The following is a 57671-nucleotide window of genomic DNA, read 5'->3' on the forward strand; positions in this document are numbered from 1 at the left end:
TCCCTCAGCTCAAATCGGGTACCGTTTGAATATGCACTATATGATCCACCGGATGATTCTTAACACTAATCTTCTCGTCTATGTAACAGTTCTTTTCTTTAGGATTTTGGTAAGTTGGTAATAATGTTTTAAGTGCCTCAATTACCTCATCTGAGTGCTTAATTGATTCCAAATTTACAAGCCCTTGATACAGTTTCTTCTCATCTACTACCTTTAGATTTGCTACAAAAATCTTTTGATGTTTAGTTGAAGCAGTACCTTCTTCTGCTGTCAAAAGTTCTTCGAATAGTTTTTCCCCTGGTCTTAATCCACTAAATTTTATTTTTATATCCTCATGTGGCACAAGTCCCGAAAGTTCAATTAAATCACAGGCCATATCTATTATTTTGACTGGTTCCCCCATATCAAGGACAAAAACCTCGCCACCTTTGGCAATAGCTCCTGCTTGAAGAACTAGCTGAGAGGCTTCGGGAATTGTCATAAAATAACGTTGCATATCAGGATGAGTAATAGTGATGGGACCACCCTTAGCTATTTGTTTTTTGAATAAGGGTATCACACTACCACGACTACCAAGAACATTGCCAAATCGTACAGCAACGAATTTGGTATTACTTCTTTTACTTAGATTTTGAATAATAAGTTCTGCTACACGTTTCGTCGCTCCCATAACACTAGTGGGATTGACTGCCTTATCTGTTGAAATCATAACAAAGGCTTCCGCCCCAAATTCATCTGCTGCTTCCGCGACAGTTTTTGTGCCAAATATATTATTACGTACAGCCTCCATAGGCTGAGATTCCATTAGTGGTACATGTTTGTGAGCTGCTGCATGGAACACAACTTGAGGTTTTACTTGGGAAAAGATAGAGTGAATTCGTTCTTTATCGCGAACATCGGCAATTATTGGTTCTATGTCAAGTTTACTGAACTTTTCTCGTAGTTCACTATTAATCTCATAGATACTATTTTCACCTTTTCCTAATAAAGTTAGAGAACTTGGTGATATTTTAGCTATTTGGCGACAAAGTTCAGAACCGATAGACCCACCTGCACCAGTAACTAATACTCGTTTACCTTTTAGATAACCTGCAATTTGTTCCACGTCCAATTTAACAGGATCTCTTCCTAATAAGTCTTCTACTTCTACATTCCTTAATTGTTGAATGGTAACATCGCCATCAATAAGCTCATACATACCAGGCAAAATCTTCAGTATGCATTTAGTTTGTTTGCATTCATGGATAATTTCCCGAATAGCACCACCACCAGCTGATGGCATGGCAATAATAATTTCATCGATTTGCTTTTCTATGACGATGTTTTTTATATTATATCTGTTTCCTAGTACTGCAGCACCAAACAATTGCTGTTTATTCTTGTATTGGTCATCATCAATAAATCCAATAAGCCTTTTCGTATCATAATAACGGTGATTTATTTCCCTTGCTATCATTGCCCCAGCATCACCAGCACCAATAATTAAAACCTTAGCTGACTGCTTTGTACGCTTTTGCCGCAGGTAATGCATAATCCGAACAACTAGCCGACTGAGGCCAATAAAGCCAATATTAAAAAACCAACTCAAAATATGTACACTTCTTGGTAGCTTTGAACCCGTCGTATACATATAGGCAAACAGAATTAGGGAACTAACAGTCACTGCGCTACAGATGGTTAATAACTCGTTAATACTAGCATAACGCCACAAACGGTTGTATAGACCTAAAGCATAAAATGTGCTTAATCTGACTATGATAATTGCTGGCATATAGTTCAATAGCATACTATAGTAATGAAAGTCTACGTTTCCCTCAAAACGAATGATCAAAGCTATAAAGGGTACTGTTGCAACTATGATCATATCGATTATTAATAATGCAATTGAAATTAATTTACGCCGCATTTTCTACACTCCATTTTTTACTTTGTAGTTTTTATATCATTGCCACAATAGCAGTAGTAATAAACATGTTTTCCCAATTTATAGTGAATTAGAACCAATAATTATAGGACTCGTCAAAGGGAAAACAAAATAAACATGTATATTATATAAACTAAGGCGATTGTGGCAAGATAAAGGTACCGTTATATCTCGCTTTATTTCGCGATCTTCTTACTGTCGCTACCATAATAATAATAGTAATAAGCATGTTCTTCTTCAATCTCTACCCGATTCAAGATAACTCCCAGTAAATGTCCGTTAGCTTTTACCAGTAAATCTTTCGCTTTTTGTGCCATTTCAGGACGAACGAAGCCTGAATTAATGACCAAGGTAACCCCATCGACTCTCGATGCCAATACAGATGCATCCGTAACAGCAATCACTGGTGGAGCATCAATAATAACATAATCTGCCTGGTTTTTAAGATAATCAATTAACTCCAACATTTTAATAGAACCTAGCAACTCAGATGGATTCGGCGGAATAGGTCCGCTTGACAGAAGTCTCAGATTTTCCACCTGCGTATCTTGGATATAAGTATCTGCCATAACTTCCTCTACCAATATATTGGTTAGTCCACGATTTTTCTTGCCAAAAATCTTATGTTGTACAGGTTTTCTTAAGTCACAATCAACAAGAATGACTTGTTTTCCCGACTGCGCCAAGGCTACGGCTGTATTGGCGGTGGTAGTTGACTTTCCTTCTCCGGGACCTGTGCTGGTAAACATAATGGACTTTAATTCACCATCCGTTTTCGAAAACTGGATATTGGTTCTCAGTGTCCGATATGCCTCGGCAACGGGAGATTTTGCATCTTCGTGTACAATCAGTTTACGTGTCGTAGTCATCTTTCTCCTCCCACTTTGCTATTAGCCCCCGCTATTTGTTTTATTTTTGACCATATTCCTATTTTTTCCTCAATCGTTACTTTACTATTGAAATCTGGAATGCTTCCTAAAACAGGAAGGTCAAGGTACTGTTCAACATCATCCGCAGTTCTTACCGTTTTATTCATGTACTCTAAGAGGAAAGCAAGCCCTGTTCCAATAAATAGGCCCAAAATAGCAGCAATAATTACATTTAGTGTTTTCTTAGGACTTATTGGCTTTTCTGGAGAATCTGCTTTATCAATAACCTGCACATCCGTCGGTTCCATGACTTCACTAATTCGAGCTTCTTCATGACGTTTGGCGAGCATTATGTAAATTTCTTGATTGACAGCCGCATCTCGCATCACTTTCGCCAAGCCTAGTTCCTTTCCTGGAAGCTTACTTAACTCTTGTTCACTACTGTTAATGATACCTTTTATCGCTTGGCTTTGTGCTGAACGAGCTGCAATTTCAGCTTCTGATTCAATTTGAATCTGTAGCAAACCTTGATGAATCGGATTCATAGATGCTGCATCTTTACTTATGACACGGGAGATTTCACTACTTAACCGCCCGTTGGTCTCCGTAATTGCTGCACGCGTTGCAATCACTTCTGGATGCTTTTCTGTATACCTAGAAGATAAACTTACTAACTTCACTTCTAGTTCTGCTAAATTCAATTTGTATTGCTGAATTAGAGGACTATCAGCAACAAAACCTGGTTTTTCTTTGTTTAGTTGTTGCTGGGAAGCACCTAATTTTGCCTGGGCCGCTGCCATCGCTACTGTATTTTCTGCTGCTAGTTTATCAATATCTGCATACTTATCTACCATAGCTTTTGTTTCCGCTTCTGGGGCAACGATCTTTTGCTCCCGCTTATATTTTTCTAATACCGCTTCGGACTGCTCAAGTTCTTTTTTTGACTCTTTTAGCCGTTCACCGATAAATTCTCGGATTGTGGTTTGTTCAGAGCGAACTAAATACGTCATTCGTTCATTAAATGTGTCTACTAACGTGTTGGCCAATAACTCTGCCTCGTCGGGAGATCTTCCTGTTACTTTAATCTTTAGTATCTCTGTGTCCTTAACTGGTTGAGTTGTAATACGCTTCAACATTTGATCATAATTAGGAATCTTTTCTTCATCTTTTTCATCCGCAAAGACTTTGTCAATCACTGCTTGAACAACCGTACGGCTTTTGAGTATTTCCGCATAGGTTGACATCAACTGCTTGGTAGCCCCCATATTTCCCATGGGCAAATCCCCGAGTAAGGAATTAGCAAGACCTTTGGGTTGTTTAATCCGCAAATTGGTTTCGGCTTCATAAGTTGGTGGGATCAGAAAACTTATAATTACAGCAAGGGTTACCATACCCAAGAATACTTTGATAATCATTCCACGACGTTTTTTGATCGTTTTGATAATATCTTTTAAATCGATTGTTGTTTCTTCCACGCTATATTTCCTCCAAGACGATTATTAACCACTGTTATTTAATCGTTGACTCTCATAATTTGATAGGTCGCTGATACCCATGGGAGAATATCACTAGCAAAATTAATTTTGCCGCTATCAGATAGATACACTACATCGCCCTCATTAAGGGCATAGTTCTGGGTCAAATCACCTTTTGTTAAAAAGTTCACCAAATTTGCTTTAATCGGATTGCCCATTTGGTCTTTGCGCAGAATTAGCACCTTTTTTTTCGCAGCATTTTTGGTATAACCTCCTGCTACGCCGATGGCATCTAGCAGATTATGTTGTTTTTCCAATTCATACATACCAGGTCTAACTACCTCACCCAAAACATAAACCCGAGTCGTACGAAGTTTCGCAATATTGATACTTACCTTAGGATCTTTAACATAATTGCTAAGACCTTTTGTAAGCACATCTGTCAATTCTCCTGTGGAAAGCCCTAAGGCTTGTACTTCTCCAACAAGAGGAAATGCAAGTTTGCCATCTGGTCTGATGGCAACTTCTTTTACTTGTAACTCTTCATAACCCCATACCCCAATCGTAAGAACATCGTTTGGTCCTAGACGATATTCTTCTGCCCAAGCTGTAGGTACCGCAATAAGTATTACGAATGCAGCTAAGACTAGTAACCGAATGACACGCTTCACTAAAAAACCTCCCAAGTATATTGTTTATTTCCTATGTTATATCGTAATAAAATCTGCCAATAATAAGCTACAAATTCCATTTTACAAAAAATCCCAAATCTTTCTGTATTTATTTCCATAAAATACAGAAAGACCTTCTGTAAAGGTCTTTTTTATTAAATGTGATACTAATGTTTCGTCAATTTTAAGTTGTCTCTTCATTTATATCACCTTCTAGATATTTTATTACTATGCAAAATCCTTTTATATTATACTGCATAACTTTGTTATAGTAAATATATTTTTACTATTTATTCCAATTTTTAAAGTGAATTACATTTTATTTTTACAAATTTAGGGTAATTGTGGGCATCATTTCCTACAATTACCCTTTTTGCATTTTTCAGCAAAGTCACAATAAAATTGCAAGCTTTCGATTAACTCACAGCTTTGTTCATAAGTAATTTTCTTTAAATCCAGATTCTCAGCAACTTCTCGTATTATATCATTCACCTGATTCTGATGATATCCGGCAGCTATTACCTTGCCTTTTAGCTCGCTAATCTTTGCTAACTGATTTTCCAAAGAAATCAATCCTTTTTTACTATTTTATAGTCCGAATTAACTATAAAACTAGTATAAAGGTCCTATCTCTTCTATGTAAAGAAAATAGTTTCTTTGTATTTCTACAAAATATGCCTTTATATTTCAAGGTTACATAAATTTAGACTTTTTATATAAAAATATACTAGCAATTTAAAACGAATTTAAATGGAATATTTTTACATTTTTTTATTTCCATAATTTAGATAGCCATTTTATAACGCTCTTATTTTTTGTAGGATACTTAATTTCGCCAACTTCTTTTATGTTTACTTCTCGACTGTGAAGTATATGGTCTGCATTCAGTTTAATAATCTTCTCCGTTGCCTCTTTGCCAATTAGTTCGACCATCCTGGTCACGGCAGTCGTCAATTTCGTATTGCGGTTATGTATACGATGGGCATCCGATCCCAAAACATGGACCATACCATTTGTAATGAACAATTCAGCCATTTTCATCACACGTTCTCCCATACGGCCCGTAATACTTGTCCCATTCACTTGAGCCAATACGCCACGATTGATCCACTCTCCAAGAATCTCTGGCTTTTTTGCCAATTCTGGATGGCGCTCTGGATGGGCCAGAATTGGGGTTATGCCTCGGGCCTGAAGTGTGAAAAAGAATTCATCTGTAAAGTTTGGAATGTGGGTTGCAGGCAATTCCACTAGCATATACCGTCCACTATTAATACAATATGCACCTGGTCCTTTTAACTTTTCTAGGATATCAATGTGTATGGCGACCTCCCCTCCAGGATATATGGGGATTTCTATTCCTAATTTTTGCACTTCTTTTTGCAATGTATCACAATCAGTAAGAATTCTATCCCAACTAGGCAACCATTCGCCTTCTATGACATGAGGAGTCGCAACAATTCCTTTTGTTCCATTATCCACAGCAATTTGTAACATTGCCAGCGACATTTCCATATCTTTGGCGCCATCATCAATGCCTGGAATAATGTGACTATGTAAATCAAACATTTTGAATACTCCTTAGGCTATTTTGTAACATTATATCAAAATACTGCCACAATTGACATAGCTTATACTTCAGTTCAAAATTGCATGAAAAGTAATTGTCGTGGCAGATGATTGCCACGACAATTATTTAGAGCTGCTTTTTATAAAATTGATATGTCACGTTTTGACTAAGCTGTGCTAACGATAAGGGTCACTAAGAACCTTTCGAACTACAGGGACACAGAGGGCGCAGATTATTTTATTATTATTTTCTAAGAGCCCTTACTATCACTATAAATACGATCGCGGCTAACGTATCAAGGACTACATCGCCAAAACGGCTGCTGCGGCCTAGTACGAAAGATTGGTGCCACTCATCAAAAGTAGCGACTATAGTGGTTAAGACGACTGCCCATGTTACCGAAAATTTGGTAGCCCAATAGATGCTAGTCCCTAATGTACCGAAGACTATAATATGGCCTATTTTGTGTAGGATAAAATCGGGATGGAGTGATAACATATAGGAGTAATAACCCTCTTTGCCAAGCCTGACAGTATATTTAGTACTCAACAATTTCAACCATAAAGGAAAGTGTTCTTCTCGGATTAAATGAAGATTAGGAATATCGGATAGAAAATAAATAATGAAAATAACAGCTAGGACGACTAACCAACGCCATATTTTTCCCATTGTAAAGATCACTACCCTACTATATCCCGTAACCGCAAATTGACATTATCTTTTTCAGATAAGATAGGTTCGGCAATCGGCCATTTTATCCCAATATCAGGATCATTCCATATAATCCCTTTCTCAGCTTGTGGATTATATTTATCAGTACATTTATACGCAAATAGTGCCGTTTCACTCACTACGCAAAAACCGTGAGCAAATCCTTCAGGAACATAGAACTGTTTTCTATTCTCACTAGAAAGAATGACACCTTCCCATTGACCAAAGGTAGGTGATCCTAGACGAATATCCACTGCGACGTCGAATACCTCTCCTTGTAAAACATAGACGAGCTTCCCCTGAGGATTCGGATTTTGAAAATGCAAACCGCGCAGTACCCCTTTCGTTGAAAAAGATAAGTTATCTTGCACGAAATTATATGGTAGGCCTGCTTGTTCATACTTTTCCTTATTCCACGTTTCCATGAAAAAACCACGATTATCACCAAATACTTTTGGTTCAATAATGACTACGCCTTGTAGCTTTGTATCTATTACATTCATTATTTTACGCCGCCTTGTAGAATATTTAATAAATATTGACCATATTCGTTCTTTCTAAGAGGATCTGCTAACTGAAACAATTGCTCATTATCTATCAATCCCATGCGATAAGCAATCTCCTCCGGGCAAGCAATCATTAGGCCTTGCCTTTGTTGTATGGTTTCAATATAATTGGCCGCCTGCAATAATGAATCGTGTGTCCCTGTGTCGAGCCAGGCGAAACCACGGCCTAAGGTCTCTACTCGCAAACTATTTTTTTCTAAATATGCTCTATTTACATCCGTAATTTCTAACTCACCACGTAGGGATGGTTTTAAATTAGCAGCAATATCTACTACTTGATTATCATAAAAATATAGTCCTGTAACTGCATAATTGGATTTTGGATTACTAGGTTTCTCCTCAATGCTAATTGCCCGATTTTGATCATCAAAATCTACTACACCATAACGTTCAGGATCTTTTACCCAATAAGCAAAAGTAGTAGCACCTTGTTCATAACTGGCAGCACGCCTTAAGCTCTCTGTCAAACCATGTCCATAAAAGATATTGTCACCTAGTACCAATGCACAACCATCATTACCAATAAAATGCCGTCCAATAATAAAGGCCTGTGCTAATCCATCAGGACTAGGTTGAACTGCATAACTTAAGTTAATTCCCCATTGACTACCATCTCTGAGCATTGCTTGAAAAAACGGTTGATCCTGGGGGGTCGTTATAATTAGAATTTCTTTGATTCCAGCTAATAGTAAGGTACACAATGGATAATAAATCATAGGCTTATCATAAATGGGCATTAACTGCTTGCTTACTACTTTCGTCAGCGGATATAGTCTGGTACCAGAACCACCAGCTAAGATAATTCCCTTTGTAATCCCCATTATTGTTTCTCCTCGGAAATAAGACCTAATCTTTCCCCACGATAACTACCATCACATACATGAAGACACCACGCGGAATTACTCAAATACCATTTTATTGTCTTCTCTATGCCACTTTCAAAGGTTTCTGCTGGCACCCAACCAAGTTCATTTTTAATCTTAGTTGCATCAATTGCATAACGACGGTCATGCCCTGGGCGGTCTGTGACAAAAGTAATTTGGTCACGATAAGACTTACCATTATCTTTTGGTTTCTCCTTATCTAATAAATCGCAAATCTTATGTACAATCTCTAAATTAGACTTTTCATTATGCCCACCGATATTATAGGTCTCACCAATCCTACCTTTTTCCAATACAGTTAAAATAGCACTGCAATGATCTTCTACATATAGCCAATCCCGTACATTCATCCCATCTCCATAGATAGGCAATAGTTTACCAGCTAATGCATTTAAAATCATTAAAGGAATTAATTTTTCTGGGAACTGATACGGACCGTAATTATTGGAACAATTGGTTGTTAACGTAGGAAGGCCATAGGTATGATGATAGGCTCTCACCAGATGATCAGAAGATGCTTTTGAAGCAGAATATGGTGAATTGGGGGCATAGGATGTTTCTTCCGTAAAATATCCTTCAGCACCTAACGAACCGAATACTTCATCTGTTGATATATGAAGAAAACGAAACTTTGCTTTGTCTACGTCGGTCATGCTCAGCCAATACTTCTTTACTGCTTCTAACAAAGTGAAGGTTCCGACAATATTCGTTTGAATAAACGCAGCAGGGCCTTCAATCGAACGATCGACATGTGATTCTGCTGCAAAGTTAATAATCGCATCCGGGTGATGTTCTAATAATACCTTATCTAACAATAAACTATCACCAATATCTCCTTGAATGAAGGTATAGTTAGGATTATCTACAATGGTTTGCAAAGATTCTAAATTCCCAGCGTAAGTAAGACTATCCAAATTAATAACCTTTTTTCCTTGGGCTATTGCCATATGTACAAAGTTACTGCCGATAAAGCCGGCGCCACCTGTAACGAGTATCGTATTCATCCCATCTTCTCTCCCTTGGGCATTTTATTTTTTTATTAAAGTTACTCACAACTACTTTCCAAGTAATCCTCCAAAGCGTCCTGCCAAGGCCTCATTCGATTTATGCCTCGAAGTTTTAGAAGCCGATTTTCCATTACAGAATACATCGGACGTTTAGCCTTCACTGGATATTCTGCTGTAGTTAAGGATTTAATTGTAGTCTTACGGCTTGCAACTCTCATAATTTCTTTGGCAAACTCACACCAACTACAACTCCCCTCATTAGAAGCATGGTAGATACCATAGAACTCAGTATACATTAGTTTCTCAATAACCGAGCATAAATCTTTGGTATAAGTGGGTGTACCGTATTGATCTCCCACCACCGCTATTTCACTTTTCTCCTTAGATAATCGCAGCATAGTACGCACAAAATTATTTCCATCGCCATATAACCATGATGTACGCAATATAAAATATTTGCCGCCAACTTGTTCAATTAATTTTTCACCACATGATTTGCTTCTGCCATAAACTGACAGTGGATTGTGGGTATCAAATTCTTCATAAGGTCTATCTTTCGTTCCGTCAAAGACATAATCTGTGCTAATATGTATAAATTTACTATCATACTTTTTGCAGATTAGCGCTAGATTTTCAGCACCCGTTGCATTTACTTTGAATGCATTATCAATATCTTCTTCTGCTTTTTCTACATTGGTATAAGCTGCCGCATTGATTACAACGTCTGGTTTTACTTTGGCAATTGCACAACTAACAGCATCAATGTTAGTAATATTTAATGAATCTGAATCATATAAAAACAGTTCATATTTTTCTTGAAATTGACGCTTGCATTCTCTGCCAAGTTGACCATTTGCGCCTACTATAAGGATCTTCATCATCACTCATCCTATCCAAGTATATTTTATAGAAAACCGTGAATTCCACGGGGATCAAAATTCAACTTGTTTCACTGCCTCGCAGGTACCCCATGACTATCTGCTCTTTCTATGAAAAATCTCTCACTCAAGTACCTCTTATCCAACAATTTATAAAGCGAACTTTACATATGAGTTTATATGAGTTCTTTGCTATCCAATCAGCTAATTTGGCAATACGATAAGTTAAATGATATCTTGTTGCTGAATGTAGCGTCATTGTCATTTCTGCCCATAGTCTCATATATTGTACTGCATTAAGACCTTCCATGTTTTTCTTCATCGTTATTAGCATGGAATTTTTGTATTTTTCTGATTTGTTACTCGTGCCTATACTCGTGTTTGTACTATGTATTCGATAACATGCCACCGTAGCGTCCAGAAAACCGAGCAAATTACTTTTTGACAATCGCAAATAAAAGTCCCAATCCTCAACGATTAATCTTTCGTCATAATATCCAACTTCTTCATATACTTTTCTACGGGCCAAAAATACAGGACCAGGAACACACCACCGAAAAATCAATTCATATTTTAGGAGATATTGATCTTTTAGGTACTTCTTTCTCCCTTTATGGTATTCACTTACTCCACTTTGTGAAAGTACGTTTCCTTGTTGATCAACAACCAGGCAATCTGCGAAAACAGCTAATAGATCTGTATGCTTTAGTAAGTAATCAACTCTCTTACTAATTCCGTCTGGAAGTAAATAATCATCACTAGCAACGAGAGTAATAAACTCTCCACATGCCTCTTTAATCATCTCATTTAGCGTTTTCGTTACCCCTTTATTCTGACAAGTTTTAAAAAATATCCGTCCTGGAAAATTAGCTTCATTCTTATTTATCCAAGCATTAACAATGCTAATTGAATTATCGGAAGACCCATCATCGAAAATGATTATTTCTTTATTAGGGTAGTCATCATGTATAATGCTGTTTAAGCATTCCTCAATATATCTTTCGTGGTTATATGCAGGAACAAGTACACTAACAAGTGGTAATTTACACAAATAAAACGCCTCTCTCCCCTAGCTTCCTTAAAAACATTTGAGCTTTTCAATTGCATACATGACCTGCTCATTTGTCAGGTGTGGTCCCATAGGGAGGCTCAAAACTTCATGAGCTAAGACTTCACTAATAGGGAAATCCCCTACCTGCCAATTGTATTCTTTATAGGCTCCAGAAAGATGCGGAGGAATCGGATAATGAATTAAAGTATTGATACCTTTATCAGCGAGTTCTCTCTGTAAATAATCACGTTGCTTACTTCGGATAACAAACAGATGCCATACTGGTTCTGCCCAATCAGGAACCGTAGGTAAAATTAATTCCGTATTAGCTAACTCAGCCAAATATTTTTTTGCTATCTGTACCCTACGACCATTCCATTCATTAATATGTCTCAATTTCACTCTCAGCAGCGCCGCCTGCAACTCGTCAAGGCGTGAATTAAATCCAATTTCTTCATTTTGATATTTTACTTTTGACCCATAATTACGTAGGATTCTCACTTTATCTGCCAGATCGTCGTCATTTGTGGTAACTGCTCCACCATCTCCTAATGCCCCAAGATTTTTCCCTGGATAAAAACTAAATCCTGCAGCATCACCTAAGCCACCAACTTGTTTTCCATGGCATCTAGCACCATGGGCCTGAGCTGCATCTTCTAAAACTTTTAGACCATACTTTTTCGCAATCATATTAATTGTCTGCATATCCGCAGCTTGTCCATATAAATGAACCGCAATAATTGCTTTTGTATTCTTGTTTATCGCTGCTTCTATTTTGTGAGGATCAATATTGTAGGTATGCTCATTAGGCTCTACTGGCACAGGTCTTGCCCCTGTATACGTAACTGCAAGCCATGTGGCAATATAAGTATTAGCAGGTACAATGACTTCGTCTCCAGCACCAATTCCCCATGCCTTTAAAGCTAAGTGTAACGCATCCAAGCCATTACCAACACCAATGCAGTTTTTAACCCCACAATAGTCGGCAAATTCTTGCTCGAAAGCTTCAAGCTCATTCCCCATAATATACCAGCCTGATGTCATTACTCTTTGGTATGCTTTATCTAACTCTGTTTTCAGTTCCAAATAAGGTGCTTTTAGATCAAGAAATGGTACATTCATTTATTTGTTCCTCCTAACTGCCAATAAGAAGTCATCATAGATTCGATAATAATCATCTTCAGTATAATACTCAGACGCCAGTACCATACATACCGCCCCTGAAGAAAAGTTGACTAATTCTCTCCATATCATTTTTGGTAAGTATAATCCCTGATAACTACGATTCAGGGTAATTGTCTTTTTCTCTCGTCCATCATCTAACAACACATCAAAACTACCTGACATAGCAATAATTAATTGTTGCAAATCTTTATGTGCATGTCCACCTCTAGTTTCCCCGCCAGGAACATCATAAAGATAATATACCCGTTTTATATCAAAGGGAATATGCCTATTGCCCTCAATAAAGCTGAGATTACCACGCGGATCGGAAATTTTCGGTAATTCAATAATACGACAATCTTTTATTCCCATAGTAGCACCTCAACAATCACATAGTTTTAGATAAATCAACTAAACATCCTGCCCACGATAGCCCTACACCAAAACCTACCGTCATAACACAATCTAGTTTTTGAAATTCGCCTCGTTCTAACAATTGTACAATCGCCAATGGAATGGAGCAAGATACAGTATTACCACAATTTTCAGGACAATTCCAAAAAGGCAATCCTTGTAGTTCACATTTTTGTTGCAAAAAATCTAGCATAAATTTATTTGCTTGGTGAAATACATAATAATCAACCTCATCTTTTTCTAATCCACCTTGCTTGAGTATTGCATCCACAGTACTTGGCACTACTTCTAAAGCAAATTTACTTACTTCGCTGCCATTCATATATAAATTATAGTTTGTACGTTTATTTCCGCTATCATCGACTTGCTCAACTTGTTCAGTAACAATTGACGGATTTCGCATACCACCTGCTGGTACGATTAAATTTTCAGCCCCGCTGCCATCTGTGCCAAATACAAAAGAGTGAATTCCATCTTTTTCTGTCTGTTCAGCATTAATTAATGTAGCAGATGCACCGTCGCCAAACAATGGTTTGACAGTCTCATCTTCTGAATGAATGTGTTTACTGTAAGTTTCAGCTGTTAGCAATAATACTTGCCTAGCCTGTCCTGTTTCTATTAATCCCTTAACTATTGACAAGCCATAAATGTATCCAGAACAGCCTAAATTAAAATCAAAGGCTCCACATTTTTTCGACAACCCTAACCGTTCTTGCAAAATGCATGCAGTAGTAGGTAACAAATAATCCGGTGACTGAGTACATAAAATAATAAAATCGATGCTATCACGTGAAATATTATATTGTGCAAATAACTTCTCGGCAGCGTTAAACGCTAAGTCTGATGCACACTCATTCTCGCCTACAATATGTCGCTCGTAAATACCCGTCTTTTTCGTAAGTCGTTTTGATTTATCATTTTGTTCTATTTTCTCAGGTAAATAACTGGCAATTGCTTTTATATACGCTTTTAAACTCATTACTTCACACCATACCTCTTAAAGATTTCAGGCTAAATATCCGCCATCCACTACAAAATCAGCGCCAGTAATCCATCGTGCACGATTACTCAATAAAAATAATACCATACCAGATACGTCTTCAGGGGTGCCAATTCCCAATAAATGTTCATTCACTATTGTATCATTTGTTAACGTATCCTTAGTCATATCCGTATTTACCCATCCTGGACTAACCACATTAAGCCTATGTCCACGATCAGCGAGTTCCTTCGCAACTGAACGTACGCCAGCATGAATAGCAGCTTTAGTTGCACTATATGCACTTAAGCCCTTTTGACCTCTAGATGCGCTCACAGAAGAAAACTGTACATGCGAGGTTGAGTCCATAGAGTATTTCTTTTTCGTTATTAATTTCAATAAGTTTATTCCTGCCCAAAAGCTGATATCCATCACCTTTTTAGCCTGTACCTCATCAAATGCCCGTAAGGGCGTAAATGTTAAAATACCAGCAGCATGGACACTACCATTTAGTTTACCTTTTTCTTGTACAAAAGTACTAACAACTTGCTCGATAGCACTATAGTCAGTAACATCCGCACTAGCTATAGTAATATGCTTTGGGAATTCAGCTTGTAGCTGTTCAAGTTCAGGTAAGCGCCTAGCAATAGCAAGGACATCTGCTCCTGCTAACGCTAGCTCTTTCGCAATCTGCCTTCCCATGCCAGAAGACGCCCCAGTAACTACGAATCGTTTACCAGTAAAATTAAACGTAACTTCCACCATTATTCTCCTATTCAACAGCTACTAGATTATATAGATCTTTTACTGTTTGTGCTTTTTTGATATCTGACGCAACTAATTTTTTCCCATATTCAATATCTGCCATAGCAGCAAAACTCACAACGCTTAATGAATCCCATTCTTCAATAGTTTTTAATACAGTATCCATAGTAAATTGAGCCTCTGTATCCAATACCTCAGCCAAGACTTCTAAAAATTTATCCATATTTACAAACCTCCATTTTAAAATCTATAGCGATGTTTCTAGTTATCCACGGGCTAAATACTTAGGAACTTTACGCATAATTTTCGCAGGGTTTCCTGCACACATAACACCTGGTGGTATATCCATATTTACAACACTGCCCGCAGCCACAATACTGCCTTTCCCTATTGTTACATCAGGCAAAATAATCGCCCCTACACCAATTGACACGTAATCTTCAATGGTTGGCCCACGATATTCTTCACTAAAACCAAATTTACCAAAAAAGCTATCATTTGCCGTAAGTACGCCAGCACTTATAAATACATGGGAACCAATTTTAGTTCTACCAGTGATATGTGAATTATCCATGATACGAGTATGATTGCCAATAGTAGTTTCTGAATTAACAGTAACATTGCGACTAATCAAAACTTTATCTCCTATTTGAACATCGGTAAAAATGGATGAATTATCACCAATCAAACAATCCTTGCCAATACTGACATTCGTATACACAATGACGTTTGCACATAGTGTAGTCTCTTTCTCAATTACTGTTGGAGCAATATTCGGAAGTTGTTTGACCATAGTAGCTGTTGCAGTGGGAATACGGCCCACTACCGAGTGTTCACCAACAAGCACGTTATTACCTAATTCAACATTTTGATAAACAATAGCATAGTCTCGAATTTCAAGATTTTCTCCTAATTTATCCGAATATATACGGGCTGTTTCAGCAATCATTATTTTCACAATACTCCTAACCTATTTTATTATTCAATAATATACTCATAACAGTGTTTCTATGTAGAACGTATTGGTTGCCCTACCAACCAGATTTTTCAATTATTTGCTTTGTGTAACAAATACTCCCTATAGCCATTATTTTAAAACAATTCGCTAATTTCAACAGTTTTTCAGTATCAATTAATCGCTCTAAAAATCAAACTATTTATAACTTTTGAACACGTAATACAAGAATATCTTTAATAGTATTATAATATTTCGGTGAATCTAACATCTCATAGTACATAAGTTGAAACATATTTCTAGTTGATAGTTTAAAGTTACCTTCCTCTATATTAATTAAGTATTGAGGGGGTTCAGTCTGATAGTCACCTAATAGATATAGAGGGCGATGCCGATGTTCCCCTCTAGCTACCACATCACCTGCATAATACGCCTCGAAGTTACTTCCAAAACGCTTTTCATCACCAAATGCTTCTTTGAAAAAACCTGTATATTCGTATAACCAATATTCTCTGCTAAATGCATTTAATTGAACTAAATTATCTTTAAATAGAAATGTAGTATTATTTATAATAATATTATTATTTTTTATATTATCAATTAATGAAACCTGTTTATACCAATCTTTTTGAAAAGAAATATAAGTGGCGATATTTATCGAAATGCACAGAATAATGAGAACAGAATATATTATACTTTTGATCTTAGATTTGTAATTAATCAAAGGATTATGATTAGTTAGCCACTGTACCCCATATACAATTATTATACTAATTCCTAAAGGCAGCAATAATTGATTTCTACTATCTAAGAAATTCCAATCAATGGGATTTCCTACTGCTAAGTATGGGAACGCAGCTAGATAAAAACAAAAAAAGCCAAATACTAATGGTTTTTTACATAAAATGTATTTTGAGTTACTTCTCTTACTAAGAATACCATATACTAAAAGGATTGATAACGTTAGCAGAATAATTGTTGTAGGCGATGAAATATATATATTAATTGCTTTATCAATAATTCTAATAACAGAATGATAAAATACATTTATAGCTTTTATAGGTGATGTTAAAACACGACTAATTATTATACTATTATATCCTGCATAAAGACCATGAGCAGGGAAAACATAAATCTTTATAATATAAAATACTAAAGGATTAAGTAAGAAATCTAGATATTTATAACTTAGTTTTAAGCATATTTTATAATTAATAATATCAGGCTTTTCAATATATATAATATATAGAATTGCTAATGCGTAAAATACTAAAAAAGAATTCGTCGTAAAGCTAATAAAAAATAGAAGTAAAGACAATATTCTCAAAGACAATTTTCTGGTTTTTAAATATCTTGATAAAATCCACAAGCCACAAAAAAACAAGCAATAGGCAACAGCATATTGCGATACGCACATTGCGATTCTTAAACTATTGCACGGAAAAATGGCAAAAAATATAACTATGAGTAGTCTTTGCTGTGGATCGATTTCTTTAATTGTCTTTAAGATTATATATAAAAATAATGCCGCCAATAAAAACGAGAAAAATACAATATATCGAACGATTAACATATTATCAAAAGAAAAAAGGTAACTTTGGAAGTACGCTAACCATGGGGCCCCTAATTGAGAAATTGCATCAAATCTCAATTGCGTATCCATCTTATACCAAGGCCAATCATCCCAATATAACCCATGGTTAAAAAGCATTAGTCCATGAGTAATTGTATAAATGATAATAATAATACAGATATTTTTCATATCTTTTTGTAACATCTTAATTATCTTCTCCCCTCCCTAGCAACTCTCATTTCCTTCGTTTTTCTTGGTATAGCAGAATATCATTTAGTTCAACTTACTATCATGTTTATCATCCGTAAAATTTATCCTATCTTCTTCAACTACTAATGGGCGTTTCATGATCCGTACATTCATTGTTAATATATACTCACTAAGTAAACCAATAAAAAATAATTGAACTGAACCAATGAAAAATATGCCTATAAGGATTGGTGCTGTTCCCAAAGAAAATGTATCCCAATAGATAAGCTTCATAATTAAATACATAATGGCTATTAGCATGTTGATTAATGCAAATATAAAACCAATAATAGTTGCAATTCGTAAACCTATTTTAGTATAGGAAGTAAAACTGAGCATAGCAGCATCATAGAGTTTATACCAATTATTGCTTGTCTTCCCAGCTCGCCTTTTGGCCTGCTCATAGGGAATATCCTTACGTTTAGCACCAAATTCTGCTATAATTCCCCGAAGAAAAGGGGTTGGATCATTTAGCTCCCTGAGAACTTGAATAAAACTATTATCATACAGTCCAAACCCAGTAAAGTGTTCTATCTGTTCTATATCAGACATCTTTTTAATCGTCTTATAGTAACAAGAGCGCAGAAAATACATAAGTCCATTTTCTTTACTTGCTGTCTTGATACCACAAACGATTTTGTACCCCTTCTCCCATTCATGAACAAATTTCGGAATCATTTCCACTGGATCTTGAAAATCTGCACAAATTAAAATAGTACAATCACCATTCGTTTGACAAAGTCCATAGAACGGAGAATTAAATTGTCCAAAGTTTTTAGCATTAAAAATGGCTTTAATATTGCTATTTTGGTTGCATAAATTTCTAATAAGTGCCCTAGTATTGTCATGGGAACAATTATCAATAAAAATAATTTCATATTTATAGGCCGGCAACATTTTATTGAATTGTTCTATAATCGCTTCACTTAAAGGTACAACATTATCCTGTTCATTGTATGTAGGAATTAATATACTAATAGTTTTCATTTTTTTCCCTTTGTTTCATGTTTTTTAAAATTTCTTGAATACCATCATCTAATTGGATTATAGGCTGCCATGGAATAGTTCTTTTTAATTTATCTACCACAGGTTCAAAACTAATAATTCCTTCCCTTCCATAAGAAACCGCTCCAAAATTTAACTCACTTGTACTATTAGTTATTTTCTTCATTTGCAAGACAAATTCTTTCAGCGGTCTAGATGAGCCACTAGCAAGATTATATATACCTAAATCACATTTCTTTTCCCCAAGCATTATCAATGCACTGACTGCATCTTTTACGTGAAGGAAATCCCAATTTTGTATACACTCTGTTAGTAGTATTGGCTCATTGTTTAACATTTTTTTTAAACTAGACATTATTAATGTTCCAGAATAGTCATTGTCACCATAAAGGCTAAAAATACGGGTCCAAATAAAATTTAGATCATTTTGTATCGCTAGCTTCATAGAATCCTGGCATGCCCTTAACTTAGCCTTACCATATTCAGTAACGGGATGCATAGGATAATTCTCAGAAATTTTCCCCATACATATTCCATATTCAGCTTGTGATCCTGTGCCTATAAAGGTGCTGCAACCTAGTTCAATTGCTAATTTTAAGGCATTTATAGTAGCCTCATAATTACTATCCTGTAATAACCTATCATCACGCTGTGGGGCACGAGTTCCCCCCCACGCTAAATGATAAAATATATCAAATTTTTTATTGTTAACTATCTTTTTTATATAATCTCTATCGAATAGATTAGATAATACAATAGATAAATTACCATGTTTAGGTAATTTATCTAAATTATTAGAATCCTTTCTAACTACAGCAGTAACTTTACAACCACGACAAAGCAACTCATTAGTTAAATAAATCCCTAAAAAACTAGTGGCTCCAGTGATAATGACATTTTTCATACTCACCTCATTCAGCACTTATCAGCTTATTAAATAAGACTCTGTCCATCAATGGTTCTTGATCGTGAATTGGTTTATTCATAGCAAGCTTAGGATATACATAGGTTTTATCACTACAAATAATATGAATGAATGCTGGTGAAGCACTTTTGAAGTTTTCTTCTAACTGCCGTATTTCATTCATATTATGAATCGTATAGGTATCGATACCATATGCTTCAGCAACCTTATTAAAATCAGGAACTGTATATCCTTTATCAGCGATAGTCTGCACTGAATTAGAATCAAAGTACATTTCTTGAAAGTGCCTTATCATACCAAGTGAATGATTATTCATTAATACAATTTTTATAGGAATACTTTCTCTTGCTATAAATTGTAATTCTTGAATATTCATTTGTAGACCACCATCACCATTAAAGCAAATAACAGGTCTACCACTTGCATAATATGCACCAATCGCTGCGGGAAGCGAATATCCCATAGCACCGTGCCCGCCTGAAAACAAAACACGTTGATTCTCTTTCACTTCGAAATCTTGAGCTACCCATACCTGATTTTGCCCTACATCAGTAGTTATAACAACATCATCAGGAACATACTTACTTATTTCACGTACAATTGCGTTTGCTGGCTCATTATCAATACATATTAGTTTGTCTTTTAATTCTCTACACTGATTTAGCCAATGTTCGTATCTACTAGCAAATTGAAAACGGGAATCTTCTAAAATCGCTGGAATAAGTTCTTTTATATCACATAGTAATACTATATCGTCTTCCTTTATTCCATTAGTAGTTTCACCTGCATCAATATCAATACGAATTATTTTAGCACCTTCGGCAAAAATATTTCTATTAGAACCTGTTTGCCTACAATCAAGTCTAGAACCAATTGATATAATTAAATCGCTTTTAGCAATAGTAAAATTAGCATAACGATGCCCATATGCACCTATAAAGCCAAAATTATAGGATGATTCATAAGGCAAACAATCAATACCAATCATGCTAGTAACCACAGGTATATGTAACTGATTAATTAACTCTTGAAACTCCTTTTTAGAACCTGAGCTACTAATACCCGCACCCGCAATAATAATCGGTCTTTTTGCTTGTACCAAGGCATTAAAAATTACATCTTTAATCGAACCCAAAGCGCAAATACAATTATCACTATGACTATATCCAACTAATGCTTCAGGATGAATTTCTGCTCTTTGGATATTCATAGGAATGTCTATTAGTACTGGTCCGGGTCTATTACTCATGCTAATAAAAAAAGCTTTTTCTAATTCATACCGTATATCATCTGCCCGTGTAACTTTTACCGCATATTTGGTTATGCTCTTTACTACACTAACAACATCCATTTCCTGAAACCCTTTTTGCCGAACTTCCAAACATCCTTTTGATTCATAAGTATTAACTTGTCCCGTAATAAAAATGCAAGGAATAGAATCAAAATATGCATTGGCAATTCCAGTAATTAAATTTGTTGCTCCTGGACCGCTGGTAGCATATGCAACTCCAGGTAAATTTGATATTTGAGCATAACCACAAGCGCAAAAAGCAGCGCCTTGTTCATGATAAGCAACATGAGCGGAAATTTCATCATTATATTTATCGAAAGAATCCATTAAATGCGTTACCATTCCACCAGGATAACCAAATACATCTGTTATCTTCTTTTCTACTAGAAATGACACAATATAATCGCTTAATTTCATGCATGTACTCCTTAAATTTTTACTTAAACGCCCACAATTTATTAAGCAGAAAATTTAATGGTATAGTTATTACTAAATTAATTATTGGTACAATTTTTTTTGAAATATTCATATAATCTACCATTAAAATCAACAATCCTATACTTAAAATAAATGTGCTACCATAAGCGCAAAATGTTTTAATTAATGGCTTTATATGCCCTTTTGCATTCTTTTTAAAAACATATTTATTATTCCAATAATATGCATTTAGAACGCTAACTACAAAACTCACACTATACGCTATAATATAATTTACATTATAAAATAGCAATACATAATATACCGCAAGATAAATAGCAGTATTCGATACGCCAACAATCCCAAAATTAACAAATTGCTTAATTAAAGTAGTAATGCTCTCATTAAACATTTTTAATAGCATTTTTAATAGTATTTATCATGTATTCAACCATATCATCATTCATCCCTGGATAAACCCCAATCCAAAAAGTCTGATTCATGATAATATCGGTATTTGTAAGTTCACCAGCCACCCGATAACCTTCACCAATTTTCCTCATCTCATCAAAGCAAGGATGTTTAAGTAAATTTCCAGCAAATAGCATTCTAGTTTGCACACCATTTTTCTCTAAATAACCTACTATTTCATCACGAGTAAAGGCAGCATCTTCTTTTACTGTTATCAAAAATCCAAACCAGCTTGGTTGTGAGTTTTTTGTAGGTTCTGGCAATAATAATATATCTTGTAAATCAGCTAAACCATCACGAATCATCTGCCAATTCTTACGGCGTGCTTCGATGAACGCAGGCATTTTTTCCATTTGTGCGCAACCTATGGCAGCTTGCATATCTGTCACTTTTAGATTATATCCTAAATGAGAATACACATATTTATGGTCATAACCTTGTGGTAATTCACCAAATTGTTGGGTAAAACGATTTTTACAGGTATCATCTTTGCCAGATGGACACCAGCAATCACGTCCCCAATCACGGAATGATTCTACGAGCCGCTTAAGTTGCGTATCATTTGTATATACAGCTCCACCTTCCCCCATGGTCATATGATGCGGGGGATAAAAACTAGATGTACCTATATGCCCAATTGTACCAGAGTTTTTCCATTCGCCATTATACATATATTTAGTACCTAACGCATCACAATTATCTTCAATGAGCCATAAATCATATTTATCACAAAAATCTCTTACAAACTGTAAATCAAAGGGATTACCCAAGGTGTGAGCAATCATGACAGCCTTGGTTTTTTCGGATAATGCGGTTTCCAGTTTAGTAACATCAATGTTGTATGTTGGTAATGTCACATCAACAAATACTGGAATGGCTCCATATTGAATAATCGGTGCAACCGTAGTCGGGAATGCAGCAGCTACGGTGATGACTTCATCACCTTTTCTGATTCTGCGATCACCAAGTTTATGAGAGGTCAGTGCCATAAACGCTAGAAGGTTGGCTGACGAACCTGAATTGGTCAAGGAACAATGTTTCACACCTAAGAATTCCGCAAAGTCTTTTTCAAATTTTTCTGCATACTTCCCGGTAGTAAGCCAAAAATCTAAAGAAGAATCTATTAAATTAATAATTTCTTTTTCGTCAAAAACTCGACCACCATAAGAAATTCTATCACCTGGCGTAAATTTTTGTTCTTTTTTATGTCTCACTTCATAATATTTTACCGCAGCTTCGATCGCCTGTTGTTTTAACTTTTTTTCTATTTCTAAGTTATTATCCATTTCACTACCTCATTATTATGATTCATATAATCATCTATTTGTTGTAAACAGATACTACGCATATCAGCTTTTTTATTATAAGCTTGTACCCAGTAGATAATGCTCTCTAATGTATACTCTAAGTTCCACTTGGGTTGCCAATTCAGCCTCATTTTCGCCTTTGAACAATCTAGTTTTAAATAATGTGCTTCATGAGGATGTACACCACCATCTACTTCATAAGTAGCATTCTGCCCCCACTGCTCGCATATTTTTTTTACAATCCAATCTACTGGTTTGGCATCATTGTCATCTGGGCCAAAATTCCAACCTTCAGCAAAGCATACCCCCTTTTCATAGAGTCCTTGCGCTAGCAGTAAATACCCGCTAAGTGGCTCTAAAACATGTTGCCAAGGTCTAATAGAATTTGGATTACGAATCATGACTTTTTTATTATTTAACAGAGCATTGATGCAATCAGGTATCAGACGATCTGCCGCCCAGTCCCCACCACCAATTACATTACCAGCTCTAGCCGTAGCTACCGCTACACCATGTTTCGCATAATCACTGGGATTGAAGAAAGAATTTCGGTAGGATGACGTAACAAGCTCTGAACAGGCTTTACTATTTGAATAAGGGTCATAACCGCCCATTGGTTCATTTTCTCGGTAACCCCAAATCCATTCTTTATTTTCATAGCATTTGTCCGTCGTCACATTTACAACGCCCTTGACACTAGGGCAATGACGTACCGCTTCTAATACATTAACTGTCCCCATTACATTAATAGCATAGGTATCGACTGGATTTTTATAGGAATCACGCACTAATGGCTGGGCTGCCATATGAATAACTACCTCAGGTTGTGTTTCCTGCATAACTTGCAGTAGTTTTTCACTATCACGTACATCCCCAATCACCGAAGTGATTAATTGATCAATATTACATAGTTCAAACAAACTAGGCCGTGTTGGTGGCATAAGAGCATAACCTGTAACGATTGCTCCCAGGGAACTAAGCCACAGCGATAGCCAAGAGCCTTTAAAACCCGTATGCCCAGTAATAAATACTTTTTTCCCATTCCAAAATTCTTTATTTATCATCATAAACACCTATCACCATATTTTCCATGGCGCTTTGTTTTTCTGCCATAAATCTTCTAAGTGATCTTTATCCCGCAAGGTATCCATAGGTTGCCAAAATCCACTATGCTTATAAGCAACAAGTTGATTCTTCTTTGCCAAATTTTCCATAGGCGCACGTTCGAAAATAGTACTATCATCTTCAATATAATCAAAAACTTCAGGCTGTAGCACAAAAAAACCACCATTGATCCAACCGCCATCGCCTTGTGGTTTCTCTTGAAAGCCTTGTACAATGTTATCTTCAGATAAGTCAAGGGCACCAAAGCGACCCGACGGCTGAACAGAAGTAACAGTTGCAAGCTTCCCATGTGACTTATGGAATTCCGATAGTTGACCAATATCTACATTGCTCACACCATCGCCGTACGTAAGCATAAAAGGTTCACTACCAATATATTTCTGAACTCTTTTTACCCGCCCACCTGTTAGCGTATTGAGTCCCGTATTCACTAGCGTTACTTTCCAAGGCTCGGCATAATGATTATGAACGTATTGCTGATTTGACATCCTAAAATCAAACGTAACATCTGCTTCATGTAGAAAATAATGCGCAAAATATTCTTTAATGCAATATCCCTTATACCCTAAGCAAACTATAAAATCATTAAATCCATAATGAGAATATGTTTTCATTATGTGCCAAAGGATAGGACGTCCTCCGATCTCAATCATAGGCTTTGGTTTCAAATGAGATTCTTCACTAATACGTGTACCAAAGCCACCAGCTAAAATTACTACTTTCATAACTATCCTCCCTGTAATTTATAAATCAATTAATTGATTTATAAAAAAGTTGACTAATTCTCTCCATATCATTTTCGGTAATTCAATAATACAACAATCTTTTATTGCCACAGACTTTCACTTTACAATAATAATATAGTCTCTTTATTTCTCCACTAAATCTTTAAACGCGACCCTGTTAGAGCCTGAATACTTACGATAACGTCCTAGCTTAATTTCTTTGTTAATTATTCTCCATCTTTCCCACGGTTTATCAGGAAGAGTATACCTTACTTTCCAATGCTCAAATCGTTCCACTAATTCATCGCATATTTGGGTATCCCTAAAATATTGTCGAAAAGCAGTAATTCGTTCTAACACCAATTCCATTCGTTCAATATACCGTTTGCAACGTCGACGATTTCCTTCTGGAAAAACAGAAAGACGCCAGTTTGTAAAAGAACTTCTGCTCTTAATTTTTACCCCTATTTGCTGATTATCGTGTTTCCTATACTTGATGAGTTTCTGTGGAACAAACTCCACGCGACTAACCAAATCAGTCACAAATGTAATCCATTCATCATGTATCCATATTTCAGGGAAAGGCTCCAATAAAAATCTCCATTTTTTTTGGAATGCCATTGTACATCCAGTCACATAACCCCTTTTTATCAGTTTGCTTGAAAGTCTCCCTTGATGAACGATCTTTTGCATATTTTCATCAAATTTCATACATTGCCACAGTGATAGAGGATACGGTCGAAGATGTTCATCTGTAACAATTGCGTCACTAAAAACCATGCCAACACCCTGATCTTTTTCGAAAACCTCTTTAATTACTTGTAATTTAGACGGTAACCAAACATCATCTTGATCTGCTAAAAATATGATATCGCCAGAACAGAGACTAATAGCTTTTGCAAAATTTTGTGTTGAACCCAAATTTGTATCATTTCTTATCAAATTAACTTTAAATTTGGCTTGCTTTTTAAATTTTTCTAAAATATTCCATGTATTGTCAGAGGACTGGTCATCACAAATAATTACCTCCTCAGGCAACAATGTCTGATTCAATATACTATCTAACTGCTCTTGTAAATATCGCTCTCCATTATAGGTACAAAGTGCAATAGACAAACGCATTAAGACACCACCTTAAATTTTTAATAAATTCAAAACATATTTTACTTTTCTATCCAATAATAAAAGCTTGGTCAATATTTTTAAATGATTATCTTCAAATAACCATCCATACATTTTATTTTTCATTCTTTTTTTATATTTCACATTTCCTAGTGGACCCACAAATGCTTTGGCATAATATTTTTCCCTTAAACTCCGAATTACAGATAAAACCCCGTCAAAGGATAATTGCGCTTCAGGGCTTCTAACAATACTGCAAGTTAAAATAACATAGGTCATTACTCTTTCCTGCCAATAATCAGGATATAAATCCTCCAAATGCAACGCATCAAACAATTGTCGCTCATAATTAAGCAGTCTTTCCGTATCACCAATCCTATCTGCCGAAAAAACTCTTGATGTAGATGCTTTATATACGATATGCAAATAATAAACTTTGGGATTTATGATTATACAATCAATATATTGATACAATTGCATACAAAATACGCGATCTTCGTGGCCATGTTTAAATGCAGTATCAAATTTAATTCGATGTTCTTTGATTAAGGATGTCTTAAAAAGACCATCCCAAACGTATACAAGTAAGTCATCATCATTAAGCTGTCTGTAGTTCTCTCTAATGTCCTCGTTTTGTATAATCATTATTTTTTTTTCATCGAGTTTTTCTGAAGAACAAATACAGGCTGGTGAAAATTCCCTATGTTTTATATATTTATTACCATATTTTAAAATATCGGCATTATACTTTTTTGCAAGATTATAATTTTCCTCCAATAAATCCGGTAAATATACATCATCATTATCGATAAATGCGACATATTCACCTTTCACCATTTCTAGTCCGCAATTGCGAGCTGCACATATACCACCGTTTGTTTGATGAATGACCTGAATTCTAGAATCTTTCTCAGCATAAGCGTCGCAAATTTCCGGACTTTTATCTGTTGAACCATCATCCACTAAAATCAGTTCAAAATCTTTTAATGTTTGATTTAATACACTTTCAATCGCCTGGGAAACATAATTTTCCGAATTGTATATCGGCATAACTACACTTACTAAAGCCACAAATTCACCTCTTCTCTAACAGCACTCTACCTAGAACTTAATAAATTAAGCATAGGATCCATATCTTTGCAATAAGATCGAACTTCGCTATTAATCTCTTTATTTCGCTTTTATTTTCGACATTGCATACTTACCGTACCAGTACAAAGCCTTCATATACATATTTCTCTTAGCATAGGACCTTGCCATTCTTTTTTTATCTTTATAATGACTTGGCTCAACCAATGGAACATTAGCCCATGGTGATTTTTGCGCGTATTTATCATACAATTTTACCATAAAATGATGTTCAGACCATCGTTGCCAAGGTTTATCACCAATAAAGTGAATGAATATAATACCCTCTGGCAATTCACTGCTCATTTTGCGCATATCATAAAGATAATTCCATTTTTTATCAATAAAACGTGTTTTTCCGTCTAAAAGAATATTTAACACATCTTGATCCAGATAGGTATATTTTTCGGGATTCTGCTGCAATAAACCAACTGCCTGTTCGGCAATTTGGGCATCATTCCACTTATTAATATCAATATATAAAGCGCCGGCATTAAAATATTTCCCTTGCTGTAAGCCAAGCCGATTTACATTAAACTGTCCTTCTTCACTAATTGCAAGGACAATATTATCACCCATATCTATATTCTTTAGTCCAGCCAGTGGCCCAATACATAAAATATCCGCATCGATATATAATACTTTATCTACGATACCATGTAAAACTTTCCCCATAATAAACCGATAATAGGTAGCATAGGACCATGCCAAGGTTGTTGGCAAGCTTTTAAAGACATTAATGTCAATATGATAAATTTGGATAATAATGTTCTGATATACGGTGAGTTCCTTCAGTTTTTTTAAATCACTTTGATCAATTCCATCGGTAAAAACATGAAATACGATTTTTTCTTCTGCATTATGTGATTGAATTGCATGCATTAATATTCCCATACCTCTGGCAAAGTTTTTATCAATGCCAAAAGCAATGTGAAAATCGGCTTGCATCTCTTGAAAACCAGTCTGTTCATTTAATTGTTCTATTTTTAAAATAATGCCTTCAAAAATTTCCATTATCCTTCATCCTTATATACTATTTTTTTCTTTCTTTCGCACTTTCCAATATCTCCAGTACCAGGATAACGCTTCTTTATAGTTCCCTTGATGGAGCATAGCCGCCCCCATCATTTTCATTTCCTTATAGCTGCGCGGCTGACTGAAGAAAGGAACATCTTTCCATAAAGAAGCCTCTGAGTAGCGAATAAATAATTCTTTTTCCGGATGAATGCACCAAGTGTGCCAAGGTTTGTTACGTGAGGCAAAATGTACAAGTACAGCCTCTTCTGAAACTTTACTATTCTTTTTCTCCATATTACAAATTTCATTCCACCTACGGTCAATGAATTTTGCTCTACCATCTAGAAGAATATTCAATGCATCCTGATCTAACAAAAAAAACTTTCTCTGTCGCAGTAGCTCTATTGCTTGTTCTGAAATTTGATTTTCATTCCATGCTTTTAAGTCAATATAAAGCATACCAGCATTAAAGTAGCGATCATGTTTCAAATCTAAGGTTTTCATATGACTGGCAACAAATTTCCCCTGATCATGTACAACCATTGCAATATTATCTTCAAAATTCATCTTAACAAGTTCACCTAAATTACCCGTACATACCATATCTGCATCCATATAAATGACTCGTTCAACAGACGGATATAAGAGTTTCGCAACGATGAATCGATTATAAGTAGCTACTGTGTAGTTCCAAGTCGTTTGAAGGGACTTAAAAACATCTTGATTAATCAAGTATAAATGAATGAAAACTTCTTCTCTATCCGCCAGTATCTTTAGACGTTCTACATCGACGGTTTCGATAGAATTTGCAAATACATGAAAAATAAGACTTTGATTGGGATTATTATCAATTATGGATGTCATTGCAACACCCATTGGGCGTATAAAGTTAGCATCCACGCCAAATGCAATATGAATTGGTTTTTTTTCTACATATTTGATTCTACCAAAGGATTGCTGCTCTAATACTGCATGTTTTATATTCATAAGTTTCTCTCCTACATTCCATCTATATCCAGCCTTGTTCTATAATGATTTTCTCCACTTGTTCCGGCGTAATTAATTCCATACATGTTTGTCCCTTTTTCTGTGTACAATCAAGCCGTTCACAAGGAACACATGGCAGTTTATTTTGCAGAACAATTGCATTAGGCGGGGCCCAACGTACGGGATCGCTTGGGCCGTAAAGAACAATTGTTGGCACCTTAGCTGTACTGATGATATGCATCGGTCCCGTACAAACAGAAATCGCAAATGACGCATGTTTTGCAATCGTTGGTAATTCCCTCAGGCTAAATAGACCTGCGGCATTTGTCTTTTTCCCCTGGATTTGTTCTATATATTCTATATCACCTTTAGAACCGATATATATAGGAATGATTCCTTTATTATTTAAGAAACTGTTAATTTTACTGAAATAAGCAACAGGCCAATTTTTATTGAGTGCTGCACTTTTCGGAACAATCAATACCAGCCTGCTACTAATTTCTTTCTGCTGTTCAATCCATTCTTTAAGATATTCGATTCTATTTTTATCCGGATTTCCCAAAACTGCATTTATTTCATATTTTGTTACTTCAGGATTTACCAGCTGAATGTAGGTTGAAAAATCTTCGATTGCCTTTACTTTACGCATTTTCCGTTGAAACAAACGGCTTGCTCCTAAAGATATTTCAAAGCCCTTATTTAATAACTTGCAGTTTGCCTTCCATGCCAGCAAGGTCGAGCTAAACCGTTCGTCGATAATTATAGCTTCATTGTATTCTTTTTGTCGGATTTCAGAAATAATTTTTTGTTTATCTTTTTTACTATAGGCAAACACATCATCAATATAACTGTGATTTACTAATAAATCGGCAGATTTTGCCGCCACAACAAACCCTATCTTTGCCTGATTATTGTCCTTGATGAGCTTTGCCAATGGTGTAGTGACAACAACATCACCAATTCCAAGTCGATTGATGATCAAAATTTTTCTCATCTTGGGACCTCCTATTTCATCTCCTTAAATACATCAAGATACGCTTTTGCCATGTTTTCCAAACTCAAACGTTCTTTAATATATTCGGCAATTTTTGCACTTTCATTTGCGTCTAGCTGCAATGCCTTCTCTATTTCTTTTGCCATGTTTTCTGGGGTAACCATCTGATCGTTCCCATCAAAATTCACATCACAAGCATAGGCAATATTTTTGGCATCAATCGAGCCGATAAATGCACGCACATTCCGAATCGCAACAATCGGTTTCATACATGCTAGCGTTTCCATAGCTACTCTTCCTTCACCAACTAGAATGTCCGTTGCATTATACCAATCAGTAATATTGGTTACAAAATCATAAATTTTGATTTTATCACCATACATCTGATTGAACTCAGCAATTTTATCATTAATCTCATCTCGCATCGGGCCTTCACCGATAATAACCAATCTTACATCTGTCCGTTTTTTCAGGACATATTTCATACTCTCAATTACCGTCAACGACACTGCACCTTTTACATTGCTTAGCCGACTGACATGCAAAATCATTTTGTCTTCTGGCGCAAGCCCCAGTTTTTCACGACATACTTCTTTGGAGGTCGGTTTAAACGCCTGAAAATCGATTCCATTATTGATTAGAAAAATTTGTTTTTCTGAAAAGCCAAAGTTTTGGATCAGTTTATTCGCAAGATTACGGCTTACGACAAATATTGCAGTAAACATTTTAGCGTAAATAGATTTAAACATTGCCCGATGCCAAGGATCATGCATCGTTACTGTATAAGGGATATGCATATAGTAACGAATTATATGCGCCCATATTCCGGCAGTTCTCTGTTGAGCAGAAATCACATCAATATGCTCTCGTTTTACCAAATCACATAACATTGCAAGATCCTTTTTCCATCTGAGCAGATTTGCACCACGTGCCTGAATTATAACAATTGTTATGCGCGGAAAATTCTGCTTCAATTGTGCTAGTTTTTCTTCATTGCTACCTTCATTCACAGCAAGAAACAGATTATGTCCTTCTAAGCCTTTTAATAATGCCTCTACATGTGTTTCTGCTCCGCCCACTCGCCAAGGTTGCGAGAATAAAATTAAAATATTCACTCGCTGCACTCCTTAAAGCTGATTTCCTTTTAATAAAATCCACGAAGATATTGTTCTCATCATTGATACTTTTTCTTCAGCACTTTCTTTTTCATGTCGTATTTCCTTGTCATCGGTAGCGGATAATATCTCATATTCATCCGGATGCTCTATACTTCCCATCGCATGGGGTGTAATCCAAAAAGCAGGATTAAAGCCAACTTTATTTTCTTTCGTTAGACTATTCCCGATGGAATAATAAGTAAAGTTCTCTGGTGCAAGGAGTTCAATCAGCGTCGGCATAATATTGACATGCCCACCCGCCCTATCTTTTGGTAACATATCTTTGGTAATTCCTTGTCCATAAATTACAAGTGGAATCGTATATCGTTCAAATGGTACTGGAGTTTTCGTAACATTAAGACGATCTGCATGATCCCCCGTGATAATAAACAAACTATCTGGATATTTTTGCTCCGTCTCTCTTACAAAATCATGAACTACTTTATCCATATACCAATAATGTCCCAATTGCCGAATCAGTTCTTGATTGTTTTTCTGCTCCTCCGGCAATCCATCAATAATTTGAGCAGGATCGAATCCTGATTTTTCCAAATCCAAATTATATGGCGGATGATTCGATACCGTTAAAATCAAATGAACCGTTGGCTCTTCTTCAGAAAGGTGGCTTAAGAGTGCCTGAAAAATATATTCATCTTTGGTTCCCCAGATATTATCCTGCTCAGCAGCAAAATCTGTAGAACTATAAAAATGATCAAAGCCCTGTGCCAATGTAAAATCTTTAATTCGCTCCCATGATGGAAACCCACCATACCAAAAATCAACTTTATATCCCAGTTTCTGCATCTGCGGAGCCAAAGCCGTAGCATAAGGTTTTTCATAACTTCGCGGTTGATAATTTACAGGTACAGATACATCTGACAATCCAGACACCATGGCCGAAATTGCCATTTGCGTAAATGAACCATTCGGCAAGAAAGAACTCGTATATATAGCATTATCTTGCTGTATAATTTCCTTTAATCCATTTGCAAGATTCAACTTGCTATATTTTTCCATCAGTGGCCACTGGGCATAGGTTTCACCTAAAATAATAAAAATATGTCGTGGTTTTGCAATTTTTGCTCCAGCTGCATGCCGAATTAAATAATCATCCATACGATCTGATTCGATATCATTTCCGGCAGCCATTTTAGCGTACTCGCGAATTTTTTCTTTATGTACACCACTGGCCACAGCCCCCTGGGACATACGTTCATTGACGCTATAAGCACGATATAATGCCTGTATATCATCCAAAACGGCCTCATTTAGAAATGTATCTTTAGTAATCGCAGCATTCTCCCAATTAATTGAATGGTTGTAAGTAAAACTACCCCCAAATCTCATAAAAAGCATAAAGACAGGAATACTGGCAATTATGCTGCAACGCAGCAGCAAATTTTTCGTTGCTGTAAATTGGGGCAATTTATAATTTCTGCTAAATAGAACCAGTTTAAACAAATAACAAATAATAGCGCTAATTAGTATTGCGCCTAAGATTCTAGACGGCAGATTATATTCTTGAATCATTGTAATAAATAAGGCATATACATCATCATTGAATGTGTTATAAATGTTCTGATTAAATGTCACATTAAATACACGATAATAGGGAATCCTTGCCTGAAATAAAATAGACAAGACTACAATATAAACATATCCTAAAACAACTCTAAGACGATTGGTATTGAGCCTAGGTAACATTACCGTTGTTAGCGTACAAGCCAAAAAAGAAATCAGCGCTATAATCCCAGCTGATTTTAGACTAAGCCGTAATCCTGCCCACATAGCCCGAGCAATTTCAGTCATTGCTGTATGCGGCCCAATATATTCCTGCATAATAAAAATAAATGCACCCCGGTATACGCATAATAAAACTATCAAAAATAAATATGTTTTTAAATCCTTTTGAATGCTCTCAAAAAAAACACTAAAGCGCCCCATGTAAAATCACTCCATAACACAATATTTGCCTGCTACAAATTTCTCACTGTAACACTGATAGTCTTAATTATATAATTTCCTGTAATTTATCAATAACTTGGCATACTGTGATTTCTGACAAGCAATCACTATTTTGGGGACACTTACGCTGCCAGCAGCCTTGACATGAGTGTGATGCCAGTAGCACTTTATGATTCTCTCCATAAGGTCCATTCCGCTTAGGGTCAGTAGGACCAAACATGGTCACTACGGACGTTCTTACTGCCACTGCCAAATGCATAGGACCAGTATCGCCACCAATAAAGGCTTTTGATTTTTTTATAATATAGGCTAATTGTTTCAGAGACGTTTTTCCCGTTAGGTCAATGGGTGGTATCTTAGTTCTTGAAATTATTTCTGCTGCTAGTCGTTGATCATTAGGTCCGCCAATGATGACTGGAATTATATTGGCATCATAAAGCTCGTCCGCTAGCTTGGCAAAATGAGTGGTTGGCCAGCATTTTGATGGCCAATTCGTACCAGGAGCCAGGACAACGTAGGCATTCTCTAATTTTAAACCAGCATGGTTAGCAATGGCTTCAGCCTTTTTGGCTTCCAGTTCTATAATGTTCATAGGGAAAACGACGTCATCTATTTTACATCCTAAGTACCTTGCAACATCTAGATATTGATCAACAATATGACCATTTTGATGGTCGCCACAAATTCGTTGCCCGATTTTGTCACTTAGTTCTCGTGCATTGCAGTAAACCAATCGTTGGGGTGCACCGCTGAGATAAGAAATGGCGGCACTTTTAAATAAACCTTGCAAATCAATAGCTAGGTCAAAATTGTGGGCTTTGAGTTGTTGTGAGAATTTATATCCATTAGTTAATAAACCTGTTAGGGATTTGAATTTTGGCTTATCAAATATGATAATTTCATCAATATACGGATTATTGGTTAAAAGATCGTAGGCTGGTTTTTCTACCACCCATGTAATACGTGCATCAGGATAGGTCTGCTTCAAAGCATATGAAACAGGCAAAGCATGAATTACATCACCAATGGCGCTGAGTTTTACTATAAGGATATTTTTATAAGTCATGTGTAGATACCTCAGAGTTTCTAAAAATTTTGAACCACAAAGACACAAAGGACACAAAGGGGTTATGTCAGTATTATACGTTTAATTCCATTGCGTAAGGAAGTTACATTAAAATTGATTAATAATCCTAATTGTAATCCGGTAATTTTCAAATAAGACAGTAGTTGAGCATTGTGTATTGGCATTAAACTTTCTACTGCTTTTAATTCAATAATCAATACTTTATCCACTAATAAATCCAATCTACCTTCTCCAATTAGATGACCTTTATAATTTATTGCAAGTGATTTTTGACTTTCAAATGGTATCTTACGTAAAATTAATTCTAGGGATAAAGCTTGTTCATATACACTTTCTAGATAGCCTGGTCCCAGAACTTTATGAACTTCTATAGCTGCGCCAATAACCTTATTAGCTAATACACCTGTCTTATCATCTAAAACTCCGTGCATCTTTCAGCCCCCTTGTGTTGTGCGTTAGCACAATTGTGCCTTTGTGGTTCAATTAATTTTTTCTGTGATTTTTTTTATAATATTACTTGATGATTTGCCGATTACTTCGGGGATGAGGATGGTTTGGCCGCCGTGCTGAGAGACTATAGCGGATTCGGGGAGGTCCTTGATGTTGTAGTCGCCACCTTTTACATAGATGGCTGGTTTGATCTGAGAGATTAAGTTTTCAGCTGTGGCTTCTTCAAATATTACTACATAATCAACAGCAGAAAGAGCCGATAGAACTTCGGCTCGGTCATCTTGGGTATTTATAGGACGCGTAGGTCCTTTTAGGGTACGAACCGATTGGTCACTGTTGAGGCCTAGGATTAGGCAGTCGCCATGTTCTCTGGCGGCCTGCAAGTAGCGAACATGACCTACATGAAGAATGTCAAAACAGCCGTTGGTAAACACAATTGTTTTACCATCGGCTTTCAGTTGGTCTGCTATATTCTTAATTTGGTTAGAATCTACAATTTTCATATTGCACCTACTTTTTAAAAAGTATCTAAGAAGTCTTAACCACAAAGACACAAAGGACACAAAGATTTTTATACTTTATTACTATAAGTTCTCCATTGTGTTGCACCTCAGTGCAATTGTGTCTTTGTGGTTAAATATATTTCTACTCAAAGTGTTCATCTATCGCTTGGCGAAGTTCGGCAGGAGTGGTTGTGGCTGTACCTGGTTTTTTAACTACAATGCCAGCAGCAAAATTGGATAGGCGCGCTGCATCTTCATAGGAGGCTCCTGCAGCTAGGGCCAAAATCATAGTGGCAACTACAGTATCCCCTGCACCAGTTACATCATAAACTTCACTTTTATTAGTAACTGGAATATGAGTGACCTTACCAGACTTTTCGAATAAAGACATACCATCAGGACCACGGCTTATGAGAACGGCCTCTGCATCTAGTTTTTCTAGAATGGTCTTACCTGCATGCAATAGCGTAGCTCGATCCTTAATATCATCACCAACAGCAGCGGCGGCCTCGGATTCGTTTTGCTTGACTACGGTAATCCCATGATATGACATTACATTATATCTGGAGTCTACCATACAAGGTATATTGTTTTGGTGGCACTTAGTGATGACACCTTCAATTATACTTGGTGTAACAGTATGACTCCCATAATCGCTTATGACCACGCCATCCATGTCCTTTATATACTCTGTAATATAAGACTTCACTGCTTGCTCCACTTCAAATGATAACTTCTCTTTTTTTTCTTTATCAATACGGACAATTTGTTGGCGAACAGTGGCTTGTCCACCTGCCATAATCCTTGTTTTCGTAATGGTGGGACGACTGCTATCTAACAGTAACCCCTCTGTATCTACCGCTTTGCTTTGCAGTACGCGGGACAACTCCTGCCCGGCAAAATCATTTCCGACTACACCAACTGCATAGATAGTTCCCTTTAGGGTAGCACCATTGTGCACAGCATTGGCAGCACCACCTGGAACTACATTCTCAATTGAATGTTCCAAGATTAATACTGGAGCCTCCCGAGAAATCCTAGATATCTCACCTTCTAGATAAACATCGGCTACCATGTCGCCAATCACCATTATCTTTTTCCCTTGCATCTTTTCTATAAGTTCAACTAACGACTTTTGCAACATAAATAACCTCTCTATTTATCACCACTTAACAGCGGCTACTTTTACATTCCATTGTCCACGTTTTGCACGATAGGTAAGATCTGCATCAAAACAATGTAAATTATGAGACCATGTATAGTCTACATCTTTCACAGTATCACGATCTAAATCATAGTCCACTTTTACACCTACAGAATTCAGTTTATCTACTTTGTAAGTAACACCGCTGGTTAATTCTCTTGGTATATCAATTTTGTCATATTCATAGACCGATTTTCCTGATTCATTACGGTAAGAATACCCTACCCACGTTTCTAACCTGTCATTTGGTTTTGCTGTAATGCGAGTATCAATACTCCATATATTATCAACAGAATTGTTATAGCCATAAATTGCTTTCTCATATCCTGTCCCAACATCTAAAGTTACTTTCTTACTAAGTTGAATGGGATCACGTTGAAAATATAACTTGTAATCTTGGCGCCAGCCTGAAATATCACCTTGGATCCATTTCCCATTGCTGGCAGTAAAACTACCTACCACTTTACCTAAACGTTGAGGTTTTAGCGTAAACATAAACTCTGATTCTATTTTAATCCATTCATCATCACTATTTTCCAAGTTACCATTATATAATTTTAAAGTATAGTTTTTCTGGCGATCAATTACACCATAGGTCGGTTTAAAACCATCCTTTGAATAATATCTTAAATCACCAAATGCTGCTAACTTGTCAGCGATAGGATATTCTAAGTATTGAAAAATTCTAAAACCATCATGTGAGTTATAACCTATGCGAGGAAATGGAGTTTCCCCCTCACCCTTCACTAATGAAGTTTCATACTTTGGTACAGAGTAGATTACAACATTTTTAATCCAAAATTTGGCATTATAGGCAATCATTTTTTCTCCAGGCCAAACTTCTATCCGTTCTGCACTCATATGATAATCGGGGACTATCGCTGGACACTTGGTAGCTGTTCCATTATGAGCGATTAGCTTATCAGGAAAAAGCTCCATGTTTTCTCCTGACATATGCTCTTTACCTACTACCCCTTTTACTTGCTTCATGTTTCCCACGTGCGTAGTGTAGTTGTAATGAGTCGATGTACCAACAAGATTAGTACCTGGCTGCTGCAGAGTGGCTTTCCCGTCTATCCACACTTCTGTCTGCTTGCTATTACCTCGCATGGCGTCGGTAAGTATGGTATCTGTATTTTTAGTTACCACTACATTGCCTTCGGCAAATAGGTCTCCTGTTTCTTCGTTATATTTTAGATTATCAGCTTGGATTACCATAGGTGCTTTAGGTTCTGCTTTCTCAGCAGCATTTTTTTTAGAATTATCCTTAGGGTCAGGAGTTACGTTATCTTTTGTATTCGCGGCTTGTCCTACAATAGAAACACTAGATACTAACATCAATACGGATGCACAAACCATAAATTTCTTTATTTGCATTACTTTCTCCTATCCGAAAAATATTTATTGATTAGCGAAGCAGTCTTCACATCGTCATACTTCTAGCCTAGTGAGGAAAACGGACATAATAAGAGATTTTCCTCATTTTACTCTATTATTATACCACTTTTCGCGCATAACTCCATACGGCAATATGTAGAAAAAGCCGTCTAATGACGGCTTTCGTAAAAATTCACCTAATTATTTCCCTTGAATGCCATATGCACTCGTTTCTACTTTTGTCTGAATGTACATTTCCGTACCTACAGGAATCTCTACTTCTTTACCATGAACAAAGGCCCCCCCAACGATACCAATGGGTCCTAAAATGGCCATACCCGCAATAGAAGCACCAGCAGCTGTCGCTAATGACTTATTCTCTTCCTTTGCTTTTTCTCCTAAGATTGTATTTATCATTGTGCCATCAATGGCTTCAACTGTATCAAAGGTAACTTGCAATTGAGCATTGCGACCAAAATTTCTGGCCCCTTCCACCTTAGTTACGACTCCTTGACCTTGTGACCCTTTAGGAATTACTAAATTTCCATCAACATAAATATCATCTGCTGTCTGATATGTTACTACATCTCCAGGGCGACTGGTGCGTGTATTAAGTGGTGTAACCAACTTTATCTTCAATAAGCTATCTTTACTTACTGCCGCATTTGTAATTGAAATTTTGCCATTTGCATAAGCTAACTTCAATAATTTATTTAACCGTTCGTCATAAGAACCTGTAGAAGGAACCCCTGTCAGAACGTGTTCTAGATTCTCAATCCGTGCTTTAGCTGGTCCCGCTGTGACCGTATGAGTAAGAGACCATTCCACAGCATTCAATTTAATAAAAAAAGACGGTGCATCTACAAAGTTATCGTGACAATAAGAGTATAGAGTATCCGCACGGTTTAATAGAGCATCCTTACTTTCTTTTCCCATTACATCTTTTTCTAACTTACTCATGCGTTCCACTAACGCCCCTGTCATTTCGGCACCATAGAAAAATTTTTCCACAGCAGCAACCTTATCTAACACTGTCATTTCAGAAACAGATTTAGCAAAAACTAGCCCCATATTCGAACATATAAATAATGTAAGTATTGTTAAACTGATAAATTTACGCCACATTGTAGTATATATCCCCCTTTTGATTTGTCTATTTATATCATAATTCGTGATTACTACAAAATTTTCCTGCTGGGACTAACTATTAGATAATAAAAAAATATAAGGCTTGCGTTAACCGCAGAGGCTCAGAGGACATAGAGAAGAAAAAGAAAAAGAAATGAACCACAAAGACACAAAGGGCACAAAGGGGTTCTTACTATCCTTTGTGTACTGCGATAGCAGTTTTGTGCTTTTGTGGTTCAAAAATGTCTTGTTTTTACTAAATCTTCACATCAATAATGGCCGATACGCCAACACCGTTGACACGAGAGAAGTTTACAGGATTTTTGCTGTCGATAGGTATTAAGGCTTTTACGCGAAATGTTCTTCCACTGAAGTCACCTTCAATTTGAACAACAGCCTGCGTTTGATCTACTAATTCCTGCGTCCCAATAACTTGAGCAGCCCCTATGTAACCACCGTTGCCAAAACTGAGAATCGGCACAACTTTTGTTGCGTAGTCGGAACCAGCACCATGTTTAAATGTGAGGGTGTTGATGAAACCATTTAATTGACCAGAAAACTTATCAATTAGAATGGAAATACCTCCAACCTTTAGAATGTCACCAAGTCCAAAGGCTTGGGTAACGGGTACTGCAGCTACAGATAGCATGCAAACGACTAGCAGACCTGTAATAAATCGTTTTTTCATGATTTCCCCACCTTTTTGCATTATGATTGGATAGTTATACCTTCGATGTAACTGTTATTATTTCCTGCTGGAAATTATGGGTAAAACGCTATATTAGAAAAGCCGCTGGCATATGCCAGCGGCTTTTTCAGTGAGCTTTTCTTAGAAGAAGAACTCAACTTGTGCTTGATAGAATTTAGTTTTTTCAGTGGAATTAACAATAGGTTTCAAATCAGCATATTTAACGCGAAGAACAGTGTTCAACATTGGAGTGTAGTTAAATCCTACTTCGTAACCTTTAGTACCATAAGTCGGTTGACCCAATGCACTGTATGCGCCATCAAAAGTAGCCTTAGGAGATGCATTAGCTTCTAAATGACGGTAGTTAACCCATGTGCCATAAGAACCAACTTTCTTTTTGTCAGCGCCTTTATAACCAAGCTCAGCATAATATGCTTTATTTTCGTTATCAGCATCTGAAGCACCGTATGAACTGCTTAAGCTCCAGTTAGGAGTGAACTTTGTAGTAAAGCCAGCTTCCCAAACTTTTACTTTATCAGTACCGCTAAATCCATTCAATTCTCCATTATTATCTTTATCCTTGAACTGGTAGTAACCACCGTTTAAAGTAGTTGCTTTTGAAGTGTTATATTTCAAACCAAGACCAGTTACTTCTAAATAGTTGGTAGTTCCAAGGCCCCATACATCATTATTATTTTCTTTACCATAGAATACATCAGCTTTTACTACATTACCGAATTGGAAGTCTACACCATTTAATGTACTATCAATCATTAAACCATTGTTTAAGAAGTAATCAAAACGACCAATAGTAGCAGTCGTTCCAGCGATTTGTCCTTTTACATAGGCATTATCCATAGTTACAGTGTTATCGTCGCCACCTTTTAAGTTGTTGACGGCTTGTAAACGACCATAATAAGCCCATTGGTCATTGATAGTACCATCAAGATGTACACGAGTACGTAAGTTAATTTTATTAGTTGTTTGATCAGTATCTTCAAATCTCAAACGAGCTTCACCAGTTACTTTGATAGTAGAAGAATTTTTTTCTAATTTAGTTACGCGAACATTCAAACCTTCTAATTCGCTAGCGAATTCTACGGAAAGTTTGTCGATGGTAGCTTTTTGGCTAGCATCTGCTTTGTCGGAATGAGCCATAGCTTTTGCTACGATTTGAGCCATTTCATAACGGCTGATCATTTTGTCGCCTTTGTATGTGCCATCGCCATAACCGTCAACGATACCTGCTTTTGCCAATGAGCTTACAGCATCATAGGACCAGTGTTTTGCAGGAACGTCAGAGAAAGGATTTGTTGCAGCGAAAGAAGTACCAGCTACGCCAAGTATCATTGCCGCTGCCAAGGAAGCTACTAATTGTTTTTTCATGATAATCTCTCCTTAGGTTTTATATTTTTTGGGGTTACGATGAACTTCCACCTAAGGAAGGATATCTTTTGAGTATCCATGTTTCCTCAATGTTATCCCTACTTAAAGTTTACAGTTCATATCTATTCACTACTGCGAGAATTTTTTGTCATACAAAAATTTCTTTTGATGACAATTGCTTTCTAGCAGTGAAAGATCTTCAAAACAAATCTCCATATAAGTAATATATTCTATATATTGAAAAATATTCAGCATTTGTATTAATTTTTCCTGCTATTTTTTAAGATTATATTAACTTTATATGAAAATTTTAACATATTGTTTACATTTCCAATTTTACACAATAATGACTGGTAAGTCAAGTTGATTTTTAAAAGATATTAATCGAAAATAAATATAGCTGAACTCTTCAGTTAATTTAAAAATGAGCCTCCTAATGAAAGGAGGCTCATTTCCTATGTTATATTAGAAACCGTAAGTAATTGTACCCATGAAGTATTTTCTATCAGCTGTTCCAGCATAGTTTTTATCAGGATTGTAATTTAAGCTCAATAAACCATTTTTGAAGAGGGTATATTCCACGCCATATTCGTAACCCTTGATATCATTGGCACCAACGCCACCACTATTATCAGTGAAATTACGAGTTGTATAAGCTTTAGGGTCAAAACCAGCTTCTGCTTTAGTATATCCAACCCATAGGCCAAATGAACCAACTTTAGCAGCATCTGCTCCTTTGTATTTCACTTGAGCCCATTTAGCCTTAGCAGTGTCAGCAAGAACATCTGCGCTATTCTCAGCATATTCTGCACTTATCGCAATGTTTTTGAATGCTTTATAAGTAGTACCAACTGCCCATGTATCATAATTGGATTGGCCATTGGATTTTTTACCTTGATCTGCAAAATAACTTGCAGTCAAATCAAGTTTATCATTTACTGGATACGCAGCGTTTGCGAATACGAAAGTACGATTGTCAACAGCAACAGCATCTTTTACTAAATAATTACCAACATCACCGGCTGCCACAACATAATTGTTAGTAACAACACCAGCATTATTAACTACGTTCCACTTCTTACCAACATCGCTTGCAGTTACTTTAGTATAAGCAGGTGCTGAAGCAGCTGTATAATTTCTCTTAACAATACCAGCATATACTTTAAGCTTATTACCTGTTCCGACTCTTAATCCATCCCAGTTACTGCTGGTATCCATGATAAGACCTTTACCAAGCCATAGAGGCATACGTCCTAAGGAAACTTCATCAAGTCCAAAAGCCTTACCAGTTACATAAGCTTGGTCAACTGCTGCATTACCATTTACTTCACCAGCTTTAGATTCTTGACTATAGCGGCCTTTGAAAGTCCAGTTATTGTCAAGAGGAGCTGTCATCATTAAACGCAAACGAGTTTTGTACTCTGTGTTAGGATTAGCTGTGTCAGTGGATTCCATACGTTGACGAAGTTGACCATTGAATTTAATATTGCTCATTTTCTTCTCAATAGCACTTACGCGTACACCAAGCTTGTCCAATTCATCAGAATACTCAGCTTGCAATTTTTTGATTTCGGCTTTTTGCTCAGCGTTTGCTTTTTCTTCGTTACCCATAGCTTTTGCTACGATTTGTGCCATTTCATAACGAGTGATGGTTTTGTCACCTTTGAAAGTGCCATCGCCATAACCGTCAACAACACCAGCTTTTGCTAATTTTGTTACGGAATCATAAGACCAGTGTTTTGCAGGAACGTCAACGAAAGGATTGGATGCAGCGAAGGAAGTACCAGCTACACCAAGGATCATTGCGGCTGCCAAGGAAGCTACTAATTGTTTTTTCATGTTTAGAAATCTCTCCTTAGTTTTTTTTATTTTTGCTCGGCAAGTTCGCAACATAAGTCTAAGAAGAGTCCATGATTGAGTGTCCATGTTTCCTCAACTGTCCTTATTCGCAACTTACTATGTCAAATCTTACCTTGCTAATTGCTATATTCTCCCTAAGTTTTTTTATTCCTGCTCAATTTTTGTTTTTTTTGTACAAATTGTTACCTTTTTGTTACTATATTGTTAACATTTTAGAAAAGTAGCGCTCTGCTAGTATCACGGCCACATAATCATCCACTGGACAGGGTGGTACTTGCATCGTTACCGGGATTAGGCGTTTTAAGCCTTTGGGAGGATTTTCTCGCCAATAACGGAGGCGGCCTTCGTCGGTGGTGCGATACTCGTCTACGAGTATCAGAGTCATAGATTTTTCATTTTTTTCTAATTCTTTCAGTTTTTTTTCAGCTTCTTTACTGGAAGTCCCATCTCCCATAATGATTGTGTTTGTATTATAATTGTTAGTTAGTTGTTCTACTGTGGTAACTAGATTGATTGTGTCTATTACCGCTTGCTTTAATACGCCTTTTTCTTTATGTACAACAGCTATTCCACATTTTTCTCGGCCTGGATCAATGCTGATAATTGTTTGGTTTATGGTCACGACACACCCCGCCTTTCAGGCACCCCTCTGGTAGAGGGGAATTTTTATATTGTATTGTTAGTGTTCTCGCTATGTGGGGGAATTCCTTTGAGGGATTGGGGGAATGGCGAATTTTTGAACCACAGAGGACATGGAGGGAAAAGATAATATTGAAACGCGAAGGGGACTTGAACCACAAAGACACAGAGGGCACAAAGAAAATAATTGAAATAGAATGGACACGAGGGGCATTGAACCACAGAGGTGCAGAGGACACAGAGAAAAATTTTGAAACGCGAAGGGCGCAAGCCGCTTACGCGGACACGAAGAACACAAAGGAAATTTCATAGGTAACAGAAAAAGAGCACCCCGAGGGGTGCTCTTTGGATTAAGGATTAATTAGAATTTTACGTTAACAGCTGCGGAAGTACGTGCATTCATGTTATCGAAATCTTGGTATTTAACATTTAAGTTAGCGTTTTTAGTAAGAGCTTTATCATATTGATATTCCATACCTTTAATTGCTACGTCTGTAGGAAGAGCAATTACATCAGAGCTAGAGTAAGCATTGTAAACGCCTGCATCTGCATCTCTATGAAGAACAGTCAAGCCAGCTTTGTTGAATTTAACACCAAAAGCAGTAGCACTTGCTTTGTTAGTATCGTTTTTAACATAATCAGCAAGAGCAGTTACGCCGTTAGCGATAGGAGCAGAACCATTGATTGCGTATGCCTTGTTGTCACCGTTTTTCAAGTAGTCAGCAGTTATTTTTCCACCCATTACATTAACACCATATTCAGCAGCATACATGTGTTCAGGAGCATTAGCAGTTCCATTAGTAGTAGTTCCAGTATTATTACCTGCAAACAATTTTAATGCACCAGTTTGAAGTCCAAGACCAGTCATTCTATCATCAAACAGAATACCTGAACCCAAAGTTACGTCTTGACGACCTACAGTAGCTTTTGCACCCAATGCATTGAATGCTACGTTAGCAGTATCTAATTTAACGCCAACAGTTTGGTTGTTATCGCTAGGATTGAAGCTTGCACTTAAACGTGCATTGTAGCCAATTTCATTGTTGATTTTACCATCAAAAGAAACGCGAGTACGAAGGTCAGTTTTGTCATTAGTATCTTCAACATTAGTGTAACGTACACGAGCATCACCAGAGATTTTTACCATGTTGTCGATTTGGTTTTGCATACCTTCTACTTTAACACCCATAGTGTTTAATTCAGTAGCGAATTCTTTTTCTAATTTTTCAACAGTTGCTTTTTGATCATTGTTCAATGATTTTGTCATAGCTTTTGCTACGATTTGAGCCATTTCGTAACGAGTAACAGTTTTGTCACCTTTGAAAGTTCCATCGCCATAACCATCAACGATACCAGCTTGTGCTAATTTGGATACTGCATCATATGACCAGTGTTTTACAGGAACATCGGAAAAAGGATTAGCGAATGCTGGTACAGCAATGCTAGCAGCTAATGCAGTTGTTACTGCTACTTTTAAAAGTCTCTTGTTCATTTGAAGAATCCCCCTAAAATGTTTTTTAATTTTGCGGGTGCTATCACCAACATGATAAGGTCTATCGATTAAAGGGGGTGTTCCATGAGTGTCCACGTTTCCTCAGCAACAACCTTCCAATATTCTATATCACTATCATGCCCCTGTCGCTTTTCACAGGTTCTAGTTTACATAATTCTATAAATCTTTTTAAAGTCCTGCTTATGTTCTTAGTGTAAATATTGGTATAATTCTTTGCAATTCCAAGATTGACCATTTGGTCAATCTACTTTAAAAAAAATATTATAGTTTACATAACGCTAGATGTTTTTTCGCGGGTTTCATCACCAACATAATTTTGGCTGTTACTACATGCCACTTTTATGTTCCTGTCGCTTTTACAGGTTCTAGTTTACATAATTCTATAAATCTTTTTATATTCCTGCTTATGACCTTAGTGTAAATATTGGTATTAATCTAATTGATACAATGTTTGACTAACTGGTCATACTTATCTAAAAAAATATTATAGTTTTACATAACTATTATACTTTAGTAATTCTGCAAAAAAATAAGGAATCCTGCTTTTTAAGCATGATTCCTTATTGGTAACTTTTACAATGGCTTCTTAAGGCAGCATCCCTATTCTGCTCCCCCTTGAATATGCATCTCGATTTTTAAAGGACCTACGGCATAGGTATCCTCTTTAGCGGTGGCCGTAATCATAACCTTACCTTTGTTATACCTTTTTACTTTGTTGACGGTATCATAAAACTCCGCACCGTTCATGGCACCTACTGTTCCTTGTATTGGATCAGGCAGTATACCTTTATTGACGGCAGTGACGTTGACCTTCCTCAAGAAAGACATCACAGCTTCTTCTGGTTGCTCTGTCTTAGACCCAAGGTCAATCACCGCCATTTGGACGGTCTCTCCCTTTGCATAGATACGGTTATTTGGGAAAAGATTAATTTGCCCAATGACTGGCTCGCCATAAACAGTATTACCGTTTGCTGTAATGCGCACAATGGCATCCTGAGGGATTTTCGCTAATGTTGTTGCCACTTTATCAAAGTCAGCCTGGGCAATCCACAGTACGTTCAAGCTTCTATCTTCAATACCCAGTCTATCAATTACATGTTGATTCGTATCATAAATTGCTTCGGCTAAGGCTCTTTCTGTATCACTCTTACTTTCTCCACCTGGAAGGATAACTGTAGAAAGTACTTCACCTGCTCTATATATAATAGAACCTTCACGTACTACTTGAATGCCTTGACCTAGTCTAGTTGTCAGTTGATTTAAACGGTCTACATCTTCTTGTAATGTCACTTTGGCCTCATTTAAAGATTGGACACGTTTATCCAGCTGGTTTTTTGTATCCTGCAACGTATTAATTGCTTGTTGAGCTTTCCCTAGATCGCCTCGGGCTACTGCATAGTCTGCCTGCGTTTGCTGCAGTTCTCTAGCAGTACGATCCCGCTGGGCCATTACGGCAGATAGTTCTTCAGTAATAGCACTCAAACGCTCGGCTGTATCTTTTACTTTTAGAGTGAGGGCTGTATATTCAGCATTCTTGGCTTCAAGAGCAGCACGGCTAGTGGCAAGTTCTGCATTTTTGCCCGTTACTTCTTGATTGAGGGTAGATAATTGCTTAGCTAACGCTTCCATTCCAAAGAGGGCGGTACGCACATCTTGTGAGACTAATGCCAATACGCCAATTGTAGACGCGGTAATGAGAATACCTGTGATGATCGTAACGATTATGGAGGTATGCTTGGGGCGCAAACCAAAGATGCTAAGTTTCTTTTTTCCTACTTTCGTGCCTAGTTTGTCGCCAATATAAGCAATGGCGCCACCTGTAATGGTGAGGATGGCAATGAGGGTTAGACCATACATGATGTGCAACCTCCTTTCTTTCTAATGAGGGGAATTTAAATGGACCATTGAAACGGGAGGATCTAAAGAATTTTTGAACCACAAAGACACAAAGGACACTAAGGGATTCTGAAACGCGAATATGCAAAGCGCTGTGCGGGGAAAAAACAAGAAGGAATTTTGAACCACAGAGAACACAGAGGGCGCAGAGGGAGTATCGTATTATTTTTAGAGATAATTTCCCGCATCCTCTCTGTGTTCTCTGCGCCTCTGCGGTTCGTTCGTTATTAATCTTCTATAATATTTAGCGTGAGGCTTTGCGAACTAGGAGAGCTCCTGCGATAATACCGATGATATTGGGTATCCAGGCGGCTAATACAACAGGAAGCGCACCACCTTGCCCTAATGCAGTAAAGATGGTCATAATGGTGTAGTAAACGAAGATAATAATAATACTAATTCCTAGTCCAATAGAAGAACTAGATCGATTCGGCTGTAGTCCAAGCGGTGTGCCAATAAGAGCAAAAACAAAACTTGCCACTGGAATAGCAAGACGCTGCTGTAATTCCATCTCATATTTTTTGGAATCGACAAATTCTTGTTCTAATATTTTAATATGCTGCTTTAGTTCCTTAATGGTCATTTCCTCCGGTTTTTTTTGTTCGCGGGAAATTGCGCTTGGTGCTTTATCCATTGGCATGACTTGCTGAGCAAAATGCATGGTGCGTTCCAAATTTCCTTCTGTTGTCAAATCGTGAATGATTCCATTATACATAGTCCAATGATTGTCTTGCCACATTGCTTTTTCTGCATTTTCTACTCGAGCTAACTGGCCATTGTCAAATTCTTGTATAGCAATAGCATACATGGTATTTGTCTCTTCTTCATATTTACGAGCATAGGTTAGCCTTTCTAATATATCTCCTTTAACATCTTTAATAATGATATGTTCTTGGGATTTCGGAGCTGTGTTTTTTTGAATTTCATATCGTACTACGTAATTGTAAGCAGCATTAGATTGAGGAACAACCATCTCAGCGAAAAACACGGCAAAGATACTTACAAAAAAAGCAACAATAAATACGGGAGTCGCCAGGCGATAGAAGCTAATCCCCCCTGAACGCATGGCTGTTATTTCACTAGAACCAGATAAGCGGCCGAAGGCTAATAACGCCGCCAGCAGCATTGACATGGGAAAGGTTAACACAATAATACTAGGTAAACTGTAAACGAATAACTTGACTACAGAATTTAAAGATGCACCATATTGGGTTACGTATTGAGCAATCCGGAGCATCGTACTCGTACCAATAAAAACGCTGGAAAAAGAGGCAATACCAAAAATAAAGGGACCTAAGAGTTCTTTTATTATATATTTATCAAGTATACGCATAAATTTCTCCCTTTGCATAAAACATAAGAACTTTTGAACCACGGAGGACACAGAGAGTTATATTTTTTCTCTGTAGTTCATCAACGTTTAACATACCTATTTCAAACTTATAAACTAAAATTCTCACCTAGGTAGAATTTTTTGGCAATTTCGCTATTAGCAATGGTATCTGCGTCACCGTGAATTAAAATTTGGCCCTCATTTAAAATATAGGCACGATCTACAATGCTTAATGTTTCTCTTACATTGTGATCGGTAATCAGCACACCAATTCCTCGTTGTTTTAGATAACCAATAATCTCCTGAATATCAGCAACGGCTATCGGATCAACACCTGCGAAGGGTTCATCCAGTAAGATAAAGGCTGGATCCGTCGCCAAACAACGGGCAATCTCTACTCTGCGGCGCTCTCCGCCTGATAGCTGGGACCCCTTCCTTTTACGGACATGGGTAATATTAAATTCATCTAGCAGTTTCTCTGCTTTTACAGCCCGTTGGTCAGCTGTCAACTGTGTCGTTTCTAAAATAGCCATAATATTATCTTCTACAGTCAGTTTACGAAATACGGATGCTTCTTGGGGTAAATATCCTACGCCAAAGCTGGCACGACGGTACATAGGTGTCTCTGTTACTTCTTCATCGTTAATGACAATCATTCCACTATTGGGACGTTCTAAACCAACAATCATATAGAAAGTCGTTGTTTTACCAGCACCGTTAGGGCCTAAGAGGCCAACGACTTCCCCTTGATTGACCCGTAAACTAACACCATCCACCACATTGCGGCTTTTATAGGTTTTTATTAGATTAAATGTTTCAATATACATATGAAAACTCCTTGCTCTAAGGATTAGATATTATCTTTTTATCAGATAAGCATTAAAAAATAGTTGAACCACAAAGACACAAAGGACACTATAGAAGTTATTCTTTTGTGTACCGCAACAGCGGTATTGTGTCTTTGTGGTTCACCATTCATTACATTCCTATTGCGGTGTTATGACAAGTTTACTGCGGCCTTGGACGTCTATGGTTTTATTATCTAGATATAAGGTTAGGCTATTGCCTGTCAGCACATTACCATCTTGAACGGCTCTCGCATTGCCTGTTAGGATTGTTTTCCCTTGTTGGTCTTTACTGCCGTAATATACAGCTTGATCGGATGTAGCATCCATATTACGAGTTTCACTGACGATGTGCACATTACCTTGGGCTACAGCGCGATTTTCGCCAAAATAGGACTCGATTTGATCCGCTGTCATAATTCCGTCTGGTGTTGTTAAATTCGCCCAGCCGTTAACTATAGCATATTGCTTGTCGGAGTAATAGTCAATTTTAGGTCCGGTGAGTTTACTCGTTCCCTTAGTCAATATAGGATCTCCCGTTGCAACCATATGCACATTATCATAGGAGCGTACTTCTTGCGCTGTTAAGGTAGCGTCATTTTGTACTACTTGTACACCGCCAATTACATGTGCTTCTCTTGTTTTACTATTATATTCTGCACTACTACCCGTCAAAGTAGCATTTTCTTGCACCATGCGTACATTTCCTTGGGCTGTCATAATTCCTTTGACGGAATCATATTCAATACTGTCCGCCGCTAATTCTACCGGTTTGTTTTGCGCAGCATAACCATATGAGGCTATCATAGAGGCAATTACCAAGGTAAAAACGGTTCTCTTTATATTCACTTTCATTGGGAAGCTCCTCCTTTTATTACCTTAGCATTGCCATACACTTTTACTTTCTCCATATTGGAATCGCTTTCTATTTTATCTCCTGTAATCACTGTATCCTCTTTAGTCAGGACCACATCACCATTTCCAGAAAAACGTTTTTCATTGCCAGACCAGCGTACATCCTTAGCAGTAAAGTTTCCTCCATCACTGGCTACTGCCCGGACCTGGGTCGACATTGTAATGTCTTTCGTCTTACTATCTAAAAATGCTTCCGGAGCTGTAATTTCAATTTTACCACCGTTTTCTTGATAAAATGTTCCTACTAAATTCTTCATTTGTATATTTTTCGTAGTCACATCGACTTCGATAGAATCAGCTTTTAATTCCCATAGTCGTTTACCATCTTTTTCTTCAATAATTGAATTCCCTGCATACGAAAGTTTGGATGTCTGCTGAACTTCTGGTTCTATTGGCGGGGTTTTAGGAACCAACGGCTCATCCTTTAAAAAATAGTACAAACCGCCTACCAATATTATGATAACACAGGCTATAATGCTTCCTGTTGTTTTTTTCATGCCTGTTTACCCATCCTTTCTTTGCCACCATTACTTTCTTCTTGTTTCACGGCAGCTTGGGTATAGGCCGTATTCCAACGTTTTTGAAACCATAACCACTCATCCGGATATTGACGAATGGTTTGTTCAATAATCTGGGTCATTTTAACGGTAAGGTTACGAGTATCTTCTTCTACGTTACCTGTATCTTCATAGTAAAAAGGTTCACCAATCAGAACTCGATGTCCACCCTCTGGGCTTCGAACGATAAAACTAGGCACTACAGGTGCTTTAAATTTTTTGGCAAAGATAGTGGGACCTGTCGGTGTCGAGGACATTTTACCAAGAAACTCAATAAATAGACCATTTACGCCTGCATCCTGATCCGCTAAGAAACCCAATATTTTTCCTTGTTTCAATGCTTTAGCTGCACTTACCAATTCTGCCGTGCCTCTTGAGAAAATTTCAATACCTACTAATTCACGGTACTCATTTAAAATCCGTGTATGTTGGTCATTGGGCTGCCGTTTGATAACAGCGGCCATGGGGAAACCATTCATAGCCAAGGCTGCTCCCAACCACTCCCAGTTGCCAATATGAGCCGTGAGTAAAACTACGCCTCGTCCTTGTTCTACCGCTTCGGTAAGATAATGACGATTTTCTATGGTAATATATTGATGCACATTTTCTATTTTGAGGACTGGGGTATATAGTACTTCCAAAAAAGTTTGCCCTAGTTTAGTAAACAAACTGACAATGTTTTTTTGGGCCTCTTCATCAGATATTCCTAATGATTCTTGCATCTGTTCTAAGGCACGCCGCCGTTGTCGAGCAGCAATATGGTAGTAGAGTTTACCGAGCCTTCTACCTAAGAATAAAACCCAACTGTATGGTAATAAACAAACCATACGACTGATACTCTTTAATAAATAATATTGCCAAACGTTAGACATTGACGGGCCTCCTCTCTTACTGCTGTGTTTTTATCTGTCCGCCTTGAATGTAGGAGGTTATTATCTCTTCCCACTTACCTTGCGATTTTAGGATAAATTCAACGACTTCACGAACTGCACCTTTGCCGCCATGGTGATTAGTCACTAAATGAGCGTAACTTTTAACTTCAGGTACAGCATTGGCTACAGCGCAGGACAATCCTACCTTTGTCATGACTGATAAATCAATCAAATCATCACCTACATAGGCTACTTCCTCTAAAGCAAGGTTATATTTTTCTACTAATTCATAAAGGGCTTCTAACTTATTCTTCGAACCTTGATAGACATCCAGTATCTTAAGCTCAGAACTACGCAGTTGGACAATCTGGCTTTCCCGGCCAGTTATGATAGCAGTTTTTAAACCTGCTCTATGAGCAATGGTAATGCCTAGTCCATCTTGGGCGTGAAAATTTTTCATTAATTCCCCGTCACGGCCAAAGATAATATGTCCATCTGTCAATACACCATCTACGTCTAGGATCAAGAGTTTAATTTTTTGTCCACGACTTGTCTTATCCATTATACCACTCCTTGGCGCAATAAGTCAGTAAGGTGAATAATACCAATCGCCCTATTTTGCTCATCGACTACAGGCAATACTGTAATAGGCCTAGGATGATTTTTTTCCATAATGCGAAGCGCCTGGGCAGCTAGCTTGTTCGACGTAATAGTACGTGGTGTTTTTGTCATAAGACTATCCACTTTTTTATCTAAAAACTCATGCCCATGCTCTAACCCTCGGCGAATATCCCCGTCCGTAATGATCCCCACTAAATAACCCTGTCCGTCCACTACATTGGTAACACCAAGACCTTTTGCGGTAATAACAAATAAAGCTTCTTTCACAGTCTTATCTAGGGTAACTAATGGATTTTCTTCACCTGCATGCATTATGTTTTCTACTGTTAATAAGAGTCTGCGGCCTAATGCCCCCCCTGGATGAAACACGGCAAAATCTTCAGGTGTAAATTTGCGTTCTGATAGTAAGGCAACTGCTAGAGCATCCCCCATAGCCAGTGCAGCGGTAGTGCTAGCTGTTGGTGCCAGTCCTAAGGGACAAGCCTCTTGCTCTACGGCCACATCGAGAAAAATATCTGCGTTTTTTGCCATGGTAGATTCGCCGCAACCAGACATAACTACAATACTGGCACCAATGCGTTTAATGGCTGGAAATATACTTACAACTTCTGCTGTTTCTCCACTGTTAGATAAGGCCAAAACAACATCATCAGCAGTGACCATTCCCAAGTCCCCATGAATCCCTTCTGCAGGGTGCAGAAAGAAGGCAGGAGTTCCTGTACTAGCAAGGGTTGCAGCAATTTTTTTGCCAATATGCCCAGATTTGCCCATACCGGTAACTACGACCCTCCCTGTGCAGGATAATATCATATCAATAGCGGCTGCAAATTGACCATTTATCCGCGGAATTAGATTTTCAATGGCTTTTGCCTCAATGGCTAAAACTTTCTTTGCTTGTTCGATAATCATTTGGTTACCTCCAGTAAAAAAATAATTGAGCCGCGAAGACACGAAGTTGTGAAGCGCTCCAAGGAAGTTAATAATGAAAAAAGCATTTGATTCATTCACTATTCTTCATACCCTTCGCATCTTCGCGTTTCAAAATGCTTTTCCCTATGTTCAGAAGGACATTAAAATAATAATAATTGAACCACAAAGACACAAAGGCACTATAGGAATGGATGTTTCCTATTGTGTGCCACGCCAGTGGCATTGTGTCTTTGTGGTTCATTTTGGGGTACATCTAACACATGCTATTTATGTTTGCGTACAACATTGTCAAGAGCTTGTACGTCTTTTAGTAAATCTTCTAATTGGTCGATGTAGAGCATGTTTGGGCCATCCGATAATGCCTCTGCTGGGTTATCATGGACTTCCATGAATAAGACATCAATTCCTGTTGCTACGGCGGCGCGAGTAAGATAAGGTACAAATTCCCGTTGTCCACTAGAAGTCGTCCCAGCACCCCCTGGCAATTGTACACTGTGAGTTCCATCAAAAACGATAGGATAGCCAAAGGAACGCATGATAGGCAAGGATCTCATATCGGTTACCAAGTTATTATAACCGAAGCTTGCCCCCCGCTCTGTTAGGAGAATGTTCTCGTTGCCAGCTTCGCGAATTTTCGCAATTACGTTTTTCATATCATTAGGAGCTAAGAATTGTCCCTTTTTTACATTTACCACTTTTCCTGTGCTAGCCGCTTGATAGACTAGGTCAGTTTGGCGACATAGAAATGCAGGTATTTGTAAAACATCTAAGACATTTGCTGCTGGCTCAATTTGTGTACTGCAATGGATGTCACTTACCACTGGTACGCCTAGTTCTTCTTTAATTTGGCTTAAGATTTTTAAGCCTTCAGTAAGACCTGGTCCACGAAAAGAAGAATAAGATGAACGATTGGCTTTATCGAAAGATGCTTTAAAAATATAGGGAATGCCTAAGCGATCTGTAATTTCTTTTATGGCTTTCCCGATTTTAAGAGTACGTTCTGCCCCTTCAATCACGCAAGGCCCAGCCATCAAAGCGATAGGATTCTTTCCGCCTACGGTAATCGAACCAATATTAACGGTATTCATAAGAATAACCTCCTTAATTTTCGATGATTTGGTGACATGTTTTTTTGAGCCACAGATGAGATTTATATTTCCCTAATTGTAATTTCCCCTCTGTGGTTCTCTGTGCCCTCTGTGTTCAACCGTTCTTTAACCGCAGAGGCGCAGAGGACGCTGAGAACTAAATTTGCTATTAATCCTTCAATAGTAAATTTACTTTTTCTAAATCTTCCATAGTGTCTACACCAATGGATTGGAAATCTGTTTTGATTACCTTTATTCGGTAACCATGTTCTAAGGCTCGTAGTTGTTCTAATGATTCTGCTTTTTCTAGAGGTGTAGGAGCTAACTTAGCATATTTCAATAAGAAATCTCTGCGGTAAGCATAGATACCAATGTGTTTATACACAGGTAAGCCTGTCTCCACACGAGGGAAAGGAATGAGGGAACGAGAAAAATACAATGCATAACCTTGTAAATCCGTTACCACTTTCACAACACTCGGAATTTGGTACTCACTCTTATCGATCTGCGTCATGAGGGTTGCCATGTGTAAGTCAGGATTGTTATCGAAAGCACCAGCTAACTGATCAATAACTTCTGGCTGAATCATGGGCTCATCCCCCTGAACATTGATAATCAAATCTACATCTGGGAATTTTTCTGCTACCTCAGCTAGTCGATCGGTGCCTGTAGGATGATCTGGCGATGTCAAAACAGCCTTTCCACCGAAACTTTCAACCGTTTCATATACTAAAGAGTGGTCTGTTGCTACAATGACTTGTTGCGGGCGTTTAGAGAGAATCGCCCGTTCATATACACGTTGAATCATAGGCTTACCAGCAATATCTGCCAAAGGCTTTCCAGGAAGCCGAGTAGAAGAGTACCGGGCTGGAATAACACAAACTATGTTCATCGAAAAACCTCCTTTAGGCACGTAATCATATTCGATTACAAAAAATCAAAAAATTTAAGACGCGAAGAATATAAGAAATAATATTCCTTCGTTTCTTTGTACATCTTTGTGCCCTTCGTGTTTAAACCTTTTATCAAACCTCATATATAAGGTATTATTTATGATACTACATTCTTCTTTTTTATAGCGGTTGTTTCAATTAACCCCATAAAATCTTCATAACCTTCGGTAAAATGTACAGCGATGCTTAAAACGTATAATGGAAGAGGGCGATTGGAGTGGATAAATTCAGCAGGAATTTTCACAGCATCTTTTTCTGTTGTCACTAAGGCATAGGCCTTTTCGTCCACAGCTCGTTGCATAAGATACTGCATTTCTGCCATTGTATAATCATGATGATCCGCATAACGTACTCCAGAAACTTGGGCCACGCCAATATCCAAAATGGTTTGTTCGAAAGAGGAAGGATTGCCAATAGCAGAAAATGCTAATACTTTTTGCCCACGAATGGTCTCTAATGCCACATCAGTCACCTGCATACCTTTATACCATTCCTCGATTTCCACGAAGCACCTTGGTTTGTGAATGCTTTCCACAACCAAAGCGGTATTGTTGTAGCGATCTAGAGTCGTATGAATTACATCTCGCGCATCATTCGTGGATTGGTCTACTTTGGTTAATAAAAAGACTTGCGCTCGATCCAAATTGGGTAAGGGCTCCCGCAAGGTTCCCCTTGGCAACATAAAATTGTTGCCAAACATATTTAATGAATCAATTAAAACAATATCCAAATCCCGAGCCAACTGCCAATGCTGATATCCATCATCGAGAATAATCACATCCGCTTTTAGTTCCTTAACGGCATACTCTCCTGTAATAATTCGGTCTCGCCCAATAACTACCGAAATTCCTGGTAAACTTTTTGCTAACAGATAGGCTTCATCCCCTGCTTCCGTTGCTGTCATATAGATTTTGTTTCCGTCTGAAACTAAGCCAACTTTGCCTTTCCAACCAGCACGGTAACCTCGATTTAAAATAACGACTCGATATCCCCTATCCCGAATAATCATCGCTAACCGCTGGGCAGTGGGAGTCTTACCCGTACCACCTACCGTAATATTACCAAGACTAATTACATAGGAAGGTAACTTATGCTGTTTTAAAAGACCATTCTTATATAAGCGTAATTTAAGGCGTACGGCCCAACCATAAAGCATAGAAAATCCTTGCAGCAATCCTAGTAAAAAGGCTGCAAAGCGGCCGGGCTGTTCACCATGTACTAATTTGTATAAATAAAGTTGTAATTCCTCACGTTGGCGCATACTTGTTCCGCCTTTTGCTTAATTTATTCTTGCTATCAAGTCCTTTAGGTACGTCACACTTTTCCGTGAAGCCCCACGGTTTTCTTCAATAATTGTTAATGTTTCTTGGGACATTTTTAATCGTAAGGTTTCATTCTTTAGGATTTCTAGTATTTTTTCCCCTAGAGTAGCGGCATCATATACTGTTACACAGGCTTCCCTCTCGGAAAACAATGCATAAGTATCTTTAAAGTTAAACATATGAGGGCCGACTATAATTGGTTTACCATGTGCCGCTGGTTCAAGAATATTATGTCCGCCTCTCGCTACTAGACTGCCACCAACATAAACAATCGTCCCCAAACTGTACATTTTCCCTAATTCACCAATAGTGTCCAGTAACACAACATCATGGTTAGTATTTGGATTAACAAGTAAATCTTTTCGCAGTTTCCCAGAAAAGCCAAATTTGCTCGCTAAAAGAGCAATTTCTTCACTACGAAGAATATCACGAGGAGCTATTACTAATTTGGCTGTGGCAAATTCCTCTTTTACCTTTTGAAATGCAGTAAACAGGAATTCTTCTTCCCCTGGATGAGTACTACCCGCCATCAAAACAGGGAAGGAGTTCTCGATCCCTAATTCCCGAAGTAGAGTCTGTTGTTCCTCGCTTGTCACATTCGTATAGGTTTGGTCAAATTTGGTATTTCCTGTTACAACAACTCGCTCTTTGTCTGCTCCTAAGCGGATAATATATTGAGCATCAATCGAAGATTGCATACAAAATGTTTCCACCGTATTGAGCATAGCCTTTAGTACGCTGCGCATATAATGATAACGTTCCACACTTTTATCGCTTATCCTGCCATTAACCATCATTACAGGTATACTAAAGTGTCTCGCCGCCTTTAAAAAATTAGGCCACAATTCTGTCTCTACCAATAAAAATACACAAGGGCGAATCCGTTTAATGACATAATGGCTCAAATAGGGTAAGTCGAGAGGGAAAAAGATAATACTATCAGCATCTTTGATAATTCTTTTCGCCATGTCATACCCACTAGAAGTTACTACCGATATTAATATAGGCTTATCGGGGAAGGCATAGCGTATCTCTTTTATGATGGGACTCGCAGCAACAATTTCGCCTACAGAAGCTGCATGTAGCCAAATGCAATCTTGCTTAACTACAGGTGCCAAGTCTTCTTCAGGCAAAAAACCGAAGCTTTGCTGCAATCGCCTACCAAA

At 37.3% G+C, this 57671-nt stretch carries 56 protein-coding genes (1 of these 56 only partly in view); all 56 read right to left on the bottom strand.

What is annotated here, in order from left to right:
* Nucleotides 1-4: 4 nt before the first annotated feature.
* Entirely contained in the window at nucleotides 5-1906 is a 1902-nt protein-coding gene (locus UFO1_RS20675) for a nucleoside-diphosphate sugar epimerase/dehydratase (RefSeq protein WP_038673897.1), read from the bottom strand.
* A 194-nt stretch (nucleotides 1907-2100) separates the two neighbouring features.
* Nucleotides 2101-2793, bottom strand: coding sequence for a CpsD/CapB family tyrosine-protein kinase (locus UFO1_RS20680; RefSeq protein ID WP_038673898.1), 693 nt, complete (start codon nucleotides 2791-2793; stop codon nucleotides 2101-2103).
* On the bottom strand, nucleotides 2790-4268 hold the full coding sequence (locus UFO1_RS20685; protein ID WP_051789037.1) for a GumC family protein: 1479 nt from the start codon (nucleotides 4266-4268) through the stop codon (nucleotides 2790-2792). The genes UFO1_RS20680 and UFO1_RS20685 overlap by 4 nt, the downstream gene beginning before the upstream one ends.
* A gap of 38 nt (nucleotides 4269-4306) precedes the next feature.
* A complete protein-coding gene (locus tag UFO1_RS20690; RefSeq protein WP_051789038.1) occupies nucleotides 4307-4939 on the bottom strand; it encodes a polysaccharide biosynthesis/export family protein in 633 nt (210 codons plus the stop codon).
* A 351-nt stretch (nucleotides 4940-5290) separates the two neighbouring features.
* The gene (locus tag UFO1_RS20695) at nucleotides 5291-5503 is read right to left on the bottom strand and encodes a hypothetical protein (RefSeq protein ID WP_038673900.1); all 213 of its coding nucleotides are present in this window, start codon (nucleotides 5501-5503) and stop codon (nucleotides 5291-5293) included.
* 207 nt (nucleotides 5504-5710) lie between these two features.
* Complete coding sequence (locus UFO1_RS20700; protein WP_051789039.1) at nucleotides 5711-6505, bottom strand: tyrosine-protein phosphatase; 795 nt, start codon at nucleotides 6503-6505, stop codon at nucleotides 5711-5713.
* Nucleotides 6506-6749: 244 nt separating this feature from the next.
* A complete protein-coding gene (locus UFO1_RS20705; RefSeq protein WP_144390909.1) occupies nucleotides 6750-7175 on the bottom strand; it encodes a VanZ family protein in 426 nt (141 codons plus the stop codon).
* Nucleotides 7176-7186: 11 nt separating this feature from the next.
* Nucleotides 7187-7720 carry a dTDP-4-dehydrorhamnose 3,5-epimerase gene (gene rfbC, locus UFO1_RS20710; RefSeq protein WP_038673902.1) on the bottom strand — a complete coding sequence of 178 codons (534 nt, stop codon included), beginning with the start codon at nucleotides 7718-7720 and terminating at the stop codon, nucleotides 7187-7189.
* Complete coding sequence (rfbA, locus tag UFO1_RS20715) at nucleotides 7720-8604, bottom strand: glucose-1-phosphate thymidylyltransferase RfbA (protein ID WP_038673903.1); 885 nt, start codon at nucleotides 8602-8604, stop codon at nucleotides 7720-7722. The genes rfbC and rfbA overlap by 1 nt, the downstream gene beginning before the upstream one ends.
* Complete coding sequence (rfbB, locus tag UFO1_RS20720) at nucleotides 8604-9671, bottom strand: dTDP-glucose 4,6-dehydratase (RefSeq protein ID WP_038673904.1); 1068 nt, start codon at nucleotides 9669-9671, stop codon at nucleotides 8604-8606. The genes rfbA and rfbB overlap by 1 nt, the downstream gene beginning before the upstream one ends.
* A 41-nt stretch (nucleotides 9672-9712) precedes the next feature.
* Complete coding sequence (gene rfbD / locus UFO1_RS20725) at nucleotides 9713-10555, bottom strand: dTDP-4-dehydrorhamnose reductase (protein WP_236639269.1); 843 nt, start codon at nucleotides 10553-10555, stop codon at nucleotides 9713-9715.
* Between the two features lie 124 nt (nucleotides 10556-10679).
* Complete coding sequence (locus tag UFO1_RS20730) at nucleotides 10680-11603, bottom strand: glycosyltransferase (protein ID WP_051789040.1); 924 nt, start codon at nucleotides 11601-11603, stop codon at nucleotides 10680-10682.
* Nucleotides 11604-11630: 27 nt separating this feature from the next.
* Entirely contained in the window at nucleotides 11631-12725 is a 1095-nt protein-coding gene (locus UFO1_RS20735; protein WP_038673906.1) for a DegT/DnrJ/EryC1/StrS aminotransferase family protein, read from the bottom strand.
* Nucleotides 12726-13139 carry an FdtA/QdtA family cupin domain-containing protein gene (locus tag UFO1_RS25505; RefSeq protein ID WP_038673907.1) on the bottom strand — a complete coding sequence of 138 codons (414 nt, stop codon included), beginning with the start codon at nucleotides 13137-13139 and terminating at the stop codon, nucleotides 12726-12728.
* A gap of 16 nt (nucleotides 13140-13155) precedes the next feature.
* Nucleotides 13156-14160 carry a ketoacyl-ACP synthase III gene (locus tag UFO1_RS20745; RefSeq protein WP_038673908.1) on the bottom strand — a complete coding sequence of 335 codons (1005 nt, stop codon included), beginning with the start codon at nucleotides 14158-14160 and terminating at the stop codon, nucleotides 13156-13158.
* 27 nt (nucleotides 14161-14187) lie between these two features.
* Nucleotides 14188-14925, bottom strand: coding sequence for an SDR family NAD(P)-dependent oxidoreductase (locus UFO1_RS20750; protein ID WP_038673909.1), 738 nt, complete (start codon nucleotides 14923-14925; stop codon nucleotides 14188-14190).
* 7 nt (nucleotides 14926-14932) lie between these two features.
* On the bottom strand, nucleotides 14933-15148 hold the full coding sequence (locus UFO1_RS20755; RefSeq protein ID WP_038673910.1) for a hypothetical protein: 216 nt from the start codon (nucleotides 15146-15148) through the stop codon (nucleotides 14933-14935).
* A gap of 42 nt (nucleotides 15149-15190) precedes the next feature.
* Nucleotides 15191-15874 carry an acyltransferase gene (locus UFO1_RS20760; RefSeq protein WP_051789041.1) on the bottom strand — a complete coding sequence of 228 codons (684 nt, stop codon included), beginning with the start codon at nucleotides 15872-15874 and terminating at the stop codon, nucleotides 15191-15193.
* Nucleotides 15875-16082: 208 nt separating this feature from the next.
* Complete coding sequence (locus tag UFO1_RS20765; protein WP_038673911.1) at nucleotides 16083-17657, bottom strand: hypothetical protein; 1575 nt, start codon at nucleotides 17655-17657, stop codon at nucleotides 16083-16085.
* Nucleotides 17658-17726: 69 nt separating this feature from the next.
* The gene (locus UFO1_RS20770) at nucleotides 17727-18689 is read right to left on the bottom strand and encodes a glycosyltransferase family 2 protein (RefSeq protein WP_038673912.1); all 963 of its coding nucleotides are present in this window, start codon (nucleotides 18687-18689) and stop codon (nucleotides 17727-17729) included.
* Nucleotides 18676-19611 carry an NAD(P)-dependent oxidoreductase gene (locus UFO1_RS20775; RefSeq protein WP_038673913.1) on the bottom strand — a complete coding sequence of 312 codons (936 nt, stop codon included), beginning with the start codon at nucleotides 19609-19611 and terminating at the stop codon, nucleotides 18676-18678. The genes UFO1_RS20770 and UFO1_RS20775 overlap by 14 nt, the downstream gene beginning before the upstream one ends.
* Before the next feature lie 7 nt (nucleotides 19612-19618).
* The gene (locus tag UFO1_RS20780; RefSeq protein WP_038673914.1) at nucleotides 19619-21340 is read right to left on the bottom strand and encodes a thiamine pyrophosphate-binding protein; all 1722 of its coding nucleotides are present in this window, start codon (nucleotides 21338-21340) and stop codon (nucleotides 19619-19621) included.
* Between the two features lie 19 nt (nucleotides 21341-21359).
* Nucleotides 21360-21764, bottom strand: a complete 405-nt coding sequence (locus UFO1_RS26265; RefSeq protein ID WP_051789042.1) for a GtrA family protein — start codon at nucleotides 21762-21764, stop codon at nucleotides 21360-21362.
* Nucleotides 21745-23097 carry a lipopolysaccharide biosynthesis protein RfbH gene (rfbH, locus tag UFO1_RS20790; RefSeq protein ID WP_038673915.1) on the bottom strand — a complete coding sequence of 451 codons (1353 nt, stop codon included), beginning with the start codon at nucleotides 23095-23097 and terminating at the stop codon, nucleotides 21745-21747. The genes UFO1_RS26265 and rfbH overlap by 20 nt, the downstream gene beginning before the upstream one ends.
* On the bottom strand, nucleotides 23082-24185 hold the full coding sequence (gene rfbG / locus UFO1_RS20795) for a CDP-glucose 4,6-dehydratase (protein WP_038673916.1): 1104 nt from the start codon (nucleotides 24183-24185) through the stop codon (nucleotides 23082-23084). Before rfbG ends, rfbH begins: the two co-directional genes overlap by 16 nt.
* Before the next feature lie 9 nt (nucleotides 24186-24194).
* Nucleotides 24195-24968: a glucose-1-phosphate cytidylyltransferase gene (gene rfbF / locus UFO1_RS20800; RefSeq protein ID WP_038673917.1), complete on the bottom strand. Its 774-nt coding sequence runs from the start codon at nucleotides 24966-24968 to the stop codon at nucleotides 24195-24197.
* A 144-nt stretch (nucleotides 24969-25112) separates the two neighbouring features.
* Nucleotides 25113-26090 carry a glycosyltransferase family 2 protein gene (locus tag UFO1_RS20805; RefSeq protein WP_051789043.1) on the bottom strand — a complete coding sequence of 326 codons (978 nt, stop codon included), beginning with the start codon at nucleotides 26088-26090 and terminating at the stop codon, nucleotides 25113-25115.
* A 12-nt stretch (nucleotides 26091-26102) separates the two neighbouring features.
* Nucleotides 26103-27161, bottom strand: coding sequence for a glycosyltransferase (locus UFO1_RS20810; RefSeq protein WP_038673918.1), 1059 nt, complete (start codon nucleotides 27159-27161; stop codon nucleotides 26103-26105).
* Nucleotides 27162-27260: 99 nt separating this feature from the next.
* On the bottom strand, nucleotides 27261-28232 hold the full coding sequence (locus tag UFO1_RS20815; protein ID WP_038673919.1) for a glycosyltransferase: 972 nt from the start codon (nucleotides 28230-28232) through the stop codon (nucleotides 27261-27263).
* 12 nt (nucleotides 28233-28244) lie between these two features.
* On the bottom strand, nucleotides 28245-29222 hold the full coding sequence (locus UFO1_RS20820; protein ID WP_038673920.1) for a glycosyltransferase: 978 nt from the start codon (nucleotides 29220-29222) through the stop codon (nucleotides 28245-28247).
* Between the two features lie 22 nt (nucleotides 29223-29244).
* The gene (locus tag UFO1_RS20825; RefSeq protein WP_038673921.1) at nucleotides 29245-30216 is read right to left on the bottom strand and encodes a glycosyltransferase family 9 protein; all 972 of its coding nucleotides are present in this window, start codon (nucleotides 30214-30216) and stop codon (nucleotides 29245-29247) included.
* A gap of 11 nt (nucleotides 30217-30227) precedes the next feature.
* The gene (locus UFO1_RS20830) at nucleotides 30228-31331 is read right to left on the bottom strand and encodes a glycosyltransferase family 4 protein (protein ID WP_038673922.1); all 1104 of its coding nucleotides are present in this window, start codon (nucleotides 31329-31331) and stop codon (nucleotides 30228-30230) included.
* 12 nt (nucleotides 31332-31343) lie between these two features.
* Nucleotides 31344-33317, bottom strand: coding sequence for an LTA synthase family protein (locus UFO1_RS20835; protein ID WP_038673923.1), 1974 nt, complete (start codon nucleotides 33315-33317; stop codon nucleotides 31344-31346).
* 67 nt (nucleotides 33318-33384) lie between these two features.
* Nucleotides 33385-34404: a lipopolysaccharide heptosyltransferase II gene (gene waaF, locus UFO1_RS20840; protein ID WP_038673924.1), complete on the bottom strand. Its 1020-nt coding sequence runs from the start codon at nucleotides 34402-34404 to the stop codon at nucleotides 33385-33387.
* Between the two features lie 62 nt (nucleotides 34405-34466).
* Entirely contained in the window at nucleotides 34467-34856 is a 390-nt protein-coding gene (locus tag UFO1_RS20845; protein ID WP_038673925.1) for a GxxExxY protein, read from the bottom strand.
* Nucleotides 34857-34904: 48 nt separating this feature from the next.
* Nucleotides 34905-35378, bottom strand: coding sequence for a D-glycero-beta-D-manno-heptose 1-phosphate adenylyltransferase (gene rfaE2, locus UFO1_RS20850; RefSeq protein WP_038673926.1), 474 nt, complete (start codon nucleotides 35376-35378; stop codon nucleotides 34905-34907).
* A 142-nt stretch (nucleotides 35379-35520) separates the two neighbouring features.
* Complete coding sequence (locus UFO1_RS20855) at nucleotides 35521-36522, bottom strand: bifunctional heptose 7-phosphate kinase/heptose 1-phosphate adenyltransferase (RefSeq protein WP_371256616.1); 1002 nt, start codon at nucleotides 36520-36522, stop codon at nucleotides 35521-35523.
* Nucleotides 36523-36540: 18 nt separating this feature from the next.
* Nucleotides 36541-37959, bottom strand: coding sequence for an LptA/OstA family protein (locus UFO1_RS20860; protein ID WP_038673927.1), 1419 nt, complete (start codon nucleotides 37957-37959; stop codon nucleotides 36541-36543).
* A 201-nt stretch (nucleotides 37960-38160) separates the two neighbouring features.
* A complete protein-coding gene (locus UFO1_RS20865) occupies nucleotides 38161-39084 on the bottom strand; it encodes a hypothetical protein (protein ID WP_038673928.1) in 924 nt (307 codons plus the stop codon).
* 259 nt (nucleotides 39085-39343) lie between these two features.
* On the bottom strand, nucleotides 39344-39775 hold the full coding sequence (locus tag UFO1_RS20870) for a hypothetical protein (RefSeq protein WP_038673929.1): 432 nt from the start codon (nucleotides 39773-39775) through the stop codon (nucleotides 39344-39346).
* A gap of 141 nt (nucleotides 39776-39916) precedes the next feature.
* Nucleotides 39917-41161 carry an S-layer homology domain-containing protein gene (locus UFO1_RS20875; protein ID WP_038673930.1) on the bottom strand — a complete coding sequence of 415 codons (1245 nt, stop codon included), beginning with the start codon at nucleotides 41159-41161 and terminating at the stop codon, nucleotides 39917-39919.
* Nucleotides 41162-41626: 465 nt separating this feature from the next.
* On the bottom strand, nucleotides 41627-43000 hold the full coding sequence (locus tag UFO1_RS20880; protein ID WP_038673931.1) for an S-layer homology domain-containing protein: 1374 nt from the start codon (nucleotides 42998-43000) through the stop codon (nucleotides 41627-41629).
* A 217-nt stretch (nucleotides 43001-43217) separates the two neighbouring features.
* A complete protein-coding gene (locus UFO1_RS20885; RefSeq protein WP_038673932.1) occupies nucleotides 43218-43643 on the bottom strand; it encodes a Holliday junction resolvase RuvX in 426 nt (141 codons plus the stop codon).
* 378 nt (nucleotides 43644-44021) lie between these two features.
* A complete protein-coding gene (locus tag UFO1_RS20895) occupies nucleotides 44022-45152 on the bottom strand; it encodes an S-layer homology domain-containing protein (protein ID WP_038673934.1) in 1131 nt (376 codons plus the stop codon).
* 621 nt (nucleotides 45153-45773) lie between these two features.
* Nucleotides 45774-47030: a DUF3084 domain-containing protein gene (locus UFO1_RS20900; protein WP_038673935.1), complete on the bottom strand. Its 1257-nt coding sequence runs from the start codon at nucleotides 47028-47030 to the stop codon at nucleotides 45774-45776.
* 283 nt (nucleotides 47031-47313) lie between these two features.
* Nucleotides 47314-48402 carry an LptF/LptG family permease gene (locus UFO1_RS20905; protein ID WP_038673936.1) on the bottom strand — a complete coding sequence of 363 codons (1089 nt, stop codon included), beginning with the start codon at nucleotides 48400-48402 and terminating at the stop codon, nucleotides 47314-47316.
* A 107-nt stretch (nucleotides 48403-48509) separates the two neighbouring features.
* Entirely contained in the window at nucleotides 48510-49229 is a 720-nt protein-coding gene (gene lptB / locus UFO1_RS20910; protein WP_038673937.1) for an LPS export ABC transporter ATP-binding protein, read from the bottom strand.
* Nucleotides 49230-49388: 159 nt separating this feature from the next.
* The gene (locus UFO1_RS20915; RefSeq protein ID WP_038673938.1) at nucleotides 49389-50102 is read right to left on the bottom strand and encodes an LptA/OstA family protein; all 714 of its coding nucleotides are present in this window, start codon (nucleotides 50100-50102) and stop codon (nucleotides 49389-49391) included.
* Entirely contained in the window at nucleotides 50099-50659 is a 561-nt protein-coding gene (gene lptC / locus UFO1_RS20920; RefSeq protein ID WP_038673939.1) for an LPS export ABC transporter periplasmic protein LptC, read from the bottom strand. The genes UFO1_RS20915 and lptC overlap by 4 nt, the downstream gene beginning before the upstream one ends.
* The gene (locus UFO1_RS20925; protein WP_038673940.1) at nucleotides 50656-51591 is read right to left on the bottom strand and encodes a lysophospholipid acyltransferase family protein; all 936 of its coding nucleotides are present in this window, start codon (nucleotides 51589-51591) and stop codon (nucleotides 50656-50658) included. The genes lptC and UFO1_RS20925 overlap by 4 nt, the downstream gene beginning before the upstream one ends.
* 16 nt (nucleotides 51592-51607) lie before the next feature.
* Complete coding sequence (locus UFO1_RS20930) at nucleotides 51608-52153, bottom strand: HAD family hydrolase (protein ID WP_038673941.1); 546 nt, start codon at nucleotides 52151-52153, stop codon at nucleotides 51608-51610.
* Nucleotides 52153-53121, bottom strand: a complete 969-nt coding sequence (locus tag UFO1_RS20935) for an SIS domain-containing protein (RefSeq protein ID WP_038673943.1) — start codon at nucleotides 53119-53121, stop codon at nucleotides 52153-52155. Before UFO1_RS20935 ends, UFO1_RS20930 begins: the two co-directional genes overlap by 1 nt.
* Before the next feature lie 284 nt (nucleotides 53122-53405).
* The gene (gene kdsA / locus UFO1_RS20940; RefSeq protein ID WP_038673944.1) at nucleotides 53406-54230 is read right to left on the bottom strand and encodes a 3-deoxy-8-phosphooctulonate synthase; all 825 of its coding nucleotides are present in this window, start codon (nucleotides 54228-54230) and stop codon (nucleotides 53406-53408) included.
* Nucleotides 54231-54399: 169 nt separating this feature from the next.
* The gene (gene kdsB, locus UFO1_RS20945; RefSeq protein WP_038673945.1) at nucleotides 54400-55122 is read right to left on the bottom strand and encodes a 3-deoxy-manno-octulosonate cytidylyltransferase; all 723 of its coding nucleotides are present in this window, start codon (nucleotides 55120-55122) and stop codon (nucleotides 54400-54402) included.
* 158 nt (nucleotides 55123-55280) lie between these two features.
* Nucleotides 55281-56444, bottom strand: coding sequence for a tetraacyldisaccharide 4'-kinase (gene lpxK / locus UFO1_RS25875; protein WP_038673947.1), 1164 nt, complete (start codon nucleotides 56442-56444; stop codon nucleotides 55281-55283).
* Between the two features lie 18 nt (nucleotides 56445-56462).
* Nucleotides 56463-57671: the 3' portion of a 3-deoxy-D-manno-octulosonic acid transferase gene (locus UFO1_RS25880; RefSeq protein ID WP_038673948.1), read on the bottom strand. It continues 87 nt past the right edge of the window; 1209 of the gene's 1296 nt are visible here — the last part of the coding sequence; the start codon falls outside the window, past its right edge; its stop codon occupies nucleotides 56463-56465.

Source organism: Pelosinus sp. UFO1 (assembly GCF_000725345.1).
Classification (GTDB): Bacteria; Bacillota; Negativicutes; order DSM-13327; family DSM-13327; genus Pelosinus.

Bases quoted from the DNA above. Each gene is read 5' to 3' on its own strand.
- UFO1_RS20675 (WP_038673897.1), bottom strand. From the start codon at position 1,906: ATGCGGCGTAAATTAATTTCAATTGCATTATTAATAATCGATATGATC.
- UFO1_RS20680 (WP_038673898.1), bottom strand. From the start codon at position 2,793: ATGACTACGACACGTAAACTGATTGTACACGAAGATGCAAAATCTCCC.
- UFO1_RS20700 (WP_051789039.1), bottom strand. From the start codon at position 6,505: ATGTTTGATTTACATAGTCACATTATTCCAGGCATTGATGATGGCGCC.
- UFO1_RS20705 (WP_144390909.1), bottom strand. From the start codon at position 7,175: ATGGGAAAAATATGGCGTTGGTTAGTCGTCCTAGCTGTTATTTTCATT.
- rfbC (WP_038673902.1), bottom strand. From the start codon at position 7,720: ATGAATGTAATAGATACAAAGCTACAAGGCGTAGTCATTATTGAACCA.
- rfbA (WP_038673903.1), bottom strand. From the start codon at position 8,604: ATGGGGATTACAAAGGGAATTATCTTAGCTGGTGGTTCTGGTACCAGA.
- rfbB (WP_038673904.1), bottom strand. From the start codon at position 9,671: ATGAATACGATACTCGTTACAGGTGGCGCCGGCTTTATCGGCAGTAAC.
- rfbD (WP_236639269.1), bottom strand. From the start codon at position 10,555: ATGATGAAGATCCTTATAGTAGGCGCAAATGGTCAACTTGGCAGAGAA.
- UFO1_RS20735 (WP_038673906.1), bottom strand. From the start codon at position 12,725: ATGAATGTACCATTTCTTGATCTAAAAGCACCTTATTTGGAACTGAAA.
- UFO1_RS25505 (WP_038673907.1), bottom strand. From the start codon at position 13,139: ATGGGAATAAAAGATTGTCGTATTATTGAATTACCGAAAATTTCCGAT.
- UFO1_RS20745 (WP_038673908.1), bottom strand. From the start codon at position 14,160: ATGAGTTTAAAAGCGTATATAAAAGCAATTGCCAGTTATTTACCTGAG.
- UFO1_RS20750 (WP_038673909.1), bottom strand. From the start codon at position 14,925: ATGGTGGAAGTTACGTTTAATTTTACTGGTAAACGATTCGTAGTTACT.
- UFO1_RS20755 (WP_038673910.1), bottom strand. From the start codon at position 15,148: ATGGATAAATTTTTAGAAGTCTTGGCTGAGGTATTGGATACAGAGGCT.
- UFO1_RS20760 (WP_051789041.1), bottom strand. From the start codon at position 15,874: ATGATTGCTGAAACAGCCCGTATATATTCGGATAAATTAGGAGAAAAT.
- UFO1_RS20765 (WP_038673911.1), bottom strand. From the start codon at position 17,657: ATGTTACAAAAAGATATGAAAAATATCTGTATTATTATTATCATTTAT.
- UFO1_RS20770 (WP_038673912.1), bottom strand. From the start codon at position 18,689: ATGAAAACTATTAGTATATTAATTCCTACATACAATGAACAGGATAAT.
- UFO1_RS20775 (WP_038673913.1), bottom strand. From the start codon at position 19,611: ATGAAAAATGTCATTATCACTGGAGCCACTAGTTTTTTAGGGATTTAT.
- UFO1_RS20780 (WP_038673914.1), bottom strand. From the start codon at position 21,340: ATGAAATTAAGCGATTATATTGTGTCATTTCTAGTAGAAAAGAAGATA.
- UFO1_RS26265 (WP_051789042.1), bottom strand. From the start codon at position 21,764: ATGCTATTAAAAATGTTTAATGAGAGCATTACTACTTTAATTAAGCAA.
- rfbH (WP_038673915.1), bottom strand. From the start codon at position 23,097: ATGGATAATAACTTAGAAATAGAAAAAAAGTTAAAACAACAGGCGATC.
- rfbG (WP_038673916.1), bottom strand. From the start codon at position 24,185: ATGATGATAAATAAAGAATTTTGGAATGGGAAAAAAGTATTTATTACT.
- rfbF (WP_038673917.1), bottom strand. From the start codon at position 24,968: ATGAAAGTAGTAATTTTAGCTGGTGGCTTTGGTACACGTATTAGTGAA.
- UFO1_RS20805 (WP_051789043.1), bottom strand. From the start codon at position 26,090: ATGCGTTTGTCTATTGCACTTTGTACCTATAATGGAGAGCGATATTTA.
- UFO1_RS20815 (WP_038673919.1), bottom strand. From the start codon at position 28,232: ATGGAAATTTTTGAAGGCATTATTTTAAAAATAGAACAATTAAATGAA.
- UFO1_RS20820 (WP_038673920.1), bottom strand. From the start codon at position 29,222: ATGAATATAAAACATGCAGTATTAGAGCAGCAATCCTTTGGTAGAATC.
- UFO1_RS20825 (WP_038673921.1), bottom strand. From the start codon at position 30,216: ATGAGAAAAATTTTGATCATCAATCGACTTGGAATTGGTGATGTTGTT.
- UFO1_RS20835 (WP_038673923.1), bottom strand. From the start codon at position 33,317: ATGGGGCGCTTTAGTGTTTTTTTTGAGAGCATTCAAAAGGATTTAAAA.
- waaF (WP_038673924.1), bottom strand. From the start codon at position 34,404: ATGACTTATAAAAATATCCTTATAGTAAAACTCAGCGCCATTGGTGAT.
- UFO1_RS20845 (WP_038673925.1), bottom strand. From the start codon at position 34,856: ATGCACGGAGTTTTAGATGATAAGACAGGTGTATTAGCTAATAAGGTT.
- rfaE2 (WP_038673926.1), bottom strand. From the start codon at position 35,378: ATGAAAATTGTAGATTCTAACCAAATTAAGAATATAGCAGACCAACTG.
- UFO1_RS20855 (WP_371256616.1), bottom strand. From the start codon at position 36,522: ATGTTGCAAAAGTCGTTAGTTGAACTTATAGAAAAGATGCAAGGGAAA.
- UFO1_RS20860 (WP_038673927.1), bottom strand. From the start codon at position 37,959: ATGCAAATAAAGAAATTTATGGTTTGTGCATCCGTATTGATGTTAGTA.
- UFO1_RS20865 (WP_038673928.1), bottom strand. From the start codon at position 39,084: ATGTGGCGTAAATTTATCAGTTTAACAATACTTACATTATTTATATGT.
- UFO1_RS20870 (WP_038673929.1), bottom strand. From the start codon at position 39,775: ATGAAAAAACGATTTATTACAGGTCTGCTAGTCGTTTGCATGCTATCT.
- UFO1_RS20875 (WP_038673930.1), bottom strand. From the start codon at position 41,161: ATGAAAAAACAATTAGTAGCTTCCTTGGCAGCGGCAATGATACTTGGC.
- UFO1_RS20880 (WP_038673931.1), bottom strand. From the start codon at position 43,000: ATGAAAAAACAATTAGTAGCTTCCTTGGCAGCCGCAATGATCCTTGGT.
- UFO1_RS20895 (WP_038673934.1), bottom strand. From the start codon at position 45,152: ATGAACAAGAGACTTTTAAAAGTAGCAGTAACAACTGCATTAGCTGCT.
- UFO1_RS20900 (WP_038673935.1), bottom strand. From the start codon at position 47,030: ATGTATGGTCTAACCCTCATTGCCATCCTCACCATTACAGGTGGCGCC.
- UFO1_RS20905 (WP_038673936.1), bottom strand. From the start codon at position 48,402: ATGCGTATACTTGATAAATATATAATAAAAGAACTCTTAGGTCCCTTT.
- lptB (WP_038673937.1), bottom strand. From the start codon at position 49,229: ATGTATATTGAAACATTTAATCTAATAAAAACCTATAAAAGCCGCAAT.
- UFO1_RS20915 (WP_038673938.1), bottom strand. From the start codon at position 50,102: ATGAAAGTGAATATAAAGAGAACCGTTTTTACCTTGGTAATTGCCTCT.
- lptC (WP_038673939.1), bottom strand. From the start codon at position 50,659: ATGAAAAAAACAACAGGAAGCATTATAGCCTGTGTTATCATAATATTG.
- UFO1_RS20925 (WP_038673940.1), bottom strand. From the start codon at position 51,591: ATGTCTAACGTTTGGCAATATTATTTATTAAAGAGTATCAGTCGTATG.
- UFO1_RS20930 (WP_038673941.1), bottom strand. From the start codon at position 52,153: ATGGATAAGACAAGTCGTGGACAAAAAATTAAACTCTTGATCCTAGAC.
- UFO1_RS20935 (WP_038673943.1), bottom strand. From the start codon at position 53,121: ATGATTATCGAACAAGCAAAGAAAGTTTTAGCCATTGAGGCAAAAGCC.
- kdsA (WP_038673944.1), bottom strand. From the start codon at position 54,230: ATGAATACCGTTAATATTGGTTCGATTACCGTAGGCGGAAAGAATCCT.
- kdsB (WP_038673945.1), bottom strand. From the start codon at position 55,122: ATGAACATAGTTTGTGTTATTCCAGCCCGGTACTCTTCTACTCGGCTT.
- lpxK (WP_038673947.1), bottom strand. From the start codon at position 56,444: ATGCGCCAACGTGAGGAATTACAACTTTATTTATACAAATTAGTACAT.